The organism is Camelimonas abortus (assembly GCF_042432745.1).
Lineage (GTDB): Bacteria > Pseudomonadota > Alphaproteobacteria > Rhizobiales > Beijerinckiaceae > Camelimonas > Camelimonas abortus.
The window spans coordinates 277,404-331,531 of sequence record NZ_JBHLWR010000006.1 but is presented as its reverse complement, the minus strand read 5'-3'; the positions used below and the strand labels follow the sequence as shown (position 1 = coordinate 331,531).

Sequence of the window (54,128 nt, the reverse complement as noted above, 5' to 3'; positions counted from 1 at the left end):
GACGACGCCTTCGCGCGCCGCCCGGCGCAGGAATGGAGCGCCTTGCTCACCGGCGCCGGCGTGCCCCACGCCGTGGTGGCGCGCGCCATGGACGCCGCCCATGACGCGCAGATGCTGGCCACCGGCGTGCTCACCCCCATGCAGGGCCTGCCCGGCGCCCCCTACACCATCGACAGCCCGCTGTGGATCGAGGACGAGCCGAAGCGCCCGCCGGCGCCGCCGCCGGAACTCGGCGCCCACAATGAGGAAATCCTGGCGGAATGCGCCGCCGCGCAACAGGCGTGACCGCCGCGCCGGCGCGCTTTCATGTTCCCGGGCCCGGCGCCGCGGCCAGGCTGCTGCTGCGGCGCCTCCCGCGGACGCCGGCCGTGGCGCGGAACGCCGGCGCGCCGCCCACCCGGCGCGGCGCCGCCCGAGAGGGGCGGCGCCTCAGGCCGGCTGCGTCCGGCGCACGCCTGGCGGCAGGGCGGCCAGCATGGCCTCCACCGCCTGTTTCGCCTCCTCCAGCCGCGCCGCGTCGCGGCAGCGCAACACCAGGCGGGTGTTGAAGCCGCCGGCGTCGACGAATGGATAACTGCCCATCAGCACGTCCGGAAACGCCTTCTGGACGCCGGCGAAACCCTCCACCACGTCGCCCTCGCGACAGTCCGCCTGGATGGTGACCGACAGCATGCGCCGGCCGCCGCGCAGCCGCGGGGCCACGTAATCCATCATCGACTGCATGATCGACGGCACGCCGGCCATGGTGATGACGTTGCCGATCCAGAAGCCCGGCGCGCCCGACACCTCGTTCAGCACCAGCTCCGCCCCCGCCGGAATGCGCGCCATGCGCAGCCGCGCCGGCGTCAGCTCGGCGGGCTTCAGGCGTTTCAGCATTTCGTTCACCGCGCGCTCGTCCACGTCGATGCTGACGCCAAAGGCCGCCGCCACGGCGTCGGCGGTGATGTCGTCGTGGGTGGGGCCGATGCCGCCGGTGGTGAACACGTAGTCATGGCGGCGGCGCAGGGCGTTGAGGGCGTCGACGATCTCCTGATGGTCGTCAGGCACAATACGCGCCTCTTTCAGGTCAATGCCCAGATTGCACAGGTAGCCGGCGATAAAGCCGATGTTGCGCTCCTTGGTGCGGCCGGAAAGGATCTCGTCGCCAATCACCAGCACGGCGGCGGTCACCGGCCGCTCCCCGTCCCGGGTTTCTTCCGGCGCCGCCGCGCCCTCTGTCCGTTCCGTCATGTCGCCTCCGTCGTGTTGCGCCCGATTGCAGCCGCTCCCGTTGTAGCCGCGGCGCCGGCGCCGGACCACGCGCAAGACGGCCTGCGGCCAGACCCGCGCCGGCGGTTTCCTCCGGGGCGAAAAGGCGCTAACCCGTCCGCCATGCTGTATCCATCTCCCCTTGTCGAGGCCCGGCTGCTGCGGCGCTACAAGCGCTTTCTCGCCGACATGGAGCTGGCCGACGGAACGGTCGTCACCGTCCACTGCGCGAATCCGGGGGCCATGCTCGGCCTCACCGGACCGGGCAGCCGCACGATGCTGTCCCGTTCGGACAATCCACGACGAACCCTGCAATGGTCGTGGGAGCTGGTGGAAGTCGGCGCCCCGCACGCGCCGCAGTGGGTGGGAATCAACACCGCCCGGCCCAACGCCCTCGCCGAGGAGGCGATCCGCGCCGGCGTCATTCCGGAGCTGGCCGGATATGGCGGCCTGCGCCGCGAGGTGCGCTATGGCAGGGCGAGCCGCATCGACATCCTGCTGGAGGATCCGCAGCGGCCGCCGTGCCACGTGGAGGTGAAGAACGTCCACCTGATGCGCCGCGACGGCCTTGCGGAGTTTCCGGACTGCGTCACCGCCCGCGGGGCCAGACATCTGGCCGAGCTGGCGGACATGGTCCGCGCCGGCAGCCGGGCGGTGATGCTCTATGTGGTGCAGATGCAGGCGCAGGCCTTCACCCTCGCCGCCGACCTCGATCCGGCCTACGCCCGGGCCTGGCGCGCCGCCACCGACGCCGGGGTCGAATCCCTCGCCGTGGTGACCGACATCAGCCTCACCGAACAGCGGATCGGACGCGCCATTCCGGTCCTCCCGCCCTGAGGCGCGGCGCCCTTCCCGCGCCGGCTCTCCCCCCATCCGGCTGGCGGCGCCGGCGCGCGGCCGCGCCGTCCCGAAAAAGCAAGACGCGCCGCGCGGACCCCGCGCGACGCGCCTGAAAGCAGCCCCGGTCGCCCGGATCAGCGGGTGGCGGCGAGGCTCACCACATTGTTAACCGGCGCCTCGGCCATGCGGCGGCTCATGCCGGGCCGGTAGATGGCGACGCGGTCGTCGCGGCTGCGGGCGGCGGCCAGCGCCCCCCAGGCGGCGTCGATCAGGGCGTTGACGTCGTGGCCGACCTGCTCGGTGGAGGCGACGCCGATGCTGATCTTCCAGCCCTGCTCGCGGCAGACGCCATCAAGGCCGGCGACCACGCCCTGGAAATGGTCGAGCGCGTCGGCGGCGGTGCGGCGGCACAGCACGGCCGCCAGCTCGGCGCGGCCGACGATGCTGAACTGGTCCACCGCCTTCACGCTGCCCTCGAAGCGGCGCAGCACCTTCTCGAAGGCCACGGCGTCCGGGGCGCCGGAGCGGCCCATGTCGACGTGGATGAAGGCCATTGCCACAGGCTCGTTGCGGGCGCGGTGGCGGCGCAGCAGCAGGCGCACGTTGGCGAAGAAGGTGCTGCGCGACCGGATGTGATGGCGGTCCACCGCCTCGCGGCGCTTGCGCTCGGCGGCGCTGGCGTGCTCGCGGGCCAGCGCCAGGGCGAAGGTGCCGAAGGCGATGGTGGTGATGATGGAGATGAAGAACAGCGACGAGTAGGCCCAGTCCGCGCTCGGCGCCGCGCCGATCGGATAGGGCGCGTAGGGCGTGATGAAGATGCGCGCCACATAGGCCAGGGCGGTGGCGGCGCACAGCAGGATCATCGGCATGCGGGCCGGCAGGGAGACGCCGCGGGCGCGGACGAACTCAAAGGCCGAGACCGCCCAGGTGAACGCGTAGAGGAAGCACACCGCCCGCAGCTGCGCCACCGAGCCGTTGTCGAACAGGCCGGAGAAGCCGATCACGATCCAGCACGCCGGCGGCAGGAACACCATGGGCAGCACCACCGGCCGGCCGCCGAAGGTGCGCACCCCCTGCCAAGACATGCCGTAGGCGAGCATGATCACCAGGATGCCGAGGAAGTTCCGCTCATCGAACGAGTACGGCAGCAGTTCGACCAGAATGCGCAGCACGCCGCCGACGAGGAACGAGGCCGCCCACCACGCCAGATACGAGGCCGCCGGTTTCTTCCGCCAGAAGTACAGCAGCACCGCGCCCTGCGCCGCGCTGACGAGACCTCCTGACAGGAGGAGCATTTCGACATTGACCTGCATGCCTGCACCGAGATTTCGAGGACGGTGGCGCCCCGGCCATCGCCTGCAAGGTGAATGACAACGCCAGCTTACGCATAAACGCCGCCATTCCCCAAAACCTTGCGCCGTCGCCTCGCGGCGCGACGTCCTGCCGGGGAGAAAAGCGGCGTCTCGAATGGCCTACCTGGGGGGGGGAGGGTGGGTACATTCAGCCCGTCGGCTATATCCGTGAAAATACGGCGCATGTCAATAGTTGCGCCGGCGCACATTTGCAACAAAACGGCCGACCCTGCCGCCGCCGTTTTCCAGGCGGGGATCACGCCGTCTGCCGGATCCCAAGGTTTTCAACGGCTCCGCTGTCCCGCGCCGCCAGGCCGGGATGGTAGCGCACGATCGGAGCGCCTGCAAAACGTGCATGCTGCAGGGCCTGTTCGGCGGCGACGATCATGGCGCGCAGGTCGCCGCCCGCCTGGGTGGAGCTGACGATTCCCGCCCGCGCCAGCGCGTCGAGGCCGGCTGCGGAGGCGGCGCGGACGAAGCGCGCGCACAGCTCGCCGGCGATGTCCTCGCCCTCGCCCGAGGCCACGTCGCTGACCAGCAGCGCGAAGGTGGCGTCGCCCATGCGGGCGAACAGGTCGGTGGGCTTGAGCACGCCGCCGGCGACGCGGGCGAACAGGCGCAAGGCCTCCCCCTTCTCCCGGCCGCCGGACGTCGCCAGCGACACCAGCGCCAGACAGGCCTGGCGGCCTTCATCATGATGGCGGGCGACGATTCGCGCGCCCTGGATCAGGAAGGCCCCGCGCCGCAGCGCGCCGGTCTCGGCGTCGACGATGGCCGGTGATTCGCGCGCGGGGTCGCGCTGGCCGTGGCTGGTGCTCACCGCGAGAAAGGCCACCATGGACAGCAGGGCGAACACCACCAGCGCCGCCAGCGCGTGCCAGACCGCGGCGTCCGTGTCGCCGGAGCCGAGGGGGAACGGCAGGGCTGCGTTGTAGACCGCGCGCAGGGCGAACAGCAGGCTGAAGGCCAGGGCGGCGGCGGCCAGCGGCCGGCGCGGCCCGTCCATCTGGCTGCTCCAGCGCCAGCATTCCACCGCGCACAGCAGGAAGCACGCCGACATGTACGCGGAGAGCGCGCAGGCGACCAGGGCGGCGTCGCCGACGAACGGCCGCCAGGCGCAGGCCGCCGCCCACAGCACCGGCGGCGCCGCGATGAGGCCGAGGGGCGCGTGCCGGCCGCCGATGCGCCGCGCCGCGGCCACGAACAGCGACCCGGAGAGCGCCACCAGCCCCCCGCCAAGCCCCGCCGACGCCTCAAGCCCGAGCGTGGACCCGGCCCCCAGCAGGGCGAAGCCGCCGCCGAAGGCCACGAACGCGCCTCCGCCCAGCCCGAGCGCCGGGCGGGCGCGGTCGCCAAGCCAGAAAAACAGCAGCAGACAGCCCTGCACGATCGCGGTGCAGTAGGTCGCAATGATGATCGTGGGCATATCCAGCATTACGCACGATCCATATCACACCGGAACCGGGGCCTTCAGGAGATTGCCACAGTTAACTGATCAAATATGAGAAAGGTGGTCAAACAGCGCCGTAATTGCGTTCATTTCACATTACGGCGCGCCCATACGGCGGCTAATCCGCCGCTCCAACGATGCGTCCTCCCAATTCCCCTCGCCGCGCGGCGCAGGCGCCGGCAAAAACCCTCGCTGTTCCATCATATGTGTGGTTGACCGGCGCCGGAACGGGGACTGAAATAAGACTGGCGCGTACTCACAGAATCGTGAACGCAACATGTTCCGTTTTGAAGGCGCCTGATGAAACGGTGAGCCACAGACGCTGGCGCAGGGGCCCGCGCTCCTGCCAAAAACCCGCGCCCGCGCGCCGGCGCAACGCCACGTCATTTCGGGAAACGTCCAGATGCCGCTGATCGAAACCCGCCGACACCGCTTCAATGTCGTCATCGACGGGCCCGGGGACGCGCCCCCGCTGCTGATGGCGCATCCGCTGGGCGCCTCGCTGGAGGTGTGGACGCCGCAGGTGGCGCGGCTGGCGCGCCGCTTCCGCGTCATCCGCTATGACGCCCGCGGCCACGGCGACACCCCGGTTCCGGCCGACGCCGCCGGCGAGGCCGGACGCGAGGGCGTCGGCGCCCTCGGCCAGGACGCGCTCGACGTCATGGACGCGCTCGGCCTTGCGCGCGTCCACTGGTGCGGCCTTTCCATGGGCGGCATGGCCGGGCAGTGGCTGCTGGCCAACGCGCCGCACCGGCTGGACCGCGTGGTTCTGAGCAACACCGCCGCCACCACCGGCCCGGCCGAAGCATGGACGGAGCGGCTGGCCGTCCTGAAGTCGGAAGGCATGGCCGGGCTCATCGACGGCGTCATGGCGCGCTGGTTCACCCCGGCCTTCGCCGCCGCCCATCCGGACCGGGTGGAGACGGTGCGCCGCCTGGTGCTGCGCACCAGCCCGGAAGGCTACGCCGCCTGCGCCATGGCGCTGCGCGGCATGGACCTGCGGCAGGCGATCGCCGGCGCGACGCCGCCCACCCTGGTCATCGCCGGCGCCCATGACGCCGGCACGACGCCGGAGCAGGCGCAGTTCATCGCCAGCCAGCTGGCCAACGCCAGGCTGCTGACCCTCGACGCCGCCCATCTCTCCAATGTGGAGCAGGCCGGGCCGTTCACCGAGGCGGTGGCGGAGTTCCTGCTGGGAACGGACTGACCGGCGGTCCGCGGGCGGCGGCGCGTCAGCCGGCGCCGCCCAGCGCCGGGCGCCAGTGCAGCAGCGCCAGCACGCCGTGGCGCCATGCGCCGGTGAGCATCAGCAGGCCGCAGAGCGTCAGCGCGGCGGAGGCGAACACGCCCGGCCCCACGGGGCGGACGTCCAGCGCCCGGAACGCCGCCGCCAGCAGCCAGATGACCACGGCCGCGGCCAGAAACCAGAGCGACGCCGCCAGCGCGTAGAGCGCCAGCTGGACCACGCCGCCGGCGGAGCCGGCGCCGAGACTGACGAGAATGGCCTGCAGGGCCGGGCCGGCGGCGGGCGGCCAGTTGAGGCCGCAGGCCACGCCTGCCAGCCAGCCGGCCCACAGGCCGGCGGGCCGCGGCAGGCGCATCCACGCCGGTCCCGGCCGGCAAAAGGAGGCCAGCAGCGACAGGCCGGTGAGCACGATGGCGAGCGCTCCCAGCTGGCGCGGCAGCTCCGCCGCTCCGGCCAGCGGCGTCGCCGCGGCGAACCCCGCCGCCACCACCGCCAGCGCCAGGGCGAAGCCGAGCGCGAAGGCCGCTGACAGCAGCAGCGCCCGCCGCGCCGCCCGCCGCGGCCGCCAGGGCGGCGGCGCCTCGCAGGCCTCCGCCGCCAGCAGCGCCAGCAGCGGCGCCGCCATCAGGAAGATTCCCGGCTGGAGGAAGGCGGCGAAACCGCCCGCAAGACTGTTCATAAGCCCGCTCGCCGCCATTATGCTCCATCCTTCCCCGCCGCCTGCAGGCCGTCGCGACGCGCCCCGCCGGCGGCCAGGATCATATGCTCCGGCGCGCCGGTCAATCGCGCCGCCGCAGGCGCGCCCCACGGGCGACGACGCCGCAGGGAGACCCAACGATGCGCAACCTCATCACCGACGTCGCCGGCGTGAAGGTCGGCAACGCCAGCGACCGGCGCGCCGCCACCGGCGTGACCGCCGTGGTGTTCGACGCCCCGGCCACGGCCTCCGTCGCGGCGCTCGGCGGCGGCCCCGGCGCGCGGGAGACCGACCTGCTCTCGCCCGAGATGACCGTGCAGCAGGTGGACGCCATCCTGCTCTCCGGCGGCTCCGCCTTCGGCCTCGCCGCGGCGGACGGCGCCATGACCGAGCTGGCGGCGCGCGGGCGCGGCTTCCAGGTGGGGGCGGCGCGCATCCCGATCGTGCCCCAGGCCATCTGCTTCGACCTCCTGAACGGCGGCGACAAGGCCTGGGGCGACGCCCCGCCCTACCGCGATCTGGGCCGCGCCGCGGTGGCCGCGGCGGACGTGACCTTCCGCCTCGGCAGCCACGGCGCCGGGCTGGGCGCGACCACCGCCGAGGTCAAGGGCGGCCTCGGCTCGGCCAGCGCCGTCACCGCCAGCGGCCACACCGTGGGCGCGATCGTCGTGGTCAACGCCGTGGGCTCGGCGCTGGTGAACGGCGGGCCGCATTTCTGGGCCGCCCCGTTCGAGCGCGACGGCGAGTTCGGCGGCCTCGGCTGGCCGGCGGACGTCGGCGCCGCCCGGCTGACGACGCCGCTGAAGGGCGTGGCCGCCGGGGCCAACACCACCATCGCCGTCGTCGCCACCGACGCCGCGCTGGACAAGGCCCAGGCGAAGCGCGTGGCGTTTTCCGCCCATGACGGCTTCGCGCGCGCCATCCGCCCGGCGCACACGCCGCTGGACGGCGACATCGTCTTCAGCGCCGCCACCGGCCGGCGCCCGCTGGGCGATCCGGTGGCGGCGCTGACCGAACTGTGCGTCGCCGCCGCCGACGTCATGGCCCGCGCCGTGGCCCGGGGCGTCTATCACGCCGAGGCCCTGCCCTTCCCTGGGGCGGCGCCTTCGTGGCGCGACCGCTTCGGCCGCTGAGGGCCCGTCAGCGGAAACGCGAGGCGGCGAACGGCGCCGGATCGACGAAGGGCGTCTCGCCGGCGATCATCTCGGCCACCAGCCGCCCGGTCACCGGGCCGAGGGTCAGGCCGTGATGGGCGTGGCCGAAGGCGAACCACAGCCGGTGATGGCGCGGCGCCGGGCCGATCACCGGCAGCATGTCCGGCGTGCACGGGCGCGCGCCCATCCACGGCTGCGGCTCCAGCCGCTCGCCGAGGGGGAAGAACTCCCGCGCCACCGGCTCGGCGCGCATCAGCTGCACCGGCGTGCGCGGCGCGTCGCGCAGGGCGAATTCAGCCCCGGTGGTGAGCCGGACGCCCTGGCGCATGGGGGCGAGGAAATAGCCGCGCTCCACGTCCAGCACCGGGTGGTTGAGCCGCGCCGCGCCGGCGGCGGCGAAATGCATGTGGTAGCCGCGCTTCACCGCCAGCGGCAGGTCGTATCCCAGCCGCGCCGCCAGATCGCCGGACCAGGGCCCGAGGGCGATCACCGCCTCGCGCCCCTCCGCCCAGCCGGCTCCGGCGCGCACCCGCCAGCCGGCGCCGTGCGACTCCAGCGACAGGGCGTTGGCCTGCACGAAGCGCGCGCCGTGCTTCATCGCCAGCTGCATGTAGGCGAGGCACAGGGCGTGCGGATCGTTCACCGTCCACGGGTCGGTCCAGTGCAGCGCCCCGGCGAGGCCGGGGGTCAGGAACGGCTCGGCCGTGGCCAGCTCGTCCGGCGTCAGCTCGCGGTAACCGACGCCGAAATCGCGCTTCCAGCGGGCGGCTTCGGCGAAGCGCAGGTCGCGCTCGCGCGCGGTGCGGAACACCTTGAGCCAGCCGCCCGGGCGCAGCAGGTGTCCGGCGCCGGCCGCGGCGGCCATGGCGCGGTGCTCGTCGACGCAGCGGCGGATCAGCGGCTCGTAGAGGCGGGCGATGGCGTCATGGGAACGGACCGCGGAATGCCGCCAGTACCGGTAAAGGAACGGCGCCAGCGCGGGCAGCGCCGACAGGTGGTAGTAGGCGTCGATGGTGCGGTTGAAGGCGTAGCGCAGCAGCGCGCCGAAATCATGCGGAAAGCCGTAGGGGTAAACGCCCTCGCGCTGGATCAGGCCGGCGTTGCCGTAGGAGGTCTCCTCGCCGGGGCCGCGCCGGTCGACGATCACCACCGACTGCCCGCGCATGGCGAGGCTGGCGGCCACGCACACGCCGATGATTCCCGCGCCCAGCACGAGAATGTCGGCGGCCCCGCCGCCCGCGCCGGCGACGGCGGCCGGACCGGTCTGCGTTTCGGAGCGTGGCGTGGTCATGACGTCCCCCTGGCGGCCCGCGGCCGCGTGGTTCAGGCGCCGCGCCCGGCCCGGAGCCGGAAAAGGCGGCGCGCGCTGTTTTTCATTCGCCTGCCGGCGCGGACATATTATGGCGGAGGCGCGACGGCGTCGCCGCGCCTCCGCCGGGACCGCGGCGCGCCGTTCCGCGCCGCCGTCCGCCGGACCGTTCACGGCCTTCGCCGGCGCCGTTCGCCGGCGCTCCCGTCCGCCCCGCGTCCTCGCCGCGCGCCGCGCCGGCCGCTCCCGCCCGGCTACACCGGCTGCGGCCGCCCGCCACCCCCGGTCCGGGGACATGGCGGCTGCTCCGCGGCGCGGATCATGACGCGCTCCCCGGCGCTTCCGGGCCGCCCCCGGCGGGCGCCGCGGCGGCGCCCCGACATTGTCGATCACGGCGGGGAGTGGTAGAGCCACTTCCGCCTTCAGCGGAGTCGCGGCGCGACGTCGCTCCAGGCCCAGAACGCATCGCCCTGGCGTTGGGCGCGTCCCGCCGTTTTCCGGAAGCGGGGCGCAGCGCGTCCGGCATTCCCGCGCGCGCCCGGCCGGCAATTCCGGATGTCTTGCAACCTCAGGAAGGCGCGCGCACATGCGAGCACCGCTGATCATCGCCCCCTCCATCCTTTCGGCCGACTTCGCCCGGTTCGGCGAGGAAGTCCGCGCCATCGACGCCGCCGGCGCCGACTGGATCCACGTGGACGTCATGGACGGCCACTTCGTGCCGAACATCTCCTTTGGTCCGGACGTGATGAAGGCGCTGCGCCCGTACAGCGACAGGCTGTTCGACGTGCACCTGATGATCGCGCCGGTCGATCCCTATCTCGAGGCCTTCGCGAAGGCCGGCGCCGACCGCATCAGCGTGCATGTGGAGGCCGGCCCCCACCTGCACCGGTCGCTGCAGGCCATCAACGCCCTGGGCAAGAAGGCCGGCGTGGTGATCAACCCGGCGACGCCGGTGTCCACCATCGAAAACGTGCTCGACCTCATCGACATGGTGATGGTGATGTCGGTGAACCCGGGCTTCGGCGGCCAGGCGTTCATTCCGCAGGCGGTGAACAAGGTGGCGCAGGTGAAGGCGCTCGTCGACGGGCGCCCCATCCACATTGAGGTGGACGGCGGCGTCAGTCCGGAGACCGCCGGGCCGCTGGCCGCGGCCGGCGCCAACGTGCTGGTGGCCGGCTCCGCCGCCTTCCGCGGCGGCCCGGAGCATTACGCCGCCAACATCGCCGCCATCCGCCGCGCCGCCGAACTCGCCCGCGGCGACGTCTGCTGAGAGCGGCCCGACGCAACACCCCGCGCCGCGGCCTCGCCCGCCGGCGCCAGACCCACTTCGCACAGCAAGAGCCACGCCCATGATCCCGCGCTACAGCCGCCCCGAGATGGTCGCCATCTGGACGCCGGAGACCCGCTTCCGCATCTGGTTCGAGATTGAGGCGCACGCCGCCACCGCCCTGGCGAAGCTGGGCGTGATCCCGCAGGAGGCGGCCGACAGGGTGTGGGAGAAGGGCGCGAACGCCGTCTTCGACATCGACCGCATCGACGAGATCGAGCGCGAGACCAGGCACGACGTCATCGCCTTCCTGACGCATCTGGCCGAGATCGTCGGGCCGGAGGCGCGCTTCGTGCACCAGGGCATGACCTCCTCGGACGTGCTGGACACCTGCCTCAACGTGCAGCTCACCCGCGCCGCCGACATCCTGCTGGCCGACATCGACAGCCTGCTGGCCGCCCTGCGCCGCCGGGCGTTCGAGCACAAGATGACGCCCACCATCGGCCGCTCGCACGGCATCCACGCCGAGCCCACCACCTTCGGCCTGAAGCTGGCGCAGGCTTACGCCGAGTTCTCGCGCAACCGCGAGCGCCTCGTCGCCGCGCGCAGGGAGGTGGCCACCTGCGCCATCTCCGGCGCCGTGGGCACCTTCGCCAACATCGACCCGCAGGTGGAGGAATATGTGGCGCAGCAGATGGGCCTTGAGGTGGAGCCGGTCTCCACCCAGGTGATCCCGCGCGACCGCCACGCCATGTTCTTCGCCACGCTTGGCGTGATCGCCTCGTCGATCGAGCGCCTCGCCGTCGAGATCCGCCACCTGCAGCGCTCCGAGGTGCTGGAGGCGGAGGAGTATTTCTCCGAGGGCCAGAAGGGCTCCTCGGCGATGCCGCACAAGCGCAATCCGGTGCTCACCGAAAACCTCACCGGCCTCGCCCGCATGGTGCGCGCCTACGCCCTGCCGGCCATGGAGAACGTGGCCCTGTGGCACGAGCGCGACATCTCCCACTCCTCGGTGGAGCGCATGATCGGCCCGGACGCCACCGTGACCCTCGACTTCGCCCTGGTCCGCCTCACCGGCGTCATCGACAGGCTGCTCGTGTATCCGGAGAACATGATGAAGAACCTGAACCGCCTCGGCGGTCTGGTTCACTCGCAGCGCGTGCTGCTGGCCCTGACCCAGAAGGGCTGCTCGCGCGAGGACAGCTACCGCCTCGTGCAGCGCAACGCCATGCCGGTGTGGCGCGGCGAAGGCGACTTCCTCACCCTGCTCAGGAACGATCCGGACGTGAAGAAGTATCTCACCGACGCCGAGCTCGAGGAAAAGTTCGATCTCGGCTACCACCTGAAGCATGTGGACACCATTTTCCGCCGGGTGTTCGGCGAAGCCTGAGACGGGACCCGGACACGGACAGGCGGCGCGCCGCAGGGGCGCCGCGCCCCGAGGCCACGGCGCCCGCCCCCGCGGCGGGCGCAGGGCGTTGTGGCCGCCGGGCAGGAGCACGCGATGAAGGCCGCTGACTGCGACATCCTGATCATTCCCGGCTGGGCCGGCTCCGGCCCGGACCACTGGCAGACGCGCTGGCGGGCCAGGCTCTCCACCGCCCGGCTGGTGGAGCAGGCGGACTGGAGCCGGCCCCGCCTCAGCGCCTGGTGCGAGCGGCTTCTGGCGGAGGCGGCCGGCCGCGACCGGCCGCAGGTGCTGGTGGCGCATTCGCTCGGCTGCATCCTGGTGGCGGCGGCGCGGCTGGCGGCGGCCACGGCCGCGCCCGGCCACATCGCCGGCGCCTGGCTGGCGGCGCCGCCGTCAGAACGCGCGGTGCGGGCTATTCCCGGCATGGACCCGGCGTTCACCCCCTTCCCGCGCGAGCCCCTGCCCTTCCCCGCCGTGGTGGTGGCCTCAAGCAACGATCCCTACTGCCCGCAGGAGGACGCGCGGGCGCTGGCCGGGGCGTGGGGAGCGCGCTTCCTCGACGCGGGCGAATCCGGTCACCTCAACGTCGCCAGCGGCCATGGCCCGTGGCCGGACGGCGTCCTGCGGTTCGCCGCCTTCCTGCGCGAACTGCGCTGATCCACCCTGTTTCCGCCAGCTGGCGGCGACGCCGGCGTCCCGAGGCCTGCACGTGCGCATTCTCTCCCGCCTCCGCCCTGACGTTTTCACGCTGCTGCTCGCAGCCACGGTCGCGCTGGCCTCGCTGCTGCCGGTGACCGGCGAGGCGGCGCAGGCGTTCGCGCTGGTCACCAAGGCGGCGGTGGCGCTGCTGTTCTTCCTGCACGGCGCGAAGCTGTCGCGCGAGGCGGTGACGGAGGGCCTCGCCCACTGGCGGCTGCATCTGGTGGTGCTGTCGCTCACCTTTGTGCTGTTTCCGCTGATGGGGATCGCCTTCGACCTCAGCTTCAGCCGCTGGATCAATCCGCTGCTGGGGATGGGCGTGCTGTACCTGTGCCTGCTGCCCTCCACGGTGCAGTCGTCGATCGCCTTCACCTCCATCGCCGGGGGCAATGTGGCGGCGGCGGTGTGCAGCGCCTCCGCCTCCAACCTGCTGGGGGTGTTCCTGACGCCGCTGCTGGTGGCGCTGGTGATGGACGTGGAGGGCGGCGGCGTGTCGTGGAGCGCCGTGACCGGAATCGTCTGCCAGATCCTGCTGCCGTTCATCGCCGGCCAGACCGCCCGGCCGTGGATCGGCGGCTTCCTCAACCGTCACAAGCCGCTGACCAGCCTTGTCGACCGCGGCTCAATCCTGATGGTGGTGTATCTGGCGTTCAGCGACGCGGTGGCGCACGGGCTGTGGCGGCGGCTCGACGCGCTGGACCTGGTCGAGCTGGCGCTGGCCTGCGCGGCGCTGCTGGCGGCGGCGCTTGTGGCGGCCACCTGGCTGGCGCGGCGGCTGGGCTTCAGCCGCGAGGACGAGATCGCCATCGTGTTCTGCGGCTCGAAGAAGACCCTGGCCTCCGGCCTGCCCATGGCCAGCGTGCTGTTTCCGGCGGCGAGCGTCGGCGTCATCGTGCTGCCGCTGATGCTGTTCCACCAGATCCAGCTGATGGCCTGCGCCGTGCTCGCGCGGCGCTACGCCGACACGGCCCCCGACGCCGGCGCGCCCGGCGTGGCCGGCGAAGGCATCTGACGCGCGCCGCGCCCGCCGGCCCCGTCCGCGCGGTTCGTCCCGCCGCAGGGATGTCGCGGCCGGCGCGGGCGCGCCGGGCCGTCCTCCCCGCCGTCCCCGCGGCTCCCGCGCCCGCGCCGGGCCGATGGCGCGTCTTCACAATCGCGCGCCCTGCGGAGCCATGTCCCCATCCAGGGATGTCGCCGTGTCCCTGCCCCGGACACGAGTGGACCGCTGCGGCCGTGGCCCTGCGGCGCGGGCGCGCGGGGTCATGTCCGGCGAGAGGGAGAAGACGCGTGTCCATTCCGCCGCACCTGTTTCCGGCGACAGGCCTGCTGACGCGGCGGCCGCCCGTTCCTGAGGCCGGCGCCTGTCCGCCGCCGGCGCCGGAGGGGCCGCCACAATGTTGCGCGGCGGCGGCAATGAGGGGGACATGCAGCGCCCGGCGCGGCGCCGAAGGCCGGAATGGCGCCGCCGCCTCCGGCGCGCCGGCGTCGCCCTCCTCCCCGGTCCGCGCCGCCCTGCGCCCGCAGGGGCGGAGCCGCGCGCCGCTGGGGGCGCGCTCCCCGGCCGGCGCGGGGCGGGACCCGCGCCGCCTCCCGGAGCCGGCGCTTCCGCTGCGGCCGCGGAGGATGTCTGCGATGAGCTTCCTGCATTCCGCCCTGCGCGTGGCGCTCCTTGCGCCGCTGCTGCCCTGGGCCCTCGCCGCCAGCCCGGCGGCGGCGCGCGCCGTCCCGCCGGCGGTGCATGCGTTCTGCGCCCGGGTTGCGGCGGCGTGCTGCGCGCGCGAGCCGGACGGCGCGGCGCGCCAGACGTGCGTGGCGCGCGAATATGCGCGCTGCGTCACGGCGTTTCCGCCTTCCATGGCGGAGCGCCTGCAGCACGCCGGCGAGGAGCCGCCTGACGATCCGCGCTGATCCGGCCGCCCGCCGCGCGGACCGCCTGCAAGATTACTCAAGGTAATTTTATGTAAATCTGCTTGTGCACGCCGGCGCACGGCCCGGATCACATTATCGTGCGAATGAATCATTGTCCAAATTCTGGGATGTCGGCGCGGGCGTCATGCCTGGCACCTAGGCGCGGCGCCAGAAACTGGCGTCATCGCCAACGCATAGCGGAAAGGAGCATGCCCGTGCCGTTCTTGCCACATCTGGTTCTGGCCGCCGGCCTTCTGGCCCAGCCGGTCGAGCCCGCAGGTGCCCGCCAGTCACGGCCGCCCTCCCAGGACCTGCGCGACTACTGCATGGACGCGGCCCGGCTGTACTGCGGCTATGACTGGGACGCCCAGCGTCTCGCCGCCTGCATCGACCGGGAATATCACCGCTGCCTGCGCGTTCTCGCCCGCTCGCCGGTTCTCGCCCTGCCGCCGGCGCCGCTGGCCGAGGAGCCGTGACGCCCGCAGCCGCGCCGGCGCGGCGCAGGCCCCGCCTGGCCGGCGCGCCGCCGGCCGGGACGGAACACGCGACACGACCATGTGACGGCAGGAGATCGCCGATGCCCGCCCCAGAGAAAAACATTCCGGAAAAAAACGCTTCAGGACAGCGTCCGCCCGCCGCAGCGCCGTTCGCCGTCGCCCTGGCCAGCCTCCTGGCGGGCGTCTGCGCCGGCGCGCCGGCCGCGGCCCGCTCGGTCGGCCCGGCGGTGCACCTGCTGTGCCGCCATGTCGCCGTCGCCACCTGCGTCGCGGAGCGGGATCCCGACCGCAACCGCGCCTGCGTCGCAAGGGAATACTGGCGCTGCGTCCGGGAGTTTCCGCCGGACGCCTCCGGCCGCTGAGCCCGCCGCACGGGGCGGAGCGCGGGGCCCCAAAAGCAGAAAGCCGCCCGGACGGGCGGCTTTCGCGCGCGGAGCGGTCCGGCGGAGCGGACCGGCTGCGATCAGCGCGAGTAGAACTCGACCACCAGGTTCGGCTCCATCTGCACCGGGTACGGAACGTCCGACAGGCCCGGCACGCGGAGGAACTTCGCGACCATCTTGCCGTGATCGACCTCGATGTAGTCCGGCACGTCGCGCTCGGCCAGCTGGCTGGCGACCACCACCATCTCCAGCTGCTTCGACGACTCCCTGACCTCGATGACGTCGCCCGGACGCACGCGGTAGGAGGGGATGTTGACGCGGCGGCCGTTCACCCTGACATGGCCGTGGTTGACGAACTGGCGCGCGGCGAACACGGTGGGAACGAACTTGGCGCGGTACACCACCGCGTCGAGGCGGCGCTCGAGCAGCCCGATGAGGTTCTCCGCGGAGTCACCCTTCATGCGGATGGCCTCCTTGTAGGTCTTCACGAACTGCTTCTCGGTGATGTTGCCGTAGTAGCCCTTCAGCTTCTGCTTGGCGCGCAGCTGCGTGCCGTAGTCGGAAATCTTGCCCTTGCGGCGCTGGCCGTGCTGGCCGGGGCCGTACTCGCGCCGGTTCACCGGGGACTTCGGACGCCCCCAGATGTTCTGGCCCATGCGCCGGTCAATCTTGTACTTGGCGTTCAGCCTCTTCGACATGTCGCAATCCCTTTTGCGCGAACAGTGACAGGGACGCGCCCTCCTCTGCCTCCCTGAGGAGACTGACAGTTCCGCTGCGGGAAGAACCACAGGGAACGCGGGTGCGCTGCGCGGCTGCTGGCGGGGGGTGCCCTTCCGGCGAAACCGCAAAAGCCGCGCGGGCCCCGCCGGGACCCGCGCAACGGGGGTCCATTAGCGGCTGGGCGGGGCGCTGTCAAATGCCGGAGCGCTTCGGACGCCGGCGCGCGGGGCGACGCGCGCGGCCGGCGCCAGGCCAGTAGGGATCCCGGCTGGCAGGCCGGGCGACGCGCGCGGCCGGCGCGTCCATGTATAGACCCGCCATAACCCGGAATATCTGCAAGAAACTGCAAATATCATGACATGTACACGTATTTTTGAAACAGATGGGCAATACAGTCGCATCCAGATTTGGGGATATCGCGGCGACGACACAAATTGCATTGGTCACCCCCGCACGCCGCCGCCGGCGGCGCGCCGCAAACGACAGAAGGGGGAGACCACATTGCCTGCGCCATCCACAACGGTCCTCGCCGCGGGAGTGGCTTTCACGGCCGTCGCCGCCGCGCCGGCGCTGGCCGGGGTTCCGGACGCGGTGTCCGGCGCCTGCAAGATCTGGGCCTATCACGAATGCCGCTGGGAGCGCCCGCAGGTGGAGCGCGATTACTGCTACGTCCGCAGCTACGCCGCCTGCCTGCGCGCGCTGATGCGCGACCGGCGCCGCCGGGGCGCCCCGCCCGGCTGAGGGCCGCCCCGCCGCTCCGGCTTCACACGCATGTACGGGAGAATGACCATGCGAATCATCAGCGCGGCGCTGGCCATGGCGGCCGCCGCGGTCCTCACGCCGGCGCCCGCCATGGCGGCCGGCGACATCGCCTCCGTCATGACCCATCACCGGATCTGCGCCGGGCGGGCGGCGGCGACATGCCGGGCGTCCACCCGCAGGCTGCCCTGCGAGATCGAGTTCTACGCGCGCTGCATGCTGGCCTATGGCCACAGGTGAGCCGCCCGGGCGCGGTCACGCCCGGCCCCAGCGGCGCTCCGCCGCCGGGGCCAGCGCCGGCGCCGGCATGCAGGCGGCGAAGCCCTGGTCGCGCAGCCACGCCGCCAGCGGCGGCGCCGGCGACGCGCCGGTGAAGGCCGCCACCGGCGGCGGAACTTCCGCGGAGACAAGCTCCGGCCGGAAGCCGGCCTGCTCCAGCAGATACAGCGTGCGCCGGGCGATGGCCGGGGCGGGATCCACCCAGGTCACCGGCCAGGGAGCCAGCGCCCGCAGCCGCTCCAGCAGCAGCGGATAGTGGGTGCAGGCCAGCGCCACCACGTCGGTGCGCCGGGCGCCGTCGCCTGAGACGCGGAAACAGGGGGCGATCTCGGCGGCGATGTCGGCGTCCGCCACCGCTTCGCCCGCCATGGCGCGTTCGGCCAGGGTGGCGAGATGGCGCGAGCCCACCAGGGCCACGTCGCAGTCGCCGGCGTAGTCGCGCACCAGCTCGCGGGTGTAGTCGCGCGCCACCGTGCCGGGAGTGGCCAGCACCGAGATCATGCGGCTGCGCGAGGCGGCGGCGGCCGGCTTCACCGCGGGCACCGTGCCGACGAAGGGAATGTCGTGACGCGAGCGCAGGTGCGGCAGCACCAGCGTCGAGGCGGTGTTGCAGGCGATGACCACAATGTCTGGCCGCCAGCGCGCGATCGCCGCGTCGAGCACGTCGTTGACGCGCGCCACCAGCGCCTCCGGCGCAAGGCCGCCATAGGGAAACACGGCGTTGTCGGCGAGATAGACCAGCCGCGCCCCCGGCGCGCCGGCGCGAATCTCGCGAAACACCGTCAGTCCGCCGAGACCGGAATCAAATACCAGCGCCACGGGCGCGGCCATGTTCGCCTCCAGAAAACACCCCGTGACGGGCGCGGCCCGGCGCGCCCGCCGGCCGCCACGGCGGCGGCGCGCCCATCATGGCGCCCAATGGTGAAGCGGCGGTTTCCCGCCCGAGCCGGCATGCGCCCGCACGGCGCCGCAATTGCGGCGCCGTCCTCAGCGCGCGGACGTGGCGGCGTCCGGCGCAGCCACGCCGGCCGTGGCGGAGGCCGGCGGCCGCGGCGTCTCCACGCCCATGCGGCGCAGCGGCCAGCCGTCGCTCCACTGGCCGATGTCATAGAAGCGCGGATCGCGCCGCAGCGTGAGGGCGTCGCCGCCGGAGAGCGCCGCCTCGAGGGCGAGGTCGAAGGTCTTCCAGATGGCGTAACTGGCGGCGCCGACGCTGCGCCCCTCAAAATTCGCCAGCAACATGCGCTCCTCGTGGCCCACGCGCCACAGCGCCGCGGCGCGCCGGCGCTGCTCCTCGCGCTGCCTGCGCGCCTCCTCCCGCGGCGCGGGCGCGGCGCGGCGGGCGCCCTTCTCCGTCTTCGTCTCCGGCCCGGGAGCCGGCGCCTGCTCCGCCCCGCCGGGCATGGCGGCGAGGTCCCAGGCCTCGTCCGGCGCCACCGCGGCGTAATGGGTGAAGCTCACCGCCGGCTGGCCGTGGCTGTCGGACGGGCCGCGGGCGATGAGGCGGCCGTTCTGGCCCAGATGGGCGGCGGCGGCGAGGATCTGGCGCGCGCCGCGATCGCCGGCGAACTGGTCGCGGTCGCCGGTGAACATCACGGCGAGCGCCTCCGCCGGCAGGCCGGAAAGGTCCTCCAGCGGCGGCGCGTGAATCTTTTCGCCGCCGGGCCGCGCCGGCATGACGCCGAACAGCAGCCGCGCCGGCGGCAGGCCGTCGCGGCCGGAGCGGGCCGCGAGATTGGCGGCGATCACCGCGCCGCCGGAATGGCCGGCGAAAACGAGCCGCGAAAGATCGGCGCGGGCGGACGGGTCGGCGGCGATCCCTGCGAGGGCGGCGGAAAGCCCCTTGAGCGCCTCGCCGGTCATCTCGTCGAAGGGCACGGCGCCCACGGCCGCCTCGTACAGCGGATAGATCACCACATTGCCGCGCCGCGCCAGATGCGACAGCCACGCGCCGTAATAGGCCGGGGAAATGGCCCCGGGCGCGTGCAGGAACACGATGACCGGCCGCGGCTTCTCCGCCGCCGCCCGCGGCCAGAACGCAAGGGCGCGGCCATTGCCCTCGCCGAACGAGCGTTTCTCGATCTCCCCGGCGGGGACCACATAATCGGCGCCGCCGGGACCGGCGGCCGGCTGCGACGGCGGCGAGGCGGCGAGCGCGACGCCGGCGGCCAGCGGCGCCGCAAGGCCGAACAGCGCCGCGCGCATGCGTCCTCCCGCCGGCGCGGCGTGAAGGAAGCCGCGCCCGCCATTCACACGCGTCGCCGGTCCGGCCCGGCCCGTGGCGTCACCCGTCATTTTCGCCCTCTCCTCCCCGGCGCGCCGGCCGGTCCCGCTGCGCGACGCCGGCGGGCCTGCGCCGGCTACGTTTCCTGGCTGTCCGCCCCGCCGCCCCCGGCGCAGGCGCCTGGCTGCGACGGCGCCCCGGCCGGCGGCTCGCGCCGGCGCGCCTCGCGCGGCGGGCCGCCGCGACGGCCGCTGACAAGCGCGACGACGGCGCCGCGCAGCGTGCGCACGTCCTGCTCCGTCATGTCGAGACGGTGAAAGATGTTCAGCAGGTTGCGCGTCATCAGCGGCTTTTTCTCCGGGGGCGTGAAAAAGCCGGCCCTGTCCAGCTCCTGCTCCAGATAGCCGAAGAAGGACAGCACCGCCTCACGCGTGGCCGGAGGAGAACGCCGCCGCGACGGCGCCGGTTGCGCCATGTGCGCAGCCCGGAACCATTCATAACCGACAAGCAGCACGGACTGGGCCAGATTCAGCGACGAAAAGCCCGGATTTACCGGAAATGTGATCACCGTGTCGGCGAGCCCCACCTCGTCATTGTCGAGACCGCTGCGCTCGGGACCGAAGACGAAGGCCACCTGCTCGCCCGCGGCCACGGCGGGGGCGGCGCGGCTGGCGGCGACGTCGGCGCCGACCACCTCCTTCTCCTGGCCGCGCTCACGTGCGGTACAGGCGAACACGCGCTGCTGGTCGGCCACGGCGGCGCGCAGGTCCGCGAACACCTCGGCGCGCTCCAGCACGTGCACGGCGCCGGAGGCGGCCGCGACGGCGTCCTCCTGGGGCCAGCCGTCGCGCGGGGCCACGAGGCGCAGGCGGCTGAGGCCGAAATTGGCCATGGCCCGCGCCGCCATGCCGATGTTCTGGCCCAGCTGCGGACGCACCAGGATGATGACGGGACCGCCTTCGATCAGGCTGCGGGTGTGATCTGTTCCGGCCATGACTCCTCGCTCCTCGCGCCGCAGGCGGTTTGCATCGCCCGCCGGACGGACGCAAGCCGTTATCCGGAGACGCCGGCCGCGTCCATGACGGCGCGGCTGGCCACGGCCTCAAGGCCGAGGAACGTGGGGTTGGGATGCACCACGAGCCAGGTGGGCACCGGCTCCAGATAGTCGCGGAAGCGGCCCTTGGCGACGAAGCGCTCGCGGAACTGCGAGGCCTGCAGCCGGCCGGCGATGCGCGGCGCGATGCCGCCGGCGACATAGACGCCGCCGGTGGCGCCGTAGGTGAGCGCGAAATTGCCCGCCGCCTCGCCCAGCATGGCGCAGAAAATGTCGAGGGTCTCCACGGCGACGGGATCGCGCGCTTCCAGCGCCGCCGCGGTGATGGCGGCCGCGTCGCGCAGGCGCGCCGGGCGCCCCTCCAGCGCCGCGAGCGCCCGGTAGACGTTCTCCAGCCCCTGGCCGGAGACCATGCGCTCCACCGAGACATGGCCGAGCTCAGCCCGCAGCCAGTCGATGATGGCGTCGATGCGCCCGCTCCACGAGGGGGCGTTCACATGGCCGCCCTCGGAGGCGATGACCACGCCGCCGCCGTCCGGCACGTAGCAGGCGACGCCAAGGCCGGTGCCCGGCCCCAGCGCCACCAGGCGGCCGTTGTTGGCCGCCACCGGGCCGGAGCGCGGCCGCTGCATGTAGTCCACGGCCGGATGCGGCCCGGTGACGGGAATCACATGCTCCGGCCGCAGCAGCGGCAGGCCCCACGCCAGCGCCTCGAAGTCGTTGAGCAGCCGCGCCCGCCGCAGGCCGAAACGGCTGGCGATGGCCGCCTCGTCAAAGCGCCAGTGGCTGTTGGTGAGCGCGCCCTGGCCGCGCGACACCGGCCCGGCCACGGCGATGGCCGCCGCCACCGGCGCGGACGGCGGCGGGCGCATGCGCAGGAAATGCAGCAGGGCGTCCTCAAACGAGGCGAAGTCGGCCACGGCCAGCCGGGTGACCTCTCCGGTTCCGCCGCCGCCGGCCAGGGCGAAGCGGGCGTTGGTGCCGCCGATATCCGCAAGGATGACTGTCGACGCCGCCATTGCCGATCCTTCCATCACGTCCGCCAGCATGTCGTGGCGCATGGTGGGCCATGAAAGGCCACGTTTGCAACACGCCGCGCCACCCCCGTCCGGGGGCGCAGGCCCGCGCCCCGGCGCAGCGCGCCCGCGCGCCGGAGAGGGGCTGGAAACGCGTCGCAAAAAAGGCCATGGAAGCGGCATGGAGTTTCCGGCAAGGCGACAGGCTTCGGGAGGAGCGCCCGGGCGCGCGGCCGCTCCGGTGACGGCGGCGATTTTTGCGACCGGCTGCGATCAGACATTGCAGCCCGGCGTGAAATCGCCCAGAAAGCCTTCCGGGAGGCGCGACCGGCCCGCCAGGGCCGGCTGCGCGTGACGATGGCCGACCAAACGAGGACCAGAGCGCGATGGCAAAGATCAAGGTAGCCAACCCCGTCGTTGAGCTCGACGGCGACGAGATGACCCGGATCATCTGGCAGCAGATCAAGGAAAAGCTGATCCATCCTTATCTGGACATCGACCTGCTCTACTACGATCTCGGCATCCAGAACCGCGACGCCACCAACGACCAGGTGACGGTTGAAGCCGCCGAGGCGATCCTGAAGCACGGCGTGGGCGTGAAATGCGCCACCATCACCCCCGACGAGGCCCGCGTGAAGGAGTTCGGCCTCAAGGAGATGTGGAAGTCGCCCAACGGCACCATCCGCAACATCCTCGGCGGCGTGATCTTCCGCGAGCCGATCATCTGCAAGAACGTGCCGCGCCTGGTTCCGGGCTGGACCCAGCCGATCGTCGTCGGCCGCCACGCCTTCGGCGACCAGTACCGCGCCACCGACTTCAGGTATCCGGGCAAGGGCACGCTCACCATCAAGTTCGTCGGCGACGACGGCACGGTCATCGAGAAGGAAGTGTTCAAGGCGCCCGGCGCCGGCGTGGCCATGGCCATGTACAACCTGGACGAATCGATCCGCGACTTCGCCCGCGCCTCGTTCAACTACGGCCTCGCGCGCCGGTACCCGGTCTACCTCTCCACGAAGAACACCATCCTCAAGGCCTATGACGGCCGCTTCAAGGACATCTTCCAGGAGATCTACGACGCCGAGTTCCGCGAGAAGTTCGAGGCGCTGGGCCTGCACTACGAGCACCGCCTCATCGACGACATGGTCGCTTCGGCGCTCAAGTGGTCGGGCGGCTACGTCTGGGCCTGCAAGAACTATGACGGCGACGTGCAGTCCGACATCGTGGCCCAGGGCTTCGGCTCGCTCGGCCTGATGACCTCGGTGCTGATGACGCCCGACGGCAAGGTGGTGGAGTCGGAGGCCGCCCACGGCACCGTGACCCGCCACTACCGCGAGCACCAGAAGGGCAAGGAGACCTCCACCAACTCCATCGCCTCGATCTTCGCCTGGACCCGCGGCCTCGCCCACCGCGCCAAGCTGGACGACAACGCCGCGCTGGCGAAGTTCGCCTCCACCCTGGAGCGCGTGTGCATCGAGACCGTCGAGTCCGGCTACATGACCAAGGACCTCGCCCTGCTGGTCGGCGCCGACCAGAAGTGGCTGTCCACCACCGGCTTCCTCGACAAGGTGGACGAGAACCTGCGCAAGGCGATGGCCGCCGCCTGAGGCGGCCTCCCTTTCCACAGGCCCGGCGGCGCAGGCCGCCGGCGCGCCGGCTGCGGCCGGCCGGGACGTGGCGGCTTTCCGCCACGTTTTTTGTTGCAGGATCCTGTTGCAGAACGGCGGGCAATTTCGTGTCATGCCGGAAACTGCCGTACGGTTGCAGACAGTTTCCGGCGCGCGGCGGACCAGGTCAGGCATGACTGGCGGCGCGCGCCGGACCATCAGCCAGGAGCGCCCCCATGACCTGCGCCGCGCGTCCGCCCGTCGTCCTGCTGGTTGAAGACGAGATGTTCGTCCGCATGACCACCTGCGACATGCTGGAGGACGCGGGCTTTACGGTGCTGGAGGCCGGCGACTGCGCCGCCGCGCTGGCGCTGCTGCGCCAGGCCGGGCGCGTCGACCTGCTGGTCTCGGACGTGGGCCTGCCGGACATGGACGGCGTGACGCTCTACGCCGCCTGCCGCGAGCTGTGCCCGGATCTGCCCGCCATTTTCATCACCGGCTACGGCCAGGACCAGATGGTGCAGGAGATGCGCGAGGCGCCGCACGCGCGCGTGCTCGGCAAGCCCTTCCAGCAGCGCGACCTCAGCGCCGCCATCAGCGAGCTGCTGCCCGCCGCCGTGTGAACGGCGCGCCGGCTCACGCCGGCGCAGGGCGGCCCGCGCGCAGGCCTGCGGCGAAACGCGCGCCGTAACGGCGGCAGGGCTCCTCCACCAGCCGCCAGGAGACGTGCGACAGCCCCAGCACCACGGCGATGACCGCCAGCGACCAGACGGCCAGCCCCCACGGCCCGGGGACCGCCTGCGGCGGCGCCAGCAGCGCCGCCACGCCGATCACCGGCAGGTGGATGAGATAGACGGAATAGGAGATGCGCCCGGCCCAGTGCAGCGGCGGCGCCTCCAGCGCCCGGCCGGCGACGCCGCGCCCCACGAACAGCAGCGCGATGAGGGCGGCGGCGAACATGGGCGTCAGCTGCGGCCGGCCCAGCCACAGCGCCGCGCCGATGGCGGCGACGGCGGCGATCTGGCCGGCGTTCAGCCAGAAGCCGGCGAGGCGCCGCCCCTTCAGCGCAAATCCCATGGCCGCGCCGAAGCCGAAGCCGGCGAAGCCGCGCGCCGCCGCGCCCGGACCGGTGACCACGGGGCCGATCTCCTGCAGAACCAGATATTCCGCCGTCCCCAGCAGCAGCGCCGCCGCCGCCGCGCCGGCGGGGGAGAGGCCGGCCAGCAGCGGCGCGGCGAAGGGAAAGGCCAGATAGCAGGCCATCTCCACGCCAAGCGACCAGCTGGCCACGTTCCACGCCAGCGGCTCGCCGGTGAACGGCTGCAGCAGCAGGATGGCCTCCGGCAACCGGGCCCAGTTCTCCGTGGGCGACGGCCGGCCGGCCCACAGCCGCAGCAGCGCCACGCCGACCAGCGCCGCCATCACCGCCAGATGCAGCGGCCAGATGCGGAACACGCGCCGCGCCAGATAGGGCCCGGCGGCGCCCGGATGCACGTCGCCATGCACCGCGGCCATCACCAGGCCGCTGAGAATGAAGAAGATGTCGACGCCGGCGCCGCCAGGACTGAGGAAGCGGTCCGGCGTCATGAGGCCGGTGTCGATGAAGCGCAGCGCCAGATGATGGGCGACGACCCACAGGGCGACGACGCCGCGGATGGAAGTGAGAGGAATGTTTTCGTCGCGCACCCGCGCCCCCGCCTGGCACACGCCATGTATTATGGCCCCTGGCGGGGGAAATGGCCGTGGACGCGGGAAAAAATCAAGCAGGAAACAGGGAGTTGCGCCTCGTCTCGCGGAAATTTTCCAGGAACGCTGCGTAATGCGCCCTGCCTGACTGCATCCGCCCGCGCCTGCGTCCCGGTTCCGCGACGTTATGCGCTCCGGCCCCTGCCGCGCGCCTCCAGCGCGCCGTCCGGGCCGGGCGGCGGCCTGCAATGGCGACGTCATGTCCCGTCATGCGCCGGATCCAGGGACATGACCCGGACGGACGGCGCGCGTAGTCTCTGGCCGGCGTCGCGGCGCCGCCCGGCGGAGCGGCGACATGCCGCCGCTGCCTGTCGCGCGGCGGCGGGAAACAATACGACAGCCGGAGCGATCCGCCCGGAGCCGTCCGCGCCCGTGCGCGCGCCGCCCGCGCGCCGGCCGTGGACGGGAGAGAAAAGCAGGAACGGTCCGGCGACGCGACCGTTCCCGGATACTGTCCGCCCCGCCGGGGCGCCCCCGGGCCATGCGCCCCGACAACCGCCGCCCCGGGCGGCGACGCAGGAGAAGGACCGAGATGACATCCGCCCCCACCCGCCGTCTCGCCATCGCCCTCGCCGTGTTCGTGGCCGGCCTCGCGGCGATCGCCGGCGGCCTGTTCGCCTGGCGGCAGGCCCAGGACGACGCCTACCCCGGCGTCGGCGGCCCGTTCAGCCTCACCGACCAGAACGGCCGCACCGTCACCGACGCGGATCTGAAGGGCGCGCCTTACCTGCTGTTCTTCGGCTTCACCCACTGCCCGGACATCTGCCCGTCGACGCTCTACGAGGTGTCGCAGATGTTCCAGGCGCTCGGCAGGGACGCCCCGGTCCGGGCCGTGTTCATCACGGTGGATCCGGAGCGCGACACGCCGCAGGTCCTGAAGGACTATCTGGGCAGCTTCGACCCGCGCATCATCGGCCTCACCGGCCCGAAGGAGCAGGTCGCGGCGGCGCTGAAGGCGTTCCGCGTCTACGCGAAGAAAGCGCCGCAGCCGGACGGCGAATACACGATGGACCACACCGCCATGGTGTATCTGATGGACCGGCGCGGCCGTTTCGCCGGCGGCTTCAACCTGAAGCGTCCGCCGGAGGAGGCGGCGGCCGAGTACCGGAAATATATGTGAGCCGGCCGGAGCGGGACGAACGCGCCACGCCGTGGGCCGTCTTGTTCCAGCGCGCCGGGTGGCGCAGCTGTTCGGCCAGCGCCAGCCAGGCTGCGGCGGAGACCAGCAGGTAATAGAACGGCAGCAGCGGCGCCGCGCGCAGCAGGCGCGGATCCCGCCGCAACGCCCCCGCCAGCGCCGGAACGGCGACGGCGGCCGCGCCGGCCGCCAGCACCCCCACGGCGCAGCCGAAGGCCAGCGGCGAGCTGGGCGCGCCGGCGCAGACGCGCGCGAAGTAGATGACGGTGGCCAGGGCGAACAGCGGATAGCCCAGCGCCCCCAGCGCGACGCCGAGGCACTGGCTCGCCGCCGCCCAGGCTCCGGCCCAGCCGAGATCGCGCGCCAGCTGGCGCGGCCGCCGGCCGTGGGTGATCGCCACCTGCAGCCAGCCCTTCAGCCAGCGGACGCGCTGGCGCATCCACGGCCTCAGGCGCACCGGCGCCTCCTCGTGGGTGGTGGAGTCGAGGTCGCCGACGCGCCAGCCCAGACGGGCGAGACGCAGGCCGAGGTCGGCGTCCTCGGTGACGTTCCACGCGTCCCAGCCGAGCGCCTTGCGCAGCGCCGCCACGCGGAAATGGTTGGACGTGCCCCCCAGCGGCATGGGCAGGCCGAGCCGGGCCAGCCCCGGATTGATGACGTCGAACAGCGCCGCGTACTCCAGGGCGAAACAGGCGGGCAGCCAGCCGGCGGCGGCGTTGTCGACGGCGAGGCGCGCCTGCAGGCAGGCCAGATCGTCGCCGGCGGCGGCGAAGGCGGCGGCGGCGCGGCGCAGCTGGTCCGGCTCCGGCGCGTCTTCGGCGTCATAGATGGTGACCAGCTCGCCCCTGGCCATGGCGAGGGCCACGTTGAGCGCCCACGGCTTGGTGCGCGGCGCGCCGGGCGGAACCACCGTCACGCTGATCCAGGGCGGCGGCCGCAGCGCCAGAAAGGCGGCGCGGGTGGCGTGATCGTCCGCCTCGACCATGATTTTCACGTCGAGCAGGCGGCGCGGATAGTCCAGCTGCTCCAGCTGCTCCAGCACGTGCGCGGCCATGTTGGCCTCGCGGTAAACCGGAACGATCACCGTATAGACGGGCAGTTCATGGCCGGCGGGACCGCCGTCGCTGCCGCAGCCGGCGGGCGGCGCGGCCGCAGCCGGGGCGGCGCCGCAGGAGCGCGCCGGGAGGGCGGCGAGGGCGGCGAAGGCGGCGCCGAGACGCACCGCCGCATAGCTGAGGAAAACCGCGGCCCAGACCAGCGACAGCAGCGCCGGAGCCGCCAGCAGCTGCGCCAGCGCCGCCAGCGGCGGCGCGCCCAGCGCCAGCTTCTGCCACGGCGCCAGGCCCTCCCGGCAGGAGAGGCCTGGCCATGCGTCGGCGAGGCCGTCGCCGGCGCGGCGGGCCACGGCGGGGCCGTGCGCCGCCAGCACCGCCTCCGCCAGCGCCCGCGGCGTGACGATGACGGCGCCGCGCGGCGCCAGCGCCGGCGCCCGTCCGGCCAGCAGGGCGGCGAGCCCGGGCCCCTGCGGCGCCAGGGCGAAGCAGCGCCGGCCGCGCGCGTCGACCAGCGGCGCGACGCCAGCCTGGAGCGATTCGGGAAAGCGCGTCTGCGGTCCCGGCCGCAGCGCGCCGGTCGCCAGGGCGTGATCGGCGAAGGGCAGGCCGAGCCGGCGGGCCAGGGCGGCGTAATACGCGGCCTCGTCCATGACGCCGGCGGCCGCCAGCGCCTGCTCCGGCCAGGCCCCCAGGCGGCGCGCCAGCGCCGCCGCCCGCCCGAGCGCGGCCGGCGGGGCGGCGCCCTGCTCCGCCAGGAAGGCCAGCTGCGGCGGCAGCGGCGCGGCCACGCCTTGTCCGGATGGCGGCGCGCCGGCATCATGGTCCGTATAGGCCGGCGGGACCCGGCGTCGCAGGACATGGGTGACAGCGGACATGACGCACCAGATGTTGCGAAAGCGGCCCGTCGGCGCAGGCGGCGCGGTCCGGCGCATGCTGCGGACCGCCGGCGCGGTCGCCTGTCTCACCGTGTCTGTTCTGGCGGCGGCCGCGCATGCGGGCGCCGCCGGGTCGCAGGGTAGCGCGCGCATTTCTGGCGAGAAGCAGGAAAACGCCGTCAGAATTCCCGTATTCGGCGATCCCAGGTTGCGGATGGAGCGGCCTGACCTCAGCGGCGCGGGCACGATCCGCTTCCTGAGCGACGACAGTTTTCCGCCGCTGACCTTTCTGGACGGCGGGAAACATCCCGCCGGCTTCGTCGTGGAGCTGGCGCGCGACGCCTGCGACCGCCTGGCGGCGCGCTGCACCATCCAGAGCCGCCGCTTCGACCTGCTGCTGGAGGCGCTGGCCAGCGGCCAGGGCGACGTGGTGGCGGCAGCCGTTCCGGTGACGCCCCGGCTGCTGGAGCGGTTTTCGGTCACCCGCCGTTACATGCGCTTTCCCGGGCGGTTCGCGGTGAAGGCCGGCGCGGAGCTGCCGCAGCCGGGCGAGGCGGGCTTCGCCGGCAGGACGGTGGGCGTGGTGGCCGGCTCCGCCCATGAGGCGTGGATGAAGGCGTTTTTCCCCGGCTCGCCGCTGAAGGCATATCCGGACCTGGCGAGCGCGGGCGCGGCGCTGAAGGCCGGCGAGGTTCCTTACCTGTTCGGCGACGGGCTGTCGCTGTCGCTGTGGCTGAACGGGGCGCGGTCGCAGGACTGCTGCCGTTTCACCGGCGGTCCCTATTTCTCCGACGCCTATTTCGGCGAGGGCGTGGGCTTCATCGTGCGGCGCGACGACGAAACGCTGCTGCGGGCGCTGGACTACGCGCTGCAGCAGGCCTGGGCGGACGGAAAGTTCGAGGAGCTGTATCTGCGCTACTTCCCGGTGAGCTTTTTCTGAGCCGGCGCCGGCCGCTCGCCTTGACGCACCGGCGCGCACGCCACATTGAGAGCCGGTACAGTCGCCGGCTCCCGCGCCGGCGCCCCGCACATTGACGCCGGCGCGCCCGCCCCGGCGCTACAGGAACCGGTGCTTACATGACCCCGTCCGCTTTTGACCCGCAACTCGTGGAGGCCGCGCAGACCTCGTCCGCCTGGCCATTCGAAGAAGCGCGCAAGCTCGTCGCGCGCCGCGAAGCTGCGCTGAAAGCCGGCAAGGACAAGGGCTACGTGCTGTTCGAGACCGGCTACGGCCCCTCGGGCCTGCCGCACATCGGCACCTTCGGCGAGGTGGCCCGCACCACCATGGTGCGCAACGCCTTCCGCCTGCTCACCAACGACACGGTGCCGACCCGTCTCGTCGCCTTCTCCGACGACATGGACGGCCTGCGCAAGGTGCCGGACAACGTGCCCAACGGCGAGCTGCTGGCGCGGCATCTCAACCAGCCGCTGACCCGGGTTCCTGATCCCTTCGGCACGCACGAGAGCTTCGGCGCCCACAACAACGCCCGCCTGCGCGCCTTCCTCGACAGCTTCGGCTTCGAATACGAGTTCATGTCGGCGACGGAGTGCTACCGCTCCGGCCGCTTCAACGACACGCTGCGCCTGGTGCTGGAGCGCTACGACGAGGTGATGCGGGTGATGCTGCCCTCGCTGCGCGAGGAGCGGGCCGCGACCTATTCGCCCTTCCTGCCGATCCATCCCGAGAGCGGCTGCGTCATGCAGGTGCCGATCGAGGAAGTGCGCGTGGACAGCGCCACCCTGGTGTGGCGCGACCCGGAAACCGGCAAACGCTACGAAACCTCGGCGCTGGACGGAGCCGCCAAGCTGCAGTGGAAGCCGGACTGGGCCATGCGCTGGACGGCGCTCGGCGTCGATTACGAGATGGCCGGCAAGGACCTGATCGACTCGGTGAAGCTCTCCGGCCAGATCGCCCGCGTGCTGGGCGCGCAGCCGCCGGAAGGCTTCAACTACGAGCTGTTCCTCGACGAGAAGGGGCAGAAGATCTCCAAGTCGAAGGGCAACGGCCTCACCATTGAGGAATGGCTCACCTATGGCGCGCCGGAGAGTCTGGCGCTGTTCATGTACCTGCGCCCGCGCGAGGCCAAGCGGCTGCACTTCGACGTCATTCCGCGGCACATGGACGAGTATCTCTCCTTCCTGGAGGCCTATCCGCGCCAGGACGCGAAGCAGCGCCTCGGCAATCCGGTGCACCACATTCACGGCGGCAATCCGCCGCCGCCGGAAACGGTGACCCAGGCCGGGGCGGCCTCCGGCGAGGGCGCGCCGCGCCCGTCGCAGATCTCGTTCAGCCTGCTGCTGAACCTGGCCGCCGTGGCCAACGCCGAGACCAGGGAGGCGCTGTGGGCGTTCCTGCGCCGCTACGCCCCGGACGTGGCGCCGGAGACCCATCCGCGCCTTGACCAGTTCATCGGCTATGCGGTGCGCAACTTCCAGGACTTCGTGAAGCCGGCCAAGCATTACCGGCCGCCGTCCGTATCCGAGCGCGCGGCGCTGGAGGACCTCGCCGCCCGCCTCGCCGCCCTGCCGGACAACGCCGACGCCGCCACCATCCAGGACCTTGTCTATGAAGTGGGCCGCCAGGTGTCCGAGTACCAGGACTTCAAGGCCAGGGGGGCGACGCCCGAGCGGCCCGGCGTCTCCGGCGCCTGGTTCAACGCCCTGTACCAGATCCTGCTGGGCGAGGAGCGCGGCCCGCGCTTCGGCTCCTTCGCCGCGATCCTTGGCGTGCCGGCCACCATCGAGCTGATCCGCAAGGGGCTGGACGGACGCCTCATCGCCGAGCACGAGGCCTTCCTCGCCGAACGCGCCGCCCGCAGGACGGCCTGAGCCAGCGCCGCCAGGAGACGTTCCGGGACGTGGACGCAAAAGGCGCGCCGCCGCAGGCGCGACAGGCGGCGGACGCAATTCCGGCCAGAAGCGCGTTTTCACTCCACAATGCGCGCGGGGCGGGCCACAGTCGCCGTCGCTGGCGAATCCGCCCGCCCCGCCCATCCGCCGTCGCGCCCGCGCGGCGGCCCACGCCGCCGGCGTCACGGCCCACGGCCAGACGCGGCGCCACCGAAAGGACGCACATGATCCGTTCGTTCATTTCCCGCACCCTCGCCCCCCTTGCCGGAGCCGCAGTTCTCGCCATGACCGCCAGCGCTTTCGCCGACAGTTTCACCACCCTGCCCTCCGGCCTGAAGTACAGGGATGAGGTGGTCGGCTCCGGCGCCACGGCCAGGCCGGGCCAGCAGGTGAAGGTGCATTACACCGGCTGGCTGGACGACAACGGCAAGCCGGGCAGGAAATTCGACTCCTCGCGCGACCGCGGCCAGCCGTTCGAGTTCAGCCTCGGCGCCGGCCAGGTGATCCGCGGCTGGGACGAGGGCGTGGCCGGGATGAAGGTGGGCGGCCGCCGCCTGCTGGTGATCCCGCCGGAGCTGGGCTACGGCGCCCGCGGCGCCGGCGGCGTCATTCCGCCGAACGCCACGCTGATCTTCGACGTGGAGCTGCTCGGCGTGCGCTGAGCGGCGCCGCGACGGCCAGGACCATGGGGGCGGCCCGGCGGGCCGCCCCTTTGCGTCAAGGCCCGCCCCTGGCGCCGGCCCGGCCGGCGCCAGGTTTTCCCCGCCGCGCTTCAGGCGGCGCGCGGCCATGACCGCTGCCGCAGCGCGGCGCTCACGGCGGGAAAAACGCCAGCGCCCACGTCGTGGAACATGAGCCGGGGCGCGACTCCGCGGCTGGCGGGCCCGCCGGGCCCGGCGAAGGCGCGGCGGCGGCTGTCCGGCGAGCGGATCCACGCGTCCGGGCGCCGGAACGGGAGCTGGCGAACAAGGCGGGGAAGATCGCGGGGCTCTGGCGGCGGGGCTCTGGCGGCGGCGCCGGGCGCGCAAGGCGGCGGAAACGCCGCCCCCGGGCCTGGGCATGACCAACCGCGGCGCGCCCGGACGGGCGCTGGCGCCGTACCGGCTGGCGGCGCGCATGGACGCCGGCCGGCGCATCCTCCTGTCGATGTCCGGGGACGCCGCCGGAGCGACCGGCGCCGTTCTCGGGAAGCGCCTGCCGGGGTTCCGCGGCCGGCCTCACTGGCTGGCCCAGATGATGCGGGCGATCCAGTCCAGCTCGGCGGGCGCGAACTCCCGGTCCGGGTGCTCCGGATTGAGCGAGCGCAGCCGCACCAGTTTCGGCGTGCGCAGGGCCAGCTCCTTGGCCATCACCTCGCCGTCGCGGGTGCGCGCCACCACCCGGTCGCCGCGGTGCGCCGTCGCCGCCGGATCAACCACGATGATGTCGCCGTCGCGGTACACCGGCAGCATCGAGTCCCCGGCCACCTTGAGGCCATAGAGCGCCCCCTCCCCCGGACGGGGAAAGATCACCTCGTCGAAGCCGCCGCCCACCGGATAGCCGCTGTCGTCGTAATAGCCGCCCTGGCCGGCCTGGGCCATGCCGATGAGCGGAATGCCGCGCAGCTTCGGCGGCGCGCCGGCGCGGGCGGGCTTCGCGGCGGCGCGCGGCGGCGCGGCGGCCGGCGCCTCGCCCACCGCCATGGCCACGAACTCGTGCAGGCTGGCGCCGGTGGCGTCCAGCACCTTGGCGATGGACTCGGTGGAGGGCCAGCGCAGGCGTCCGTCCGGAGCCACGCGCTTGGAGCGGTTGAAGGTGGTGGGATCGAGCCCCGCCCGCCGCGCAAGGCCGGACGCCGACAGGCCGTGGCTCCTGGCCAGACCGTCGATCGCGTCCCAGATCTGCCCGTGGGTGAGCATGCGCGGCTCCCTTTCGCGACGCCGGATCCTGACGATGTCAAAGAATTTATTCCGGTTTTCCAGGGCCGGCAAGCGCGGCTCCGGGCGCCGGCGGCGCGCGCTCTGGCGCGGCCGCGTCCGAGGCGCCATGATCACGGGAACGGCGGCCGCCCGCACGCATCCCCGGCGGGCGCGGCCGCCGCGCCAGCCACGGGAGATTCCGCCATGCAGGGGGCGCGCCGCTACCAGGCCTGTACCCGCGACATTGCAGTCACGGTGACGCCGCGGTTTCTCGAGGACCAGTCCTCGCCGGCCCAGGGCGACTATTTCTGGGCCTACACCATCGAGATCGTCAACCTGGGCTCCCGGCCCGTGCAGCTGCGCCGGCGGCTCTGGCGCATCATCGACGGCGACGGCGCCGTCGAGGCGGTGACCGGCGAGGGAGTGGTGGGCGAGCAGCCCTGCATCGCCCCCGGCGACGCCTTCGTCTACACCAGCGGCTGCCCGCTGCGCACGCCGCACGGGGTGATGAGCGGCAGCTACGCCATGGAGAGCGCCGACGGCGAGACCTTTGAGGTGGCCATTCCCACCTTTGTGCTGGACAGCCCCTACGCCGCCCGCGCCGCCAGGGCGAAAGTGACGCACTGACCCGCGCCCCGCCGCCCGGCGCCCGCGCCGGGCGTTCGCCGTTCCGGCGGCCGCCCGCCGCCCGTCCGTTTCCAGGAGACGCCGTGACGCCGCTGGCCATGCTTGAGCGCCTCGTGGCTTTCAACACCGAAAGCCGCCGCTCCAACCTCGACATCATCGCCTTCATCGCGGACTGGCTGGCCGGCCACGGCGTGGCCTGCGCGCGTTTTCCCAACGCCGCCGGCGACAAGGCGGCGCTGTTCGCCACCATCGGGCCGGCGCAGGACGGCGGCGTGCTGCTCTCGGGCCACACTGACGTGGTGCCGGTTGCTGGCCAGGCGTGGAGCAGCGATCCGTGGCGGCTGCGGGTGGAGCATGGCCGCGCTTACGGGCGCGGCGCGGTGGACATGAAGGGCTTTCTCGCCATCGCGCTCGCCCTGGTTCCGGAGATGCGGGCGGCGCCATTGAAGCGGCCGCTGCACCTGCTGTTTTCCTATGACGAGGAGATCACCTGCCTTGGCGTGACGGACGCCATCGCCCGCATGGGCGTGGACCTGCCGCGCCCGGCGGCGGCCATTGTCGGCGAGCCCACGGACATGGAGGTGGTGAGCGCCCACAAGTCGGTGGTGTCGCTCACCACGCGCGTCACCGGGCGGGAGGGGCATTCGTCGCGGCCTGCGGCGGGCGCCAGCGCCATTCACGCGGCGGCGCGGCTCATCGGCTGGCTGGATGACAGGCAGCGGCTGCTGGCGGCGGAGGGTGACCCGTCAGGACTGTTCGATCCGCCCTGTTCGACGTTGCAGGCGGGCATGATCACGGGCGGAACGGCGCGCAACATCATCGCGCGCGAGTGCCGGTTCCTGTGGGAGTTCCGCGGCCTGCCCGGCCACAGCCACGAGACGGTGATGCAGGAACTGGCGGCTTTCGCCGAGCGGGACGTGCTGCCGCCGATGCGCCGCGCCGCGCCGGAGGCGCGGGTGGAGACGACGTGCGACGTGGCGGTGCCGCACCTGGCTCCCCGCCCCGGCTCGGAGGCGGAGCAGCTGGCGCTGCGCCTCGCCGGCCGCAACCGCACCGGCGCGGTTTCGTTCGCCACCGAGGCCGGCCATTTCCAGAACGCCGGCATCGCCACCGTGGTGTGCGGCCCCGGCTCGATCGCCCAAGCGCACCAGGCGGACGAATTCATCACGCTGGCGGCCCTCGACGAGGGCGCGGCCTTCATCCGCCGGCTGGTCGCGGCGCTGTCGGCGTAAGCGGGGCGGCCGCAGGGGCCGGACAGGCCAGGGGGGGACAAGGACAGACGCGGCGGGGCGAAGGAACGGCCGGGCGGAGCACGGCGCCTCCGGACGCGGCCGGAGGGCCCAGAGGAACAGGGACCGCCGGCGTTCACAGGCCGGCGCGCTGGCGACGGGACGGATGCGTCAGGACGGCGGGAACGGCGCCGGCGCGCGCTGTCTCCGGCGCGGAGCGGTCCCGCGCAGCCGGGCGCCCGTCAGGGGCTGCGCTCGCCGCCCTCGCCGGAAGCAGCCATGGCGGCGGCGGCCAGTTCTGCCTCCACCTGCGCCAGCTCCAGCTCGTAGCGTCGCGAACAGAACTCGCAGGTCACGCCGATGCGGCCGTCATCCGCCGCCATGTCGCGCCGCTCGGCCGGGCTGAACGAGCCCAGCATGTTGATGATGCGCTCGCGCGAGCAGCGGCAGGCCTCGCGCACCGGCTGCGGCGTGAACACGCGCACCCCGCGCTCGTGATAGAGCCGGTACAGCAGGCGCGACGCCGGCAGGCCCGGATCGAGCAGCTCATGCGCCTCGGTGGTCTCGGCCAGCAGCCGCGCCTCGGTCCAGGCGTCGCTCTCGTCGCCGGGGGCGTCGGCGCCGGACGCGCCGGCGGGATCAAGGTCGGCCTGGCGCAGCCGCTCCGGCGAGCGCGGCAGATACTGCAGCATCAGCCCGCCGGCGCGGTAGCGTCCGCCGCCCTGCGGCCCGCCCACCATCTCCTCGCCGAAGGCCAGCCTGATGAAGGTCGGAATCTGCTCCGACTGGCGGAAATAGGCGTGGGCGCAGGCCTCGAGACTCTTGCCCTCAAGCGGCGTCAGCCCCTGGTAGCGGCTGGCGTGTCCGCCCTGGTCGATGGTGAGGGCCATGTGCCCGGCGCCGAGCAGCGCGCCGGTTGACGTCTCGCCGGCGGCGAGGGCGGCGGCCAGCGCCTCGCCGTCGAACCGGGCGCAGCCGCGCAGCCGGTCCGGCGCGTCGAAATCCACCACCAGCATGTTGACCGGCCCGTCCGAGCGGGTCTGCAGCTGGAACCGGCCCTCCAGCTTCAGCGAGGAGCCGAGCAGCACGGTGAGCGCCATGGCCTCGCCCAGCACGCGCGACACCGCCGGCGGATAGCCGTGACGCGCCAGAACCGCGTCCACCGCCGGGCCCAGCCGCACGACGCGGCCGCGCACGTCAAGCCCCTCGACCGTGAACGGGAGCACCATGTCGTCGCCGTCGAACGACGGCGCGTCCTGTCGCGCGTCAGTCATGGGGTCAGTCCACCGCGCGCAGGCACCAGGCGAGGACGCCCTTCTGCGCGTGCAGGCGGTTCTCGGCCTCGTCGAACACCACCGACTGCGGCCCGTCCATCACCTCGTCGGTCACCTCCTCGCCGCGGTGCGCCGGCAGGCAGTGCATGAAGATGGCGTTCTTCGCCGCCTTCGCCATGAGGGCCGCGTTCACCTGGTAGGGCTGCAGCAGCTTCTGGCGGAGCTGCCCGCTCTCCTCGTCGCCCATCGACACCCAGCAGTCGGTGATCACCGCCTCGGCGCCGCGCACGGCCTCCTCCGGGTCCTCGGTGAGGGTCACCCTGGCGCCGCTCTGGCGGATGAACTCCAGCACCGCCGGCGACGGGCCGAGGTCCTTCGGGGACGCGGCGGCGATCTCGAAGTCGAGCCGCGCCGCGGCGTGGATCCAGGAGGCGAGCACGTTGTTGCCGTCGCCGGTCCAGGCGACCTTGCGGCCGGTGATGGGGCCGAGACGCTCCTCGAAGGTGAGCAGGTCAGCCATGATCTGGCACGGATGCGACAGCTTGGTGAGGCCGTTGATCACCGGCACGCTGGCGTACTCGGCCAGCTCGAGCATGGCGCCGTGATCCAGAATGCGGATCATCATGGCGTCGACATAGCGCGACATCACCCGGGCGGTGTCGGCGATGGTCTCGCCGCGTCCCAGCTGCATTTCCTGGCCGGTGAGCATGATGGTCTCGCCGCCCAGCTCGCGCATGGCGAGGTCGAAGGAGACGCGGGTGCGGGTGGACGGCTTGTCGAAGATCATCGCCAGCGACTTGCCGGCGAGCGGCCTGAAGGCGGCGCGCTCGCCGCGGCGGCGGGCCGCCTTCAGGCGGGCGGCGATATCAAGAACATGGCGCAGCTCGTCGCCGGTGAAATCGGCGATGTCGAGAAAATTGCGCCGCGGCTGCGACGGAGACGACAAATTCGGATCCTTCAATGTCTCGGGCGACAGGCTGATCTGGCCGGCCGCCGGCGTCCCTCCTGAAAACGCGTTCATGACGCTGCTCCCGCGCTGGCGCCGCGCAGTTCCTTCTGCAGGGCCGCCGCTGCGGCCTCAAGCCGCGAGAGCCCCACCAGCGCCTCTTCCTCGCTGATGATCAGGGGCGGCAGCAGGCGCACGGTGTTGTCGCCGGCCCCCACCACGATCAGCTTCTGCTCCAGCGCCGCGGCGCTGAACTGCGTGTTCGGCACGTTCAGCTTCAGGCCCAGCAGCAGGCCCTCGCCGCGCACCTCCAGGATGACGTGGGGATAGCGGTCGCGCAGTTCGGCGAGACGCTGGCGCATCAGCAGGCTGACCTGGTTGACATGGTCGAGGAAGCCCGGCTGCAGCACCACGTCGAGCACGGCGTTGCCCACGGCCATGGCCAGCGGATTGCCGCCGAAGGTGGTGCCGTGCGTGCCGGCGGTCATGCCCTTGCCGGCCTCCAGGGTCGAGAGGCAGGCGCCCAGCGGGAAGCCGCCGCCGAGCCCCTTGGCCACCGCCATGACGTCCGGCGTCACCCCCGCCCACTCATGGGCGAACAGCCTGCCCGTGCGGCCGACGCCGGTCTGCACCTCGTCGAAGATCAGCAGCAGGCCATGGGCGTCGCACAGCTCGCGCAGGCGCCGCAGCTTCGCCGGCGGCGCCACCCGCACGCCGCCCTCGCCCTGGATGGGCTCGATGAGAATGGCGCCGGTCTGCGGGCCGATGGCGGCCTCCAGCGCCGCGTCGTCGTCCAGCCGCACCTGGTCGAAGCCGTCCACCTTCGGGCCGAAGCCCTCCAGATATTTGGCCTGGCCGCCGGCGGCGATGGTGGCGAGGGTGCGGCCGTGGAAGGCGCCCTCGAAGGTGATGATGCGGTACCGCTCCGGCTGGCCATTCACGGCGTGGTATTTGCGCGCCATCTTGATGGCGCACTCCAGCGCCTCGGCGCCGGAGTTCACGAAGAATGCCTGGTCGGCGAAGCTGTTGTCGACGAGCCGCTGCGCCAGCCGCTCGCCCTCCGGAATGCGGAACAGGTTGGAGGTATGCCACAGCTTCCGCGCCTGGGCGGTGAGCGCCGCCACCAGATGGGGATGGGCGTGGCCAAGCGCGTTGACCGCGATGCCGGAGCCAAAGTCGAGATATCGCTCGCCGTCGCGCGTGCAGAGCCAGACTCCCTCGCCCTTCTCGAACTGGAGATCAATCCGCGCAAACGTTGGCAACAGCGGCGACGTCACTGACCGCACTCCCTGATGGCGACGCCGCCCCGGCGGCGAGGCCGCGCCGCCCGGATCCGCCGTCGCGTCCGGGCCGCTGCGGATCCCTGTATCCCGGCGGTCCCGGCGTCCGTGAAAATCAAAGTGCCGCCCACGTCGGGCGGCACTGGCGGCATTTTATGCCAGGCGGCGGAGGTGTCAATTAACGATATCCGCCGGAGCGTCCTGCGTTTCCCGGCGGGTCTGCGCGCCCCCGCCTGGCGCGCGTGCGTCCGCACGCGGCGGCCCGCGGCGCGGCGCCGGCGGGCGGGCGCCCCCGGCCTTCCGGCCCGGTTCACGCCGCCGTGACGACGGCACCCGGGCCGCGGCGGACAAATCGTTGAAAAATGGTAAGTTCGGGCTCGATTTCATCAGCTTCCTGGGGAAAACAGAAACGGCGCGCCGCGTCCGGTTGAAGGCCGCTCCCGCTATCTTGTATGGTCCCCGGCATATCCCACGACATTTCGTGGCGCCATCTGTTTGGCGGGAACAATTTTGCGTAGCTGAGCCAGTTCAGCGCGTTTACGCGGATTTGCCGTCAGCGCGATTTTGGTGCGGAGGAACGTATGAGCGAGGCTGGAAGCGGCTGGACCGACGAACGGGTCGAACTGCTGAAAAAGCTCTGGTCGGAAGGTCTCAGCGCCAGCCAGATCGCCACGGCGATGGGCGGCGTCACCCGCAATGCGGTCATCGGCAAGGTGCACCGGCTCGGCCTGTCGGGCCGGGCGCGCACGCCCGCCGGCGCCCAGAAGCCGCGCAAGACGGTGACGGTGGCCGGCGCCGCCGCGCGCGCCACGGTGACCGCGGTGGCCGCCCGCGGCGCGGCCGCGGCCAGCGTGCAGGCGGCCCAGGCCGTCGTGGCCTCCCAGGCGGCGGCGGTCGCCGCCGTGCAGGTGCCGCTGGCCCCGGAGACGCCCGCGCCGCCGCCGCCGGTGGTCGCGGCTGATCCCGCCGCGGCGCCGGAGTCCCAGCGGGTCACCATCATGGAGCTGCGAGAGAACATGTGCCGCTGGCCCATGGGCGACCCCACCTCGGCGGATTTCTGCTTCTGCGGCAACCGCACCACGCCCGGCGTGCCTTACTGCGACTTCCACAGCCGCATCGCCTACCAGCCGCCGGAGCGCCGCCGCGACCGCCGCGGCAACTGAGCCGCCCGGGACGTCAGGGAGAGGGCTTCCCATACGGAAGGCTTCGCGCGGAGGTTCTCCGCAAGGAGTGGGCGCCGCGGCCGGCGCCCGCCGAACCCGCCGCAAGGCGGGTTTTTTGTCGCCCGTCCCCGCCCTGTCGGTCGTGGCTGCCTGTCGTGACGGAGGCGTCCGGCCCTGCCGGCGCCGGCGCGCTCCTCCGGCTCAGCGGCGGGCGAAGGTTTCGTCGAAGGAATAGCCGGCGCCGCGCACGGTGCGGATCGGGTCGGGCTCGCCGGGCCGGTTGAGCGCCTTGCGCAGGCGCCCCACGTGCACGTCCACCGTGCGCTCGTCGATGTAGACGTCGCGGCCCCAGACGCCGTCCAGCAGCTGCTCGCGGGCGTAAACTCGCCCGGGCGCCTGCATCAGGAACTCCAGCAGGCGGAACTCGGTGGGGCCGAGATGCACCTCGCGGCCGGCGCGGCGCACGCGGCGGGCGTCGCGGTCCAGTTCGATGTCGCCCGCCGCCAGCAGCGAGGCGGCGAGCCCGGGCCGGGCCCGGCGCAGCAGCGCCCGCACCCGCGCCAGCAGTTCCGGCACGGAGAAGGGCTTGACCACATAGTCGTCGGCGCCGGTGGAGAGGCCGCGCACGCGCTCCGCCTCCTCGCCGCGGGCGGTGAGCATGATCACCGGCAGCGTCGCCGTTTCGCGGCGCAGCCGCAGCCGGCGGCACAGCTCAATGCCGGAGAGGCCGGGCAGCATCCAGTCCAGCACCAGCAGGTCCGGCGGCGTCTCCTGCAGGCGCAGCTCGGCCTCGTCGCCACGGGCGACGGTTTCGACCACGTGGCCGTCGGCCTCGAGATTGTAGCGCAGCAGCAGCGCCAGCGCCTCCTCGTCCTCAACCACCAGAATGCGCGTCGCCATGTCCGCTCTCCCGGTTGCGGCGCGGCGCCGGGGCGCCGGCGCGCCCCGTCAGGCGCCGTCGCCGGGCGCCTCGAAGCTGCTGGAATCGTTCTTGGGCCGCTCGGTGACGAGCGGATTTCCGGTGACCAGGTAGTAGATGGTCTCGGCGATGTTGGTGGTGTGGTCGCCGATGCGCTCGATGTTCTTGGCGCAGAACAGCAGGTGGGTGCAGAAGCCGATGTTGCGCGGGTCCTCCATCATGTAGGTGAGGAGCTCGCGGAACAGCGAGGTGTAGAGGGCGTCGATTTCGCCGTCGCGCTTCCACACGTCGAGGGCGACGTTGACGTCCTGCTGGGTGAAGCCGTCGAGCACGTCCTTGAGCTGCTCCTGCACCAGGTCGCTCATGTGCTCGACGCCGACGACGATGCGCGCCGGCTGCATCTGGCCGCTGATGGCCACGGCGCGCTTGGCGATGTTCTTGGCGAGGTCGCCGATGCGCTCCACGTCGCCGGCGACGCGGATGGCGGAGATGATCTCGCGCAGGTCCACGGCCATGGGCTGGCGGCGGGCGATGGTGAGCACCGCCTGTTCCTCGATCTCGCGCTGCAGCGTGTCGAGACGGCTGTCGGAGGCGATGACCGACTGGGCGAGATCGGCGTCGCGCCGCACCAGGGCGCGGGTGGCGTCGTCCAGCATCTTCTCGGCGATGCCGCCCATCTCGACCACGCGGCCGCGCAGCGCGGCCAGTTCGGCGTCATAGGCGGAAACGATATGCTCGGCCATGGTGTCACTCCCCTGCGGAGCGGCGCAGGCGCCGGCTCCGTCTGATGCTGTCCTGCCCCGCCCGGAGGGCGCTCCGGAGCGGCGGCGCGCCGGCCGCCCGCGCCTCAGCCGAAGCGGCCGGTGATGTAGTCCTGGGTGCGCTGGTCGGACGGCGTGGTGAAGATGCGCGAGGTTTCGCCGAACTCGATCAGCTCGCCCATGTACATGAAGGCGGTGTACTCCGAGCAGCGCGCCGCCTGCTGCATGTTATGGGTGACGATGGCGATGGTGTAGTCCGTCTTGAGCTCGTCGATCAGCTCCTCGATCCGGGCCGTGGAGATGGGATCGAGCGCCGAGCACGGCTCGTCGAGCAGGATCACCTCGGGCCGGATGGCCACGGTGCGGGCGATGCACAGGCGCTGCTGCTGGCCGCCGGAGAGGCTCTGGCCCGAGGCGTGGAGCTTGTCCTTCACCTCGTTCCACAGGGCGGCGCGGCGCAGCGAGCTCTCCACCCGCTCGTCCATCTCCGCCTTCGACAGTTTCTCGTACAGACGCACGCCGAAGGCGATGTTGTCATAGATGCTCATCGGGAACGGCGTCGGCTTCTGGAACACCATGCCCACGCGCGAGCGCAGGTAGTTCAGGTCCTGCCTGGGCGAGAGGATGTTCTCGCCGTCCAGCAGCACCTCCCCTTCCGCCCGCTGGCCCGGATAGAGGTCGTACATGCGGTTGAGAATGCGCAGCAGCGTGGACTTGCCGCAGCCGGAAGGGCCGATGAAGGCCGTGACCCGGCGCTCGTACAGCGGCAGGGTGACGCCTTTCAGCGCCAGGACGTCGCCGTAATAGAACTTCAGGTTGCGGACGGAGATTTTCTCGACGGCTGGCTGCATCTGCGGCCTGGCTCCTGCGGCGGTCGGGGCGGGCGCCGCCACGGCGGCGCGGGCTGTCAGGGTCATGGCGACGGCTCCCGGATTACTGGCGGCTTCTGGCGGCGATGGCGCGGGCGATCACCGACAGGACCAGCACCGACAGGGTGATGACCAGCGCTCCCGTCCAGGCCAGCTGCTGCCAGTCCCGGTAAGGCGAGAGCGCGAACTGGAAGATGACCACCGGCAGGCTGGCCATGGGCGCGTTGAGGCTGGCGCCGCCGAACTGGTTGTTGAGGGCGGTGAACAGCAGCGGCGCGGTTTCGCCCGAGATGCGCGCCACCGCCAGCAGCACGCCGGTGATCATGCCGGCCCGCGCGGCGCGGTAGGCGATGCGGCGGATCACCATGTAGCGCGGCATGCCCAGCGCCGCCGCAGCCTCGCGCAGCTGGTTGGGCACCAGGTTGAGCATGTCCTCGGTGGTGCGCACCACCACCGGAATGACGATGATGGCCAGCGCCACGCCGCCGGCGAGGCCGGAGAAATGGCCCATCTTCACCACCATCGCTTCATAGACGAACAGGCCGATGACGATGGAGGGGGCGCTGAGCAGGATGTCGTTGATGAAGCGCACCACCGGCGCGAGGCGCGAATGGGCGCCGTATTCGGCCAGCCAGGTGCCGGCCAGCACGCCGACCGGCGCGCCGATGACCACGCCGAGTCCGGTCATCGCCAGACTGCCGGTGATGGCGTTGAGCAGGCCGCCGGCGGAGCCGGGCGGCGGGGTGTCCTGGGTGAACACGCTCCACGACAGGCCGGCGGCGCCGTTCCAGATGAGGCCGGCGAGGATCAGCGCCAGCCAGGTGACGCCAAGAACCGCGGCGGCCACGCACAGGGCCATCATCACGGCGTTGCGCCGCTTGCGGGCCGCGTAGCGGGCGGACGGACGCGCGGCGGAGGCGGTCTCCTGCGTCATGGCTCAGCTCCCCGCTTTCTGCTCCAGCCGCCGCAGCATGTAGCGCGCGGCGGCGAGCACGATGAAGGTGATGATGAACAGCAGCAGGCCGAGGGCGATCAGCGACGAGGTGTAGATGTCGCCCACCGCCTCGGTGAATTCGTTGGCGATGGTGGCCGAGATGGTGGTGGCCGGCGCCAGCAGCGAGGCGGAGATCTTGTGGGCGTTGCCGATGACGAAGGTCACGGCCATGGTTTCGCCCAGCGCCCGGCCCAGCCCCAGCATGACGCCGCCGATGACGCCGACCCGGGTGTAGGGCAGCACCACATGGCGCACCACCTCCCAGCGGGTGCAGCCCACGCCGTAGGCCGCCTCCTTCAGCACCGGCGGCACGGTGGCGAACACGTCGCGGGCGATGGAGGTGATGAACGGCAGCACCATGATGGCCAGCACCAGGCCGGCGGTGAGCATGCCGATGCCGTAAGGCGGCCCGGCGAACAGCGCCGAAAGCCCCGGCACGTGGCCGAAGGCGCCGATCAGGAACGGCTGCACCGTCTGCTGCAGGAACGGGGCGAACACGAACAGGCCCCAGATGCCGTAAATGATCGAGGGAATGCCGGCCAGCAGCTCGATGGCGACGCCGATGGGCCGGCGCAGCGCCTGCGGGCACAGCTCGGTGAGGAAAATGGCCACCCCAAGCCCCACCGGCACGGCGATGATCATGGCGATCAGCGAGGTCACCAGCGTGCCGTACACCGGCGCCAGGGCGCCGAACTGCTCGGTGACCGGGTTCCAGGCCTCCGAGGTGATGAAGCCGAAACCGAACTCCCGGAAGGCGGGCATGGCCCCGTTCGCCAGCGCCAGCATCACGCCGCCCAGCAGCGCCAGCACCATCAGGGCGGCCGCGCGCGTGACGTTGTGGAAGAGCATGTCGCCGACGCGGAAACGGCCGAGGGCCTGGCTCCTGTCCGGCGCCCGCGTGCGGGCTGGTGCGTCTGCGGCGGGTGGCGTATCGCTCATCAATGGCCCCAACTGACATGCAGCCCCGCCGCCCGGCTTTCCGCCGGAGCGGCCGCGGCGCGGGCTGCGACCGGCGGCGGCGGAGGGTCGCCCGACCCGCCGCCGACTCCGCCCTGACGCAAACGCCTTACGGCGCCCGCCGCCGTCAGGGAAGCGCCCGGCGACAGGCTGCGCCGCCGCGCCGCTCCCCGCAGGGCGCGCGTCCGGCGCGCGGCGCCGGACGCCGCGACGGTTTTACCTTACCGCGATTTTTTTCCACTCTTCACGGATCTTCGCCACCACCGGCGCGGGCAGCGGAATGTAGACGAGCTCCTCGGCCATGGGGCCGCCCCTGTCGAAGGCCCAGCTGAAGAACGCCAGCGCCGTGGCCGCCGCGGCCGGGTCGCGCGGCTGCTCCGGCATCAGGATGAAGGTGGCGGCGGCGATGGGCCAGGCGTCCGCGCCGGGCTGGTCGGTGAGAATCACGCCGAAGCCGGGCTCCGAGTCCCAGTCGGCGCTGGCGGCGGCGGCCTGGAAGGTCTTCATGTCCGGCGCCACCACATTGCCGGCGCGGTTTTTCATGCGCGTCCAGGCGATGTCGTTCTGCTTGGCGTAGGCGTACTCCACATAGCCGATCGAGCCCCGGGTCTGGCTGACGTTGGCGGCCACGCCCTCATTGCCCTTGGCGCCGAGGCCCACGGGCCAGGCCACGGCGGTGGCCGAGCCGACCTTCTCCTTCCACTCCGGGCTCACCTTGCTGAGATAACTGGTGAAGTTGAAGGTGGTGCCGGAGCCGTCCGAGCGGCGCACCACGGCGATGGCCGTGGCGGGCAGGTTCACGTCCGGATTGAGCGCGCGGATGGCCGGATCGTCCCAGGTCTTCACCTTGCCGAGATAGATGTCGGCGAGAGTCTTGCCGTCGAGCACGAGTTCGCCGGGGCCGACGCCGGGCAGGTTCACCACCGGCACGATGCCGCCCATCACCGTGGGAAACTGGACGAGGCCGTCCTTCGCCAGCTCGGCGCCCTTCAGGGGCGCGTCGGTGGCGCCGAAGGTGACGGTGCGGGCGCGGATCTGCTTCACGCCGCCGCCGGAGCCGATGGACTGGTAGTTCACCTTGTGGCCGGTCTCCCTGCGCCAGGCGTCGGCCCACTTGGCGTAAACCGGGTAGGGGAAGCTTGCCCCTGCGCCGGAAATTTCGGCGGCCTGGGCCGGCGCGGTCAGCGCCGCGAGGACCATGCCGGCGGCGACGGCGAGCTTGCTGAGTTTCACGGAGCTTCTCCAGCTTTCGTGGACCGTGGCGCCGGGACGGGACGCGGCCGCCGCTGGGCCGGCGCGACGCCTGTCGCGGCGTCGCCTGTCTATAGCCAGGCGATGACGCTTGTGTGACACGACAAACCTTCCGCCACGGCGGACGTTCGCGCAATCCGGGCGCGCCCGCGCCCCTCCCCCTGCCGCCCCGGCGCCGTCATTAGCCGTCCCGGGAGCGGCGCCCCGGCAGCGTCACCCGCGCCAGCAGCCCCTCTCCCGGCTGGCTGCTGAACTGCAGGCGGCCGCGATGGCGCAGCACGATGTGGCGGACGATGGCGAGGCCGAGGCCGGAGCCGCTGCGGTCGCCCTCGTTCACCCTGTAGAAGCGCTCGGCGAGGCGCGGCAGGTGCTCCGGAGCGACTCCCGGACCGAAGTCGCGCACCGTCAGCGTCACCTCCCCGTCCCCACCGGCGGTCACGGCCAGCTCCACCCGGCCGCCGGAGGCGCCGTAGCGCAGCGCGTTCTGCAACAGGTTCTCCACCACGCGCATCAGCTCGTCGCGGTCGCCGGTCACCGGCGCGCCGCCAGGCGGCAGGTCGCGGACGACCGTCACGCCGGCGCGCGCCGCCACCGGCTCCATGGCGTCGGCGATGCCGGCGGCCACGGCGGCGAGATCCACCCGCGTCGCCGGCGGCTGGTGGGCGCGCGTCTCGATGCGCGACAGCGACAGCAGGTCGTCGATGAGCCGCTTCATGCGCAGCGCCTGTTCGCGCATCACCGTGAGAAAGCGCTCGCGCGCGGCGGCGTCGTCGCGGGCCGGTCCCTGGAGGGTTTCGATGAAGCCGAGCAGGCTGGCCAGCGGCGTGCGCAGCTCGTGGCTGGCGTTGGCGATGAAGTCGGCGCGCATCTGTTCGAGGCGCTGGCTGGCGGTGAGATCGCGCAGGCTCACCAGCGCGCCGCGGCCGTCGCCGGCGTCAAACGGCGTCACCGTCGCCTCAAACAGCCGCTCCACCGGCGCCCGCCATGACAGCTGCGCCACGCGCGGACCCTCCCCGGCCAGCGCCGCCTCCAGGGCGGCGCGGAACTCCGGCGCGCGCAGCACAAACGCCAGCGGCCGCCCGGCGGCGACAGCCGGCAGCAGCGCCTTCGCCGCCGGCGAGGCGGCCAGCACCCGCCCCCGGCTGTCCACGGCGAGGCACGGGTCCGGCAGCGCCCGCAGCAGCGCGCCGAGGGCGTCGCCGGCGCCCGCGCGCCCGCCGGCGGCGGAACGCGCCGGCGCGCCGGCCCCGGCGGCGGCGCCGTCGCCGGCCGGACCGGAGCGCGGCAGCAGGCACAGTACGGCGGCGAGGAGCGCCCACGCCCACAGCGGCGCCAGCGGCGGATCAAGCACGGGCGCAAGGGCGGCGCCGGCGCCGGCCCCGGCGGCGGCCAGCGCCACGGCGCGCAGGCGCGGGCGCAGCCAGCCGGACCACGCCCGCCGCAGCCAGGCGGTCTTCGGCCGGGGCTCGCCGGTCATGGCGCCTGCTCCCCGGCCGGCGCGGGCGCGCCGGCGCGGCGGCATGTGGGCGTGCTGCGGGTGGGCATGGCGCAACGCATCGGCCAGTCCCTTGTCACGGGGCGCCTTCCGCCGGCCGCAGGGGCGTCAGGGCCTTGCGCCGGCGCGTCCGGATTGCAGTCGTCTGGCGACTTCGTAGCCGCCGAGCAGGGCCAGCGCCAGCAGGAACGGCAGCAGATAATATATCAGGCGGAACAGCAGCAGCGCCCCCAGCACCCGCGAGCCGTTCAGCGCCGACAGCGACACCAGCATGGCGGCCTCGAACACGCCGATGCCGCCCGGCGCATGGCTGATGACCCCGAGCATGCAGGCGCAGACATAAATGGCGAGGAAGCTGCCGAAGGTGACGTCATGCCCGGCCGGCAGCAGCACGTAAAGCACGCCGGCGGCGGCGCAGACGTCGCCAGCCCCCAGCGCCATCTGGCCCAGCGACAGGCGCAGGCCCGGCAGCTCCAGCCGCCAGCCCTTCACCGCCACGTAACGGTTTTTCGCCGACACCCACGCCAGATAGGCGGCCACGGTCGCGGCGGTGAGCAGCCCGGCCAGCTGGTTGAGCTGGATCGAGGTGTGGGTGAGCAGCGAGATCTCCCCCGCCTCGCGCATCAGGCACCAGGCCAGCACCGCGCCCATGCCGAGCCAGAAGGTGATGCCGGCGATCACCGTGAGGCTGGCGATCTGCCCCGGCTTCACCCCGCGTCCGGAATAGATCCAGTAGCGCACCGTGCCGGAGGTGAGCAGCGGAAATCCGAGGGTGAAGCTCACGGCGTAGCTGGTGAAGGAGCCGAGGGCGGTGGTGCGGTACGGCACCTTCAGGCGCAGCTGGCGCAGGGCGAGACAGTCGTAGCCGGTGAGGAACAGGTAGCTCAGCGCGGTGAGCCCCGCCGCCACGCCCAGCCGGCTCCACGGGGTCTGGGCCAGGGCCGACATCACCTCGGCGAGGCTGATGGCGTGGGCCGTCCGCCACAACACCCAGGCGGAGGCGGCGAAAATGGTCACGCTGGCCGCCACGCCCAGCCAGGAGAGCGGGCTGCGGCGGCGCGGCGCGGCCGCGACGCGCTCCCCGGCGTCCGCCGGCGCCGCGCCGTCCGCGTCGACCGCGGGCGTCGGGGATGATCCGCCTGTCATCAATATCCTTCCGGTTGCGGGAACCGTCTGTCGCCAGAAGCGCAACGGCGGAGGCCGCGACATGGTTCGCCCGCGGGACGACGCGCGCCCCGCGGCCTGCGGAAGCGGCATATTCCAGCCGCCCCGGCCAGATCAACCGCGTCCGCGGCGCGCGGCCGCGCCGGAACGGGCGGCGGGCCGCGGTTGATTTCGCCCCGCCGGCGGCCCAAGCATGCATAACATGAGCGAGCACGGCCTGAACATCTCCGCCGCCCCCGCGCGCGGCGGCGCCTTTCCCGGACGCGACCCCATCGCCGGCATGCGCGTCGCCGTCACCGGCGTCACGGGCTTCATCGGCCGGGCGCTGGTCCGCCATCTGCATGAGCGGGGCGCGACGCTCACCCTGCTGGCGCGCGCGGCCCCGGAAGGGAGGCCGCCGGACGGGGCGCGCGTCGTGGCGCTCGGCGACTTCACCGGCCTCGCCGGGCCGGACGGCGCGCCGGCCCCGGCGCTCGTGGCGGCGCTCGCCGGCCATGACGCCGTCATTCATCTGGCCGGGCGCGCCCACCGCGCCGTGGGGAGCGGGGAAGCGGCGCTGGCGCTCTACCGCGCCCACAACGCCGCGCCCGCCGCGGCCGTCGCCCGCGCCGCCGCCAGCGCCGGCGTGCCGCACATGCTGTTCGCCAGCACCTCATACGTGCATGGCCACGTGACGGCGCCGGGGCGGCCGTTCCATGGCGACTCGCCGCTGGATCCCGCAGGAGCCTACGCGCTCAGCAAGGCGGAGGCGGAGATGACGCTGCGCCGCCTCGCCGGCGGGACCGGCCTTGCGGTCACCATCTTCCGCCCGGCGGCGGTGTACGGCCCTGCGCCGCCGGCCAACATCAGGGCGCTGGCGCGGGCGGTGGGCCGCGGCCTGCCGCTGCCGCTGGCCTCGGTGCGCAACCGGCGGTCATTCCTGGGGCTGGACAACCTCTGCGACTTCATCGGCCACGCGCTGGCGCGCCCGCCGGCGGCGGGCGGCGTGGCGGCGTGGACGCTGGCGGACGCGGAGCGGCCCTCCACGCCGGAGTTCGTGCGCCTGCTGGGCGCGGCGCTGGAGCGGCCGGCGCGGCTCGCGCCGTTTCCGCCGGCGCTGCTGCGGCTGGGGCTGGTCCTGGCCGGCCGGCGCGGCATGGCGGAGAGCCTGCTCGATTCCTTCGAGATCGACGTCGGCGCGGTGAGCGCGGCCACCGGCTGGCGCCCGCCCTTCACCCTGGCGGAAGGCCTGCGGCGCATGGCGCAAACGCCTGACCGCAAAAGCGGCGCCGCGGGCGGCGCCGGCGCTTGAAACCGCGGGGCCGCCTGCCTAAATCACGGGTGACGCCGCAGAGGCGGGTCAATCCACGAGGCGCCTTCTGAAAGGGCTTCGCATGACGCGAGCATCACCATTTTCCCATCCGTTCCTGCTTGGCTTCGACGAGATCGAGCAGGCGCTGGACCGGGCGGCCAAGGCCGCGACGGACGGCTATCCGCCCTACAACATCGAGCGCATCCAGCGCGGCGCGAACGAGCCGGAACGGCTGCGCATCACCCTCGCCGTCGCAGGATTCACCCGCGACCAGCTTGAGATCACGCTGGAGGAAAACCAGCTGGTGATCCGCGGCCGGCAGATTGAGGACAAGTCGCGCGTGTTCCTGCACCGGGGCATCGCGGCCCGCCAGTTCCAGCGTTCGTTCCTGCTGGCGGACGGCATGGAGGTGCTGGGCGCGGACCTGTCCAACGGCCTGCTTTCGGTCGACGTGGCCCGCCCCGACTCACAGCGCGTGGTGCGCCGCATCGACATCACCTCGCGGGACTGAGGTTCCGCGGGTCTCCAGGGTTTCGCGTCGTGGCCGCAGACCGGCCGGACGCGTACGGGCCGGGCCCATGAGGGCCGGCCAGACGCGGCGCGCGGATTTTGTGGCTCCGCGGCCGCGCAGCAGCGTCGCCCATGACGGGGACGCAAAGGAGGACGCCATGACCAGACCCGAATTCCCCCAGCCGCCTGCCGAAAGGGTGGCCTATGTGCGGCCCATCCGCTCCGAGGACGTGCAGCGGCTGTTTCCCCAGGCCCCGGCGCTGCAGCCCGGCATGCAGCTGTTTGCGCTGCTGATGGGCGACGGCACGCCGATCATGGTCACCGACACCCGTGACGCCGCGCTGGCCAACGCCTGGGCCAACGACCTCACCACCGTGAGCGTGCACTGAAACCGCGGGGCCGCGGCGGCGCCTGTCCGCCGCCGGCCCGCCGCGCGCAGCGGCCGCGACTGCTGGCGCGCCCGGCCTCCGCCGGGCGCTTTTTTTTTGGCCGGGACCGGTCCGGGATCCGCCCGTCAGCCCGCGCCGGCCGCCACCGCGCGCATCGCCTCCACCACCCGCGCCAGCAGGGCGATGTCCTGCGGGCGTGACAGGCGGTGATCGCCGTCGCGGATGTAGGTGATGCTGGCGCCGGCGGCCGGCAGCGCCTCGAACACGCGCCGGGCGTGGGTCCAGGGCACGTCCGGATCCTGCATGCCCTGCAGGATGTGCACGGGGCAGCCGGGATCGATGGGGCCGTCGAGCAGCAGGTGGCGGTCGCCGTCCTCAATGAGCCGGCGGGTGATGGGATAGGGCTCGTCGGAATATCCGGACGGACGCAGCCACACGCCCTCGTTCATGACGGCGGCGCGCGCCTCCTCCGGCATGGACTCCCACATCAGCCGGCGGGTGAAGTCGGCGGCGGGCGCGACCAGCGTCATGGCGCCGGGAGGATTGCCGGCCTTCGCCATCTCCCGCGCCGCCAGCAGCGCGATCCAGCCGCCCATGGACGACCCCACCAGCACCGGGCGCGGGCCGGCGTGACGGCTGATGACGGCGAGGGCGTCCTCCAGCCAAGTGGAGATGCAGAAATCCTCGAAGCGGCCGCCCGACTCGCCGTGGCCGCCATAGTCGAAGCGCAGATATGCGGCGCCGCTGGCGGCGGCGGCCCCGTCCAGCGCGGTCGCCTTGGTGGCCAGCATGTCCGACCGGAACCCGCCGAGCCAGACCACCGCCGGCGCCGCGCCGACGCGGCGGCGGAAGGCGATGCGACGGCGGGCCCCGCCCTCGCCCACCTCAAGGAATTCCGGAGCCGAAACCATTCTTGCGCCCTTTCCTGTCCTCTTTCCCCGTCACGCGCCCGGCCGCGGCCGGCCCGCGGCGCGACGGCGCCGGGCGATTCGCATATACCGGGGCTGAATCATCGGTTAACGATTCCAGGGCATGATGACCCGCATGCCGGGCCCGCCCCGCCCCACCTTGTCCGGCGACGTCCGCCGGCGCAAGGCGACCCCTCCGGCGCGCCCGGCGGAGCCGGTCAACCGCGCCCGCAACCGCGCACCAGGACAACCGCCCGACCATGAGTCACTTTCCCGCCGCCGCCCACGCCCTCGCCGGCCGCACCATCCTCCAGATCGTCCCCGAGCTGGACGCCGGCGGGGCGGAGCGCACGGCCGTGGACGTCGCCGCCGGCCTCGCCCGCTGCGGGGCCCGCGCCCTGGTGGCCACCGAGGGCGGGCGGCTCGTCGGCGAGCTGCAGGCGGAGGGCGGCATCTGGATCCCGTTCCCGGCCCGCACCAAGAACCCGCTGGCCATGGCGCTCAACGTGCGCCGGCTGATGCGCGTCTGCCTGGACGAGGGGGTGGCGCTGGTGCACGCCCGCTCGCGGGCGCCGGCGTGGGTGGCGCTGGCCGCGGCGCGCAGCCTCGGCCTGCCGTTCATCACCACCTATCACGGCAGCTATTCGGCCCGTTCGCCGGTGAAGCAGCTCTACAACTCGGTGATGGCGCGCGGCGACATCGTCATCGCCAACTCGCATTACACGGCTGAGCTGATCGCCGCCCAGTATCCGCAGGCGCGCCCCCGCATCCGCGTCATCCACCGCGGCGCCAACCTGCGCGCCTTCTCGGCGCGGGCGGTGCCGGCGGCGCGGGTGGAGGCGCTGCGCAAGGCGTGGAACGTGCCCCCGCACGTGCGCATCGTGCTGCTGGCCGCGCGGCTGACGCCGTGGAAGGGCCAGAAGGTGCTGATCGAAGCGGCGAAACTGCTCACCGACGGCGGCCAGCGCGACGTCGCCTTCATCCTCGCAGGCGATCCCCAGGGCCGCGACTCCTACGTGCGGGAGCTCGACGCCCTGATCGGCAAATACGGGCTTGAGGGCGTGGTGCGCCGGGTGGGCCACTGCACCGACATGCCGGCGGCGATGCTGGCGGCGGCGGTGGTCACGGCGCCCTCCACCGAACCGGAGGCCTTCGGCCGCGTGGCCGTGGAGGCGCAGGCGCTGGGCACGCCGGTGGTGGTCTCCGACCTTGGCGCGGTGCCGGAGACGGTGCTGTATCCGCCGCGGGTGCCGGCCAGCGAGCGCACCGGCTGGGTGACGCCCCCCGGCGACGCCAGGGCGCTCGCCGAAGCCATCGGCGCGGCGCTCGGCCTCGGGGCCAGCGCCCTGGAGGGACTCACCCGTCGCGCCCGCATGCATGTGGAGCAGCATTTCTCGCTGGAGGCCATGGTCAACGCCACGCTGGACGTCTATGTGGCGGCGCTGGCCGGCGCCCGCAGCCCCTGACGCGCCGCAGGCGGGCGCGGCGGTTGCATGGGCGGTGGACAACCGCGCCCCCGCCGCCGCGGCGGAGCGCGGCGCAGGCGCTCCCTCCCGCGCCGCAGGGCGCGCCGGGGCCGGCTGGCGGCTTGACTTGACGACGCTTTCTGCGAATGTCCCGCCTTCAGGAACGTTGATGCGCGCCTGCGCCTGATCGCCGTTGACGGCGCGGCTTCCCGGGCGCGCGGTTAGAGGAGATCACCGCCATTCGTCGCCCAATGCGATCCCTGCAGGCCCCCCAGAAAGACGGGCCCCGCGCCAACCGCGACATCCGCGGCGTCCGCGAAGTCCAGCTGATTGACGAGAACGGACAGAACCGTGGCGTCGTGCCGTTTTTTGACGCGCTTAACGCCGCCGAGGAAGCCGGTCTCGATCTGGTGGAGATCGCTCCGAACGCCACGCCGCCGGTCTGCAAGATCCTGGACCTCGGGCGGTACAAGTTCCTGGAACAGAAAAAGCAGGCCGAGGCCCGCAAGAAGCAGAAGACTGTCGAGGTCAAGGAGATCAAGCTGCGGCCGGGCATCGACGAGCACGACTACGCGACCAAGATGAAGTCGATCCGACGCTTCTTCGAGGAAGGCGACAAGGTGAAGATCACCCTGCGCTTCCGCGGTCGCGAAATGGCGCACCAGGACATCGGCTACCGGCTGCTGAACCGCATCCGCGAGGAGACGGCCGAGGTCGCGAAGGTGGAGAGCGAGCCGCAGCTCGAAGGCCGCCAGATGATCATGGTGCTGGCGCCGCGTCCGGCGTCCTGATCCGCAGGGGGCCGCGGCCCCTTCCACAGGAGCGGCGCCGGCGGGGCGCTTCGCCGCAGCGCCCGCGCAGGAGCGCCCTTGCGGGGGCGGCCCGCTTCTGTCATAAGCCACGCTTCAACTGGACCGCCCGGCCTTTCAGGGCTGCCGTGGCGGTCCGTAACGCTCATGTTTTCATGAGTTCCGGGGCGGGAAACCGCCCCACTCGCGTTGAGGAGAGCAAAATGCCCAAGCTGAAAACCAAGTCGGGCGCCAAGAAGCGGTTCAAGATTTCGGGCACCGGCAAGGTGATCGCCGCGCAGGCCGGCAAGCGCCACGGAATGATCAAGCGGACCAACAAGCAGATCCGCAACCAGCGCGGCACGACCGTGCTGTTCGAGGGCGACGCGAGGAACATCAGGAAGTTCTTCCTCCCCAACCACTGATCGTTCCGGATATCTGACAGGCTCCCAGGAGAACAGACATGGCCCGCGTCAAGCGCGGCGTGACGTCCCACGCCAAACACAAGAAAGTTCTGAAGGCTGCGAAGGGCTATTACGGCCGCCGCAAGAATACGATCCGCACCGCCAAGGCGGCCGTGGACCGCGCGCTGCAGTACGCCTACCGCGACCGCAAGAACAGGAAGCGCAACTTCCGCGCCCTCTGGATCCAGCGCCTCAACGCCGCCGCCCGCGAGCACGGCCTGACCTACAGCCGCCTCATCGACGGCCTCGGCAAGGCTGGCGTCGAGATCGACCGCAAGGTGCTGTCCGATCTGGCCATCCGCGAGCCGGCCGCCTTCAAGGCCGTCGTGGAGAAGGCCAGGGCCGCCCTCGCGGCCTGACCGGGCGCGGCGCCGGCCGCGCCGGCGCCTTCCTATCCAGTTTCGCCGGGGCGACAGCGCCGGACGGCCGCGAGGCCGTCGCGGCGCTGTTGCACGTCAGGCGCACCCCGCCGCACGGCGCGGCGCGCACACCCAAGACCGCTCAGCAGGAGACGGCCTGACGCCGCTGGCCGGGGCCGCCCCCTCGCCTGACCAGAGGAACCGGCTCCAGGAGGCCGCCATGACCGATTCCACCGCCAGTCCTGACTCCGCCTACGCCGCCGAACTCGCCGCCCTCGAACAGTCGCTGGCGGCGGAGATCGCCGGCGCCGCCGACGAGGCGGCCGTCGAAGCCGTCCGCGTCGC

The 54,128-nt window shown here is 72.6% G+C and carries 55 protein-coding genes (2 of these 55 cut by a window edge); 30 read left to right on the top strand and 25 right to left on the bottom strand.

What is annotated here, in order from left to right; translation table 11 throughout:
- Positions 1 to 285: the 3' end of a CaiB/BaiF CoA transferase family protein gene (locus tag ACFFJB_RS03860; protein WP_376829654.1), read on the top strand. It extends 930 nt beyond the left edge of the window; only the last 285 of its 1,215 coding nucleotides appear in the window; its start codon lies beyond the left edge, outside the window; its stop codon occupies positions 283 to 285.
- A 144-nt stretch (positions 286 to 429) separates the two neighbouring features.
- Here ACFFJB_RS03860 and ACFFJB_RS03855 read toward each other — a convergent pair whose 3' ends face one another.
- A complete protein-coding gene (locus ACFFJB_RS03855; protein ID WP_376829652.1) occupies positions 430 to 1,230 on the bottom strand; it encodes a competence/damage-inducible protein A in 801 nt (266 codons plus the stop codon).
- Positions 1,231 to 1,371: 141 nt separating this feature from the next.
- Between ACFFJB_RS03855 and sfsA the strand changes: the two genes are divergently transcribed.
- The gene (sfsA, locus tag ACFFJB_RS03850; protein ID WP_376829650.1) at positions 1,372 to 2,085 is read left to right on the top strand and encodes a DNA/RNA nuclease SfsA; all 714 of its coding nucleotides are present in this window, start codon (positions 1,372 to 1,374) and stop codon (positions 2,083 to 2,085) included.
- A 137-nt stretch (positions 2,086 to 2,222) separates the two neighbouring features.
- Here sfsA and ACFFJB_RS03845 read toward each other — a convergent pair whose 3' ends face one another.
- Together ACFFJB_RS03845 and ACFFJB_RS03840 are read right to left on the bottom strand one after the other, a co-directional pair.
- Positions 2,223 to 3,383, bottom strand: a complete 1,161-nt coding sequence (locus tag ACFFJB_RS03845) for a hypothetical protein (RefSeq protein ID WP_376829648.1) — start codon at positions 3,381 to 3,383, stop codon at positions 2,223 to 2,225.
- Positions 3,384 to 3,696: 313 nt separating this feature from the next.
- Positions 3,697 to 4,875 carry a GGDEF domain-containing protein gene (locus ACFFJB_RS03840; RefSeq protein ID WP_376829646.1) on the bottom strand — a complete coding sequence of 393 codons (1,179 nt, stop codon included), beginning with the start codon at positions 4,873 to 4,875 and terminating at the stop codon, positions 3,697 to 3,699.
- Between the two features lie 418 nt (positions 4,876 to 5,293).
- Between ACFFJB_RS03840 and ACFFJB_RS03835 the strand changes: the two genes are divergently transcribed.
- A complete protein-coding gene (locus ACFFJB_RS03835) occupies positions 5,294 to 6,097 on the top strand; it encodes an alpha/beta fold hydrolase (protein WP_376829644.1) in 804 nt (267 codons plus the stop codon).
- Between the two features lie 25 nt (positions 6,098 to 6,122).
- Here the strand turns inward: ACFFJB_RS03835 and ACFFJB_RS03830 are convergent, their stop codons facing one another.
- A complete protein-coding gene (locus ACFFJB_RS03830) occupies positions 6,123 to 6,815 on the bottom strand; it encodes a cytochrome c biogenesis protein CcdA (protein WP_376829642.1) in 693 nt (230 codons plus the stop codon).
- 158 nt (positions 6,816 to 6,973) lie between these two features.
- Here ACFFJB_RS03830 and ACFFJB_RS03825 point away from each other — a divergent pair, with 158 nt between their 5' ends.
- Positions 6,974 to 7,966 carry a P1 family peptidase gene (locus ACFFJB_RS03825; RefSeq protein WP_376829640.1) on the top strand — a complete coding sequence of 331 codons (993 nt, stop codon included), beginning with the start codon at positions 6,974 to 6,976 and terminating at the stop codon, positions 7,964 to 7,966.
- Between the two features lie 7 nt (positions 7,967 to 7,973).
- Here the strand turns inward: ACFFJB_RS03825 and ACFFJB_RS03820 are convergent, their stop codons facing one another.
- Positions 7,974 to 9,278 carry an NAD(P)/FAD-dependent oxidoreductase gene (locus tag ACFFJB_RS03820; RefSeq protein WP_376829638.1) on the bottom strand — a complete coding sequence of 435 codons (1,305 nt, stop codon included), beginning with the start codon at positions 9,276 to 9,278 and terminating at the stop codon, positions 7,974 to 7,976.
- Between the two features lie 604 nt (positions 9,279 to 9,882).
- On the opposite strand from ACFFJB_RS03820, the gene rpe reads away from it, so the two are divergent.
- The 7 genes from rpe (at position 9,883) to ACFFJB_RS03785 (ending at position 15,440) form a co-directional block, all read left to right on the top strand.
- Complete coding sequence (gene rpe / locus ACFFJB_RS03815; protein ID WP_376829636.1) at positions 9,883 to 10,566, top strand: ribulose-phosphate 3-epimerase; 684 nt, start codon at positions 9,883 to 9,885, stop codon at positions 10,564 to 10,566.
- A gap of 79 nt (positions 10,567 to 10,645) precedes the next feature.
- Entirely contained in the window at positions 10,646 to 11,953 is a 1,308-nt protein-coding gene (gene purB / locus ACFFJB_RS03810; protein WP_376829634.1) for an adenylosuccinate lyase, read from the top strand.
- A 114-nt stretch (positions 11,954 to 12,067) separates the two neighbouring features.
- Positions 12,068 to 12,631, top strand: a complete 564-nt coding sequence (locus tag ACFFJB_RS03805; RefSeq protein WP_376829632.1) for an RBBP9/YdeN family alpha/beta hydrolase — start codon at positions 12,068 to 12,070, stop codon at positions 12,629 to 12,631.
- A 52-nt stretch (positions 12,632 to 12,683) separates the two neighbouring features.
- On the top strand, positions 12,684 to 13,685 hold the full coding sequence (locus ACFFJB_RS03800; RefSeq protein WP_376829630.1) for a bile acid:sodium symporter family protein: 1,002 nt from the start codon (positions 12,684 to 12,686) through the stop codon (positions 13,683 to 13,685).
- Between the two features lie 620 nt (positions 13,686 to 14,305).
- Entirely contained in the window at positions 14,306 to 14,581 is a 276-nt protein-coding gene (locus ACFFJB_RS03795; protein ID WP_376829628.1) for a hypothetical protein, read from the top strand.
- Between the two features lie 209 nt (positions 14,582 to 14,790).
- Positions 14,791 to 15,057, top strand: a complete 267-nt coding sequence (locus ACFFJB_RS03790) for a hypothetical protein (RefSeq protein ID WP_376829626.1) — start codon at positions 14,791 to 14,793, stop codon at positions 15,055 to 15,057.
- A gap of 101 nt (positions 15,058 to 15,158) precedes the next feature.
- A complete protein-coding gene (locus ACFFJB_RS03785) occupies positions 15,159 to 15,440 on the top strand; it encodes a hypothetical protein (protein WP_376829624.1) in 282 nt (93 codons plus the stop codon).
- 101 nt (positions 15,441 to 15,541) lie between these two features.
- Here ACFFJB_RS03785 and rpsD read toward each other — a convergent pair whose 3' ends face one another.
- On the bottom strand, positions 15,542 to 16,159 hold the full coding sequence (gene rpsD, locus ACFFJB_RS03780) for a 30S ribosomal protein S4 (RefSeq protein WP_376829622.1): 618 nt from the start codon (positions 16,157 to 16,159) through the stop codon (positions 15,542 to 15,544).
- 523 nt (positions 16,160 to 16,682) lie between these two features.
- Between rpsD and ACFFJB_RS03775 the strand changes: the two genes are divergently transcribed.
- Together ACFFJB_RS03775 and ACFFJB_RS03770 are read left to right on the top strand one after the other, a co-directional pair.
- Entirely contained in the window at positions 16,683 to 16,922 is a 240-nt protein-coding gene (locus ACFFJB_RS03775) for a hypothetical protein (protein ID WP_376829620.1), read from the top strand.
- A 48-nt stretch (positions 16,923 to 16,970) separates the two neighbouring features.
- Positions 16,971 to 17,180 carry a hypothetical protein gene (locus ACFFJB_RS03770; RefSeq protein WP_376829618.1) on the top strand — a complete coding sequence of 70 codons (210 nt, stop codon included), beginning with the start codon at positions 16,971 to 16,973 and terminating at the stop codon, positions 17,178 to 17,180.
- Positions 17,181 to 17,195: 15 nt separating this feature from the next.
- On the opposite strand, the gene murI is transcribed toward ACFFJB_RS03770, so the two are convergent.
- The 4 genes from murI to glk form a co-directional block, all read right to left on the bottom strand.
- Positions 17,196 to 18,050 (bottom strand): glutamate racemase, encoded by an 855-nt coding sequence (gene murI, locus ACFFJB_RS03765; protein ID WP_376829616.1) that lies wholly within the window; start codon positions 18,048 to 18,050, stop codon positions 17,196 to 17,198.
- Between the two features lie 156 nt (positions 18,051 to 18,206).
- Positions 18,207 to 19,514, bottom strand: coding sequence for an alpha/beta hydrolase family protein (locus tag ACFFJB_RS03760; RefSeq protein ID WP_376829614.1), 1,308 nt, complete (start codon positions 19,512 to 19,514; stop codon positions 18,207 to 18,209).
- A gap of 65 nt (positions 19,515 to 19,579) precedes the next feature.
- Positions 19,580 to 20,437 carry an RNA methyltransferase gene (locus ACFFJB_RS03755; protein ID WP_376829612.1) on the bottom strand — a complete coding sequence of 286 codons (858 nt, stop codon included), beginning with the start codon at positions 20,435 to 20,437 and terminating at the stop codon, positions 19,580 to 19,582.
- 59 nt (positions 20,438 to 20,496) lie between these two features.
- Positions 20,497 to 21,516 (bottom strand): glucokinase, encoded by a 1,020-nt coding sequence (glk, locus tag ACFFJB_RS03750; RefSeq protein WP_376829610.1) that lies wholly within the window; start codon positions 21,514 to 21,516, stop codon positions 20,497 to 20,499.
- 383 nt (positions 21,517 to 21,899) lie between these two features.
- Here glk and ACFFJB_RS03745 point away from each other — a divergent pair, with 383 nt between their 5' ends.
- Together ACFFJB_RS03745 and ACFFJB_RS03740 are read left to right on the top strand one after the other, a co-directional pair.
- The gene (locus ACFFJB_RS03745; RefSeq protein WP_376829608.1) at positions 21,900 to 23,117 is read left to right on the top strand and encodes an NADP-dependent isocitrate dehydrogenase; all 1,218 of its coding nucleotides are present in this window, start codon (positions 21,900 to 21,902) and stop codon (positions 23,115 to 23,117) included.
- A gap of 236 nt (positions 23,118 to 23,353) precedes the next feature.
- Positions 23,354 to 23,740, top strand: coding sequence for a response regulator (locus ACFFJB_RS03740; protein ID WP_376829606.1), 387 nt, complete (start codon positions 23,354 to 23,356; stop codon positions 23,738 to 23,740).
- Positions 23,741 to 23,753: 13 nt separating this feature from the next.
- Here the strand turns inward: ACFFJB_RS03740 and ACFFJB_RS03735 are convergent, their stop codons facing one another.
- Positions 23,754 to 24,803 (bottom strand): acyltransferase family protein, encoded by a 1,050-nt coding sequence (locus tag ACFFJB_RS03735; RefSeq protein WP_376829604.1) that lies wholly within the window; start codon positions 24,801 to 24,803, stop codon positions 23,754 to 23,756.
- 592 nt (positions 24,804 to 25,395) lie between these two features.
- Here ACFFJB_RS03735 and ACFFJB_RS03730 point away from each other — a divergent pair.
- A complete protein-coding gene (locus ACFFJB_RS03730) occupies positions 25,396 to 25,983 on the top strand; it encodes an SCO family protein (protein WP_376829602.1) in 588 nt (195 codons plus the stop codon).
- Here the strand turns inward: ACFFJB_RS03730 and ACFFJB_RS03725 are convergent.
- Positions 25,928 to 27,844 carry a glycosyltransferase gene (locus ACFFJB_RS03725; protein ID WP_376829600.1) on the bottom strand — a complete coding sequence of 639 codons (1,917 nt, stop codon included), beginning with the start codon at positions 27,842 to 27,844 and terminating at the stop codon, positions 25,928 to 25,930. The two genes, ACFFJB_RS03730 and ACFFJB_RS03725, sit on opposite strands and share 56 nt — an antisense overlap.
- A gap of 301 nt (positions 27,845 to 28,145) precedes the next feature.
- Between ACFFJB_RS03725 and ACFFJB_RS03720 the strand changes: the two genes are divergently transcribed.
- From ACFFJB_RS03720 to ACFFJB_RS03710, 3 genes are all read left to right on the top strand, one after another.
- Positions 28,146 to 28,871 carry a transporter substrate-binding domain-containing protein gene (locus tag ACFFJB_RS03720; protein WP_376829598.1) on the top strand — a complete coding sequence of 242 codons (726 nt, stop codon included), beginning with the start codon at positions 28,146 to 28,148 and terminating at the stop codon, positions 28,869 to 28,871.
- A gap of 137 nt (positions 28,872 to 29,008) precedes the next feature.
- The gene (locus tag ACFFJB_RS03715) at positions 29,009 to 30,760 is read left to right on the top strand and encodes a lysine--tRNA ligase (RefSeq protein ID WP_376829596.1); all 1,752 of its coding nucleotides are present in this window, start codon (positions 29,009 to 29,011) and stop codon (positions 30,758 to 30,760) included.
- 245 nt (positions 30,761 to 31,005) lie between these two features.
- Entirely contained in the window at positions 31,006 to 31,443 is a 438-nt protein-coding gene (locus tag ACFFJB_RS03710; protein ID WP_376829594.1) for an FKBP-type peptidyl-prolyl cis-trans isomerase, read from the top strand.
- 555 nt (positions 31,444 to 31,998) lie between these two features.
- Here ACFFJB_RS03710 and ACFFJB_RS03705 read toward each other — a convergent pair.
- Positions 31,999 to 32,679 carry a S24 family peptidase gene (locus tag ACFFJB_RS03705; RefSeq protein WP_376829592.1) on the bottom strand — a complete coding sequence of 227 codons (681 nt, stop codon included), beginning with the start codon at positions 32,677 to 32,679 and terminating at the stop codon, positions 31,999 to 32,001.
- A gap of 204 nt (positions 32,680 to 32,883) precedes the next feature.
- On the opposite strand from ACFFJB_RS03705, the gene apaG reads away from it, so the two are divergent.
- Both apaG and argE read left to right on the top strand, forming a co-directional pair.
- Entirely contained in the window at positions 32,884 to 33,306 is a 423-nt protein-coding gene (gene apaG / locus ACFFJB_RS03700; RefSeq protein WP_376829590.1) for a Co2+/Mg2+ efflux facilitator ApaG/CorD, read from the top strand.
- Between the two features lie 98 nt (positions 33,307 to 33,404).
- Positions 33,405 to 34,538, top strand: a complete 1,134-nt coding sequence (gene argE, locus ACFFJB_RS03695; RefSeq protein WP_376832524.1) for an acetylornithine deacetylase — start codon at positions 33,405 to 33,407, stop codon at positions 34,536 to 34,538.
- A gap of 239 nt (positions 34,539 to 34,777) precedes the next feature.
- On the opposite strand, the gene ACFFJB_RS03690 is transcribed toward argE, so the two are convergent.
- From ACFFJB_RS03690 to ACFFJB_RS03680, 3 genes are read right to left on the bottom strand one after another with little or no spacing between them, the layout of a single operon-like run.
- Entirely contained in the window at positions 34,778 to 35,809 is a 1,032-nt protein-coding gene (locus ACFFJB_RS03690) for an Hsp33 family molecular chaperone (protein ID WP_376829588.1), read from the bottom strand.
- Between the two features lie 4 nt (positions 35,810 to 35,813).
- Positions 35,814 to 36,830 carry an ornithine carbamoyltransferase gene (gene argF / locus ACFFJB_RS03685; RefSeq protein ID WP_376829586.1) on the bottom strand — a complete coding sequence of 339 codons (1,017 nt, stop codon included), beginning with the start codon at positions 36,828 to 36,830 and terminating at the stop codon, positions 35,814 to 35,816.
- Positions 36,827 to 38,032, bottom strand: a complete 1,206-nt coding sequence (locus ACFFJB_RS03680) for an aspartate aminotransferase family protein (protein WP_376829584.1) — start codon at positions 38,030 to 38,032, stop codon at positions 36,827 to 36,829. The genes argF and ACFFJB_RS03680 overlap by 4 nt, the downstream gene beginning before the upstream one ends.
- Positions 38,033 to 38,616: 584 nt before the next feature.
- Between ACFFJB_RS03680 and ACFFJB_RS03675 the strand changes: the two genes are divergently transcribed.
- The gene (locus ACFFJB_RS03675) at positions 38,617 to 39,198 is read left to right on the top strand and encodes a GcrA family cell cycle regulator (RefSeq protein WP_376829582.1); all 582 of its coding nucleotides are present in this window, start codon (positions 38,617 to 38,619) and stop codon (positions 39,196 to 39,198) included.
- Between the two features lie 201 nt (positions 39,199 to 39,399).
- Here the strand turns inward: ACFFJB_RS03675 and phoB are convergent, their stop codons facing one another.
- The 8 genes from phoB to ACFFJB_RS03635 form a co-directional block, all read right to left on the bottom strand.
- Positions 39,400 to 40,098: a phosphate regulon transcriptional regulator PhoB gene (gene phoB / locus ACFFJB_RS03670; protein ID WP_376829580.1), complete on the bottom strand. Its 699-nt coding sequence runs from the start codon at positions 40,096 to 40,098 to the stop codon at positions 39,400 to 39,402.
- A 48-nt stretch (positions 40,099 to 40,146) separates the two neighbouring features.
- Entirely contained in the window at positions 40,147 to 40,860 is a 714-nt protein-coding gene (phoU, locus tag ACFFJB_RS03665; protein ID WP_376829578.1) for a phosphate signaling complex protein PhoU, read from the bottom strand.
- A 104-nt stretch (positions 40,861 to 40,964) separates the two neighbouring features.
- Positions 40,965 to 41,729, bottom strand: coding sequence for a phosphate ABC transporter ATP-binding protein PstB (gene pstB, locus ACFFJB_RS03660; protein WP_376832522.1), 765 nt, complete (start codon positions 41,727 to 41,729; stop codon positions 40,965 to 40,967).
- An 82-nt stretch (positions 41,730 to 41,811) separates the two neighbouring features.
- Positions 41,812 to 42,681 (bottom strand): phosphate ABC transporter permease PstA, encoded by an 870-nt coding sequence (gene pstA, locus ACFFJB_RS03655; RefSeq protein ID WP_376829576.1) that lies wholly within the window; start codon positions 42,679 to 42,681, stop codon positions 41,812 to 41,814.
- Positions 42,682 to 42,684: 3 nt separating this feature from the next.
- Positions 42,685 to 43,590, bottom strand: coding sequence for a phosphate ABC transporter permease subunit PstC (gene pstC, locus ACFFJB_RS03650; RefSeq protein ID WP_376832520.1), 906 nt, complete (start codon positions 43,588 to 43,590; stop codon positions 42,685 to 42,687).
- A 324-nt stretch (positions 43,591 to 43,914) separates the two neighbouring features.
- Complete coding sequence (pstS, locus tag ACFFJB_RS03645) at positions 43,915 to 44,931, bottom strand: phosphate ABC transporter substrate-binding protein PstS (RefSeq protein WP_376829574.1); 1,017 nt, start codon at positions 44,929 to 44,931, stop codon at positions 43,915 to 43,917.
- 199 nt (positions 44,932 to 45,130) lie between these two features.
- Positions 45,131 to 46,426: an ATP-binding protein gene (locus tag ACFFJB_RS03640; protein ID WP_376829572.1), complete on the bottom strand. Its 1,296-nt coding sequence runs from the start codon at positions 46,424 to 46,426 to the stop codon at positions 45,131 to 45,133.
- Positions 46,427 to 46,552: 126 nt separating this feature from the next.
- The gene (locus tag ACFFJB_RS03635) at positions 46,553 to 47,590 is read right to left on the bottom strand and encodes a lysylphosphatidylglycerol synthase domain-containing protein (protein WP_376829570.1); all 1,038 of its coding nucleotides are present in this window, start codon (positions 47,588 to 47,590) and stop codon (positions 46,553 to 46,555) included.
- 220 nt (positions 47,591 to 47,810) lie between these two features.
- On the opposite strand from ACFFJB_RS03635, the gene ACFFJB_RS03630 reads away from it, so the two are divergent.
- From ACFFJB_RS03630 to ACFFJB_RS03620, 3 genes are all read left to right on the top strand, one after another.
- Positions 47,811 to 48,899: an NAD-dependent epimerase/dehydratase family protein gene (locus ACFFJB_RS03630; RefSeq protein WP_376829568.1), complete on the top strand. Its 1,089-nt coding sequence runs from the start codon at positions 47,811 to 47,813 to the stop codon at positions 48,897 to 48,899.
- A gap of 82 nt (positions 48,900 to 48,981) precedes the next feature.
- Entirely contained in the window at positions 48,982 to 49,410 is a 429-nt protein-coding gene (locus ACFFJB_RS03625; protein WP_376829566.1) for an Hsp20 family protein, read from the top strand.
- 157 nt (positions 49,411 to 49,567) lie between these two features.
- Positions 49,568 to 49,798 (top strand): BQ00720 family protein, encoded by a 231-nt coding sequence (locus ACFFJB_RS03620; RefSeq protein ID WP_376829564.1) that lies wholly within the window; start codon positions 49,568 to 49,570, stop codon positions 49,796 to 49,798.
- A 125-nt stretch (positions 49,799 to 49,923) separates the two neighbouring features.
- Here the strand turns inward: ACFFJB_RS03620 and ACFFJB_RS03615 are convergent, their stop codons facing one another.
- Complete coding sequence (locus ACFFJB_RS03615; protein WP_376829562.1) at positions 49,924 to 50,709, bottom strand: alpha/beta hydrolase; 786 nt, start codon at positions 50,707 to 50,709, stop codon at positions 49,924 to 49,926.
- A 257-nt stretch (positions 50,710 to 50,966) separates the two neighbouring features.
- Here ACFFJB_RS03615 and ACFFJB_RS03610 point away from each other — a divergent pair, with 257 nt between their 5' ends.
- The 5 genes from ACFFJB_RS03610 to pheS all read left to right on the top strand — a co-directional run.
- Entirely contained in the window at positions 50,967 to 52,172 is a 1,206-nt protein-coding gene (locus ACFFJB_RS03610) for a glycosyltransferase family 4 protein (RefSeq protein ID WP_376829561.1), read from the top strand.
- Positions 52,173 to 52,432: 260 nt separating this feature from the next.
- Positions 52,433 to 52,963 (top strand): translation initiation factor IF-3, encoded by a 531-nt coding sequence (infC, locus tag ACFFJB_RS03605; protein ID WP_376832518.1) that lies wholly within the window; start codon positions 52,433 to 52,435, stop codon positions 52,961 to 52,963.
- Positions 52,964 to 53,184: 221 nt separating this feature from the next.
- A complete protein-coding gene (rpmI, locus tag ACFFJB_RS03600) occupies positions 53,185 to 53,385 on the top strand; it encodes a 50S ribosomal protein L35 (protein ID WP_376829559.1) in 201 nt (66 codons plus the stop codon).
- Between the two features lie 38 nt (positions 53,386 to 53,423).
- The gene (gene rplT / locus ACFFJB_RS03595; protein ID WP_376829556.1) at positions 53,424 to 53,783 is read left to right on the top strand and encodes a 50S ribosomal protein L20; all 360 of its coding nucleotides are present in this window, start codon (positions 53,424 to 53,426) and stop codon (positions 53,781 to 53,783) included.
- 220 nt (positions 53,784 to 54,003) lie between these two features.
- Positions 54,004 to 54,128 carry the start of a phenylalanine--tRNA ligase subunit alpha gene (pheS, locus tag ACFFJB_RS03590; protein ID WP_376829554.1) on the top strand. It continues 994 nt past the right edge of the window, so 125 of the gene's 1,119 nt are visible here — the first part of the coding sequence; its start codon is at positions 54,004 to 54,006; the stop codon falls past the right edge of the window.

What these genes read in the sequence shown, in the direction of transcription:
- ACFFJB_RS03855 (WP_376829652.1), bottom strand. Translation starts at nt 1,230, where the DNA reads ATGACGGAACGGACAGAGGGCGCGGCGGCGCCGGAAGAAACCCGGGAC.
- sfsA (WP_376829650.1), top strand. Translation starts at nt 1,372, where the DNA reads ATGCTGTATCCATCTCCCCTTGTCGAGGCCCGGCTGCTGCGGCGCTAC.
- ACFFJB_RS03845 (WP_376829648.1), bottom strand. Translation starts at nt 3,383, where the DNA reads ATGCTCCTCCTGTCAGGAGGTCTCGTCAGCGCGGCGCAGGGCGCGGTG.
- ACFFJB_RS03840 (WP_376829646.1), bottom strand. Translation starts at nt 4,875, where the DNA reads ATGCTGGATATGCCCACGATCATCATTGCGACCTACTGCACCGCGATC.
- ACFFJB_RS03835 (WP_376829644.1), top strand. Translation starts at nt 5,294, where the DNA reads ATGCCGCTGATCGAAACCCGCCGACACCGCTTCAATGTCGTCATCGAC.
- ACFFJB_RS03830 (WP_376829642.1), bottom strand. Translation starts at nt 6,815, where the DNA reads ATGAACAGTCTTGCGGGCGGTTTCGCCGCCTTCCTCCAGCCGGGAATC.
- ACFFJB_RS03825 (WP_376829640.1), top strand. Translation starts at nt 6,974, where the DNA reads ATGCGCAACCTCATCACCGACGTCGCCGGCGTGAAGGTCGGCAACGCC.
- ACFFJB_RS03820 (WP_376829638.1), bottom strand. Translation starts at nt 9,278, where the DNA reads ATGACCACGCCACGCTCCGAAACGCAGACCGGTCCGGCCGCCGTCGCC.
- rpe (WP_376829636.1), top strand. Translation starts at nt 9,883, where the DNA reads ATGCGAGCACCGCTGATCATCGCCCCCTCCATCCTTTCGGCCGACTTC.
- purB (WP_376829634.1), top strand. Translation starts at nt 10,646, where the DNA reads ATGATCCCGCGCTACAGCCGCCCCGAGATGGTCGCCATCTGGACGCCG.
- ACFFJB_RS03805 (WP_376829632.1), top strand. Translation starts at nt 12,068, where the DNA reads ATGAAGGCCGCTGACTGCGACATCCTGATCATTCCCGGCTGGGCCGGC.
- ACFFJB_RS03795 (WP_376829628.1), top strand. Translation starts at nt 14,306, where the DNA reads ATGAGCTTCCTGCATTCCGCCCTGCGCGTGGCGCTCCTTGCGCCGCTG.
- ACFFJB_RS03790 (WP_376829626.1), top strand. Translation starts at nt 14,791, where the DNA reads ATGCCCGTGCCGTTCTTGCCACATCTGGTTCTGGCCGCCGGCCTTCTG.
- ACFFJB_RS03785 (WP_376829624.1), top strand. Translation starts at nt 15,159, where the DNA reads ATGCCCGCCCCAGAGAAAAACATTCCGGAAAAAAACGCTTCAGGACAG.
- rpsD (WP_376829622.1), bottom strand. Translation starts at nt 16,159, where the DNA reads ATGTCGAAGAGGCTGAACGCCAAGTACAAGATTGACCGGCGCATGGGC.
- ACFFJB_RS03770 (WP_376829618.1), top strand. Translation starts at nt 16,971, where the DNA reads ATGCGAATCATCAGCGCGGCGCTGGCCATGGCGGCCGCCGCGGTCCTC.
- murI (WP_376829616.1), bottom strand. Translation starts at nt 18,050, where the DNA reads ATGGCCGCGCCCGTGGCGCTGGTATTTGATTCCGGTCTCGGCGGACTG.
- ACFFJB_RS03760 (WP_376829614.1), bottom strand. Translation starts at nt 19,514, where the DNA reads ATGACGGGTGACGCCACGGGCCGGGCCGGACCGGCGACGCGTGTGAAT.
- ACFFJB_RS03755 (WP_376829612.1), bottom strand. Translation starts at nt 20,437, where the DNA reads ATGGCCGGAACAGATCACACCCGCAGCCTGATCGAAGGCGGTCCCGTC.
- glk (WP_376829610.1), bottom strand. Translation starts at nt 21,516, where the DNA reads ATGGCGGCGTCGACAGTCATCCTTGCGGATATCGGCGGCACCAACGCC.
- ACFFJB_RS03745 (WP_376829608.1), top strand. Translation starts at nt 21,900, where the DNA reads ATGGCAAAGATCAAGGTAGCCAACCCCGTCGTTGAGCTCGACGGCGAC.
- ACFFJB_RS03740 (WP_376829606.1), top strand. Translation starts at nt 23,354, where the DNA reads ATGACCTGCGCCGCGCGTCCGCCCGTCGTCCTGCTGGTTGAAGACGAG.
- ACFFJB_RS03730 (WP_376829602.1), top strand. Translation starts at nt 25,396, where the DNA reads ATGACATCCGCCCCCACCCGCCGTCTCGCCATCGCCCTCGCCGTGTTC.
- ACFFJB_RS03720 (WP_376829598.1), top strand. Translation starts at nt 28,146, where the DNA reads ATGGAGCGGCCTGACCTCAGCGGCGCGGGCACGATCCGCTTCCTGAGC.
- ACFFJB_RS03715 (WP_376829596.1), top strand. Translation starts at nt 29,009, where the DNA reads ATGACCCCGTCCGCTTTTGACCCGCAACTCGTGGAGGCCGCGCAGACC.
- ACFFJB_RS03710 (WP_376829594.1), top strand. Translation starts at nt 31,006, where the DNA reads ATGATCCGTTCGTTCATTTCCCGCACCCTCGCCCCCCTTGCCGGAGCC.
- ACFFJB_RS03705 (WP_376829592.1), bottom strand. Translation starts at nt 32,679, where the DNA reads ATGCTCACCCACGGGCAGATCTGGGACGCGATCGACGGTCTGGCCAGG.
- apaG (WP_376829590.1), top strand. Translation starts at nt 32,884, where the DNA reads ATGCAGGGGGCGCGCCGCTACCAGGCCTGTACCCGCGACATTGCAGTC.
- argE (WP_376832524.1), top strand. Translation starts at nt 33,405, where the DNA reads ATGCTTGAGCGCCTCGTGGCTTTCAACACCGAAAGCCGCCGCTCCAAC.
- ACFFJB_RS03690 (WP_376829588.1), bottom strand. Translation starts at nt 35,809, where the DNA reads ATGACTGACGCGCGACAGGACGCGCCGTCGTTCGACGGCGACGACATG.
- argF (WP_376829586.1), bottom strand. Translation starts at nt 36,830, where the DNA reads ATGAACGCGTTTTCAGGAGGGACGCCGGCGGCCGGCCAGATCAGCCTG.
- ACFFJB_RS03675 (WP_376829582.1), top strand. Translation starts at nt 38,617, where the DNA reads ATGAGCGAGGCTGGAAGCGGCTGGACCGACGAACGGGTCGAACTGCTG.
- phoB (WP_376829580.1), bottom strand. Translation starts at nt 40,098, where the DNA reads ATGGCGACGCGCATTCTGGTGGTTGAGGACGAGGAGGCGCTGGCGCTG.
- phoU (WP_376829578.1), bottom strand. Translation starts at nt 40,860, where the DNA reads ATGGCCGAGCATATCGTTTCCGCCTATGACGCCGAACTGGCCGCGCTG.
- pstB (WP_376832522.1), bottom strand. Translation starts at nt 41,729, where the DNA reads ATGCAGCCAGCCGTCGAGAAAATCTCCGTCCGCAACCTGAAGTTCTAT.
- pstA (WP_376829576.1), bottom strand. Translation starts at nt 42,681, where the DNA reads ATGACGCAGGAGACCGCCTCCGCCGCGCGTCCGTCCGCCCGCTACGCG.
- pstC (WP_376832520.1), bottom strand. Translation starts at nt 43,590, where the DNA reads ATGCTCTTCCACAACGTCACGCGCGCGGCCGCCCTGATGGTGCTGGCG.
- ACFFJB_RS03640 (WP_376829572.1), bottom strand. Translation starts at nt 46,426, where the DNA reads ATGACCGGCGAGCCCCGGCCGAAGACCGCCTGGCTGCGGCGGGCGTGG.
- ACFFJB_RS03635 (WP_376829570.1), bottom strand. Translation starts at nt 47,590, where the DNA reads ATGACAGGCGGATCATCCCCGACGCCCGCGGTCGACGCGGACGGCGCG.
- ACFFJB_RS03630 (WP_376829568.1), top strand. Translation starts at nt 47,811, where the DNA reads ATGAGCGAGCACGGCCTGAACATCTCCGCCGCCCCCGCGCGCGGCGGC.
- ACFFJB_RS03625 (WP_376829566.1), top strand. Translation starts at nt 48,982, where the DNA reads ATGACGCGAGCATCACCATTTTCCCATCCGTTCCTGCTTGGCTTCGAC.
- ACFFJB_RS03620 (WP_376829564.1), top strand. Translation starts at nt 49,568, where the DNA reads ATGACCAGACCCGAATTCCCCCAGCCGCCTGCCGAAAGGGTGGCCTAT.
- ACFFJB_RS03615 (WP_376829562.1), bottom strand. Translation starts at nt 50,709, where the DNA reads ATGGTTTCGGCTCCGGAATTCCTTGAGGTGGGCGAGGGCGGGGCCCGC.
- ACFFJB_RS03610 (WP_376829561.1), top strand. Translation starts at nt 50,967, where the DNA reads ATGAGTCACTTTCCCGCCGCCGCCCACGCCCTCGCCGGCCGCACCATC.
- rpmI (WP_376829559.1), top strand. Translation starts at nt 53,185, where the DNA reads ATGCCCAAGCTGAAAACCAAGTCGGGCGCCAAGAAGCGGTTCAAGATT.
- rplT (WP_376829556.1), top strand. Translation starts at nt 53,424, where the DNA reads ATGGCCCGCGTCAAGCGCGGCGTGACGTCCCACGCCAAACACAAGAAA.